51 protein-coding genes (1 of these 51 running past the window's edge) are annotated in these 57671 nt (G+C 39.1%); 6 read left to right on the forward strand and 45 right to left on the reverse strand.

Annotation, left to right across the window (positions count from 1 at the left end; genetic code table 11):
• Positions 1–268: 268 nt before the first annotated feature.
• From glyS to OZ002_RS05695, 8 genes are all read right to left on the reverse strand, one after another.
• A complete protein-coding gene (gene glyS / locus OZ002_RS05660) occupies positions 269–2344 on the reverse strand; it encodes a glycine--tRNA ligase subunit beta (RefSeq protein ID WP_325082915.1) in 2076 nt (691 codons plus the stop codon).
• Position 2345: 1 nt separating this feature from the next.
• Positions 2346–3263: a glycine--tRNA ligase subunit alpha gene (gene glyQ / locus OZ002_RS05665; protein WP_002291706.1), complete on the reverse strand. Its 918-nt coding sequence runs from the start codon at positions 3261–3263 to the stop codon at positions 2346–2348.
• 383 nt (positions 3264–3646) lie between these two features.
• A complete protein-coding gene (gene recO, locus OZ002_RS05670; protein ID WP_002301248.1) occupies positions 3647–4459 on the reverse strand; it encodes a DNA repair protein RecO in 813 nt (270 codons plus the stop codon).
• Between the two features lie 142 nt (positions 4460–4601).
• Positions 4602–5501 carry a GTPase Era gene (gene era / locus OZ002_RS05675; protein WP_002288753.1) on the reverse strand — a complete coding sequence of 300 codons (900 nt, stop codon included), beginning with the start codon at positions 5499–5501 and terminating at the stop codon, positions 4602–4604.
• Between the two features lie 14 nt (positions 5502–5515).
• The gene (locus OZ002_RS05680) at positions 5516–5911 is read right to left on the reverse strand and encodes a diacylglycerol kinase family protein (protein WP_010729043.1); all 396 of its coding nucleotides are present in this window, start codon (positions 5909–5911) and stop codon (positions 5516–5518) included.
• Positions 5895–6371 carry an rRNA maturation RNase YbeY gene (ybeY, locus tag OZ002_RS05685; RefSeq protein ID WP_002306229.1) on the reverse strand — a complete coding sequence of 159 codons (477 nt, stop codon included), beginning with the start codon at positions 6369–6371 and terminating at the stop codon, positions 5895–5897. Before ybeY ends, OZ002_RS05680 begins: the two co-directional genes overlap by 17 nt.
• Positions 6372–6387: 16 nt before the next feature.
• Positions 6388–8580, reverse strand: coding sequence for an HD family phosphohydrolase (locus OZ002_RS05690; protein WP_002306228.1), 2193 nt, complete (start codon positions 8578–8580; stop codon positions 6388–6390).
• 23 nt (positions 8581–8603) lie between these two features.
• Positions 8604–9575 carry a PhoH family protein gene (locus OZ002_RS05695; protein WP_002291698.1) on the reverse strand — a complete coding sequence of 324 codons (972 nt, stop codon included), beginning with the start codon at positions 9573–9575 and terminating at the stop codon, positions 8604–8606.
• Positions 9576–10279: 704 nt separating this feature from the next.
• Here OZ002_RS05695 and brnQ point away from each other — a divergent pair.
• Positions 10280–11659 (forward strand): branched-chain amino acid transport system II carrier protein, encoded by a 1380-nt coding sequence (gene brnQ, locus OZ002_RS05700; protein WP_002288744.1) that lies wholly within the window; start codon positions 10280–10282, stop codon positions 11657–11659.
• 153 nt (positions 11660–11812) lie between these two features.
• Here brnQ and OZ002_RS05705 read toward each other — a convergent pair whose 3' ends face one another.
• The 3 genes from OZ002_RS05705 to OZ002_RS05715 form a co-directional block, all read right to left on the reverse strand.
• Entirely contained in the window at positions 11813–12259 is a 447-nt protein-coding gene (locus OZ002_RS05705; RefSeq protein ID WP_002287318.1) for a GatB/YqeY domain-containing protein, read from the reverse strand.
• A 26-nt stretch (positions 12260–12285) separates the two neighbouring features.
• Positions 12286–12462 (reverse strand): 30S ribosomal protein S21, encoded by a 177-nt coding sequence (gene rpsU / locus OZ002_RS05710; RefSeq protein WP_002287321.1) that lies wholly within the window; start codon positions 12460–12462, stop codon positions 12286–12288.
• 161 nt (positions 12463–12623) lie between these two features.
• The gene (locus OZ002_RS05715) at positions 12624–13052 is read right to left on the reverse strand and encodes a Fur family transcriptional regulator (RefSeq protein WP_002287322.1); all 429 of its coding nucleotides are present in this window, start codon (positions 13050–13052) and stop codon (positions 12624–12626) included.
• Positions 13053–13143: 91 nt separating this feature from the next.
• Here OZ002_RS05715 and OZ002_RS05720 point away from each other — a divergent pair, with 91 nt between their 5' ends.
• Entirely contained in the window at positions 13144–14004 is an 861-nt protein-coding gene (locus tag OZ002_RS05720) for a pyruvate, water dikinase regulatory protein (RefSeq protein ID WP_325082916.1), read from the forward strand.
• A 91-nt stretch (positions 14005–14095) separates the two neighbouring features.
• Here the strand turns inward: OZ002_RS05720 and OZ002_RS05725 are convergent, their stop codons facing one another.
• The 5 genes from OZ002_RS05725 to OZ002_RS05745 all read right to left on the reverse strand — a co-directional run bounded on the left by OZ002_RS05725 (position 14096) and on the right by OZ002_RS05745 (position 20309).
• Positions 14096–14446, reverse strand: coding sequence for an ArsR/SmtB family transcription factor (locus tag OZ002_RS05725; protein WP_002321425.1), 351 nt, complete (start codon positions 14444–14446; stop codon positions 14096–14098).
• 14 nt (positions 14447–14460) lie between these two features.
• Entirely contained in the window at positions 14461–16188 is a 1728-nt protein-coding gene (locus OZ002_RS05730) for a phospho-sugar mutase (protein ID WP_002296152.1), read from the reverse strand.
• A gap of 213 nt (positions 16189–16401) precedes the next feature.
• A complete protein-coding gene (gene trxB / locus OZ002_RS05735; protein ID WP_002296150.1) occupies positions 16402–17328 on the reverse strand; it encodes a thioredoxin-disulfide reductase in 927 nt (308 codons plus the stop codon).
• 144 nt (positions 17329–17472) lie between these two features.
• Positions 17473–18906, reverse strand: coding sequence for a 6-phospho-beta-glucosidase (locus OZ002_RS05740; protein WP_002289178.1), 1434 nt, complete (start codon positions 18904–18906; stop codon positions 17473–17475).
• Positions 18906–20309: a 6-phospho-beta-glucosidase gene (locus tag OZ002_RS05745; RefSeq protein WP_002327767.1), complete on the reverse strand. Its 1404-nt coding sequence runs from the start codon at positions 20307–20309 to the stop codon at positions 18906–18908. Before OZ002_RS05745 ends, OZ002_RS05740 begins: the two co-directional genes overlap by 1 nt.
• Positions 20310–20539: 230 nt before the next feature.
• On the opposite strand from OZ002_RS05745, the gene OZ002_RS05750 reads away from it, so the two are divergent.
• Positions 20540–21442, forward strand: a complete 903-nt coding sequence (locus OZ002_RS05750; protein ID WP_002289172.1) for a MurR/RpiR family transcriptional regulator — start codon at positions 20540–20542, stop codon at positions 21440–21442.
• A 39-nt stretch (positions 21443–21481) separates the two neighbouring features.
• Here OZ002_RS05750 and OZ002_RS05755 read toward each other — a convergent pair whose 3' ends face one another.
• From OZ002_RS05755 to OZ002_RS05775, 5 genes are all read right to left on the reverse strand, one after another.
• The gene (locus OZ002_RS05755) at positions 21482–23362 is read right to left on the reverse strand and encodes a beta-glucoside-specific PTS transporter subunit IIABC (RefSeq protein ID WP_002334135.1); all 1881 of its coding nucleotides are present in this window, start codon (positions 23360–23362) and stop codon (positions 21482–21484) included.
• 96 nt (positions 23363–23458) lie between these two features.
• Complete coding sequence (gene licT / locus OZ002_RS05760) at positions 23459–24310, reverse strand: BglG family transcription antiterminator LicT (protein ID WP_002327764.1); 852 nt, start codon at positions 24308–24310, stop codon at positions 23459–23461.
• Between the two features lie 286 nt (positions 24311–24596).
• Entirely contained in the window at positions 24597–26381 is a 1785-nt protein-coding gene (locus OZ002_RS05765) for an ABC transporter ATP-binding protein (protein ID WP_002377427.1), read from the reverse strand.
• Positions 26381–28132 (reverse strand): ABC transporter ATP-binding protein, encoded by a 1752-nt coding sequence (locus OZ002_RS05770; RefSeq protein WP_325082917.1) that lies wholly within the window; start codon positions 28130–28132, stop codon positions 26381–26383. Before OZ002_RS05770 ends, OZ002_RS05765 begins: the two co-directional genes overlap by 1 nt.
• 140 nt (positions 28133–28272) lie before the next feature.
• Positions 28273–28497 (reverse strand): YneF family protein, encoded by a 225-nt coding sequence (locus OZ002_RS05775; protein ID WP_002294955.1) that lies wholly within the window; start codon positions 28495–28497, stop codon positions 28273–28275.
• A gap of 250 nt (positions 28498–28747) precedes the next feature.
• Between OZ002_RS05775 and OZ002_RS05780 the strand changes: the two genes are divergently transcribed.
• Complete coding sequence (locus OZ002_RS05780) at positions 28748–30334, forward strand: Nramp family divalent metal transporter (protein ID WP_325082918.1); 1587 nt, start codon at positions 28748–28750, stop codon at positions 30332–30334.
• Between the two features lie 65 nt (positions 30335–30399).
• Here OZ002_RS05780 and OZ002_RS05785 read toward each other — a convergent pair whose 3' ends face one another.
• The gene (locus OZ002_RS05785) at positions 30400–32175 is read right to left on the reverse strand and encodes a glucosyltransferase (protein ID WP_325082919.1); all 1776 of its coding nucleotides are present in this window, start codon (positions 32173–32175) and stop codon (positions 30400–30402) included.
• Between the two features lie 212 nt (positions 32176–32387).
• On the reverse strand, positions 32388–33290 hold the full coding sequence (locus tag OZ002_RS05790; RefSeq protein WP_002300683.1) for a deoxyribonuclease IV: 903 nt from the start codon (positions 33288–33290) through the stop codon (positions 32388–32390).
• A 278-nt stretch (positions 33291–33568) separates the two neighbouring features.
• Between OZ002_RS05790 and OZ002_RS05795 the strand changes: the two genes are divergently transcribed.
• Entirely contained in the window at positions 33569–35914 is a 2346-nt protein-coding gene (locus OZ002_RS05795; protein WP_002296135.1) for a transglycosylase domain-containing protein, read from the forward strand.
• Between the two features lie 336 nt (positions 35915–36250).
• Here OZ002_RS05795 and ccpA read toward each other — a convergent pair whose 3' ends face one another.
• Entirely contained in the window at positions 36251–37252 is a 1002-nt protein-coding gene (ccpA, locus tag OZ002_RS05800; RefSeq protein WP_002291653.1) for a catabolite control protein A, read from the reverse strand.
• 209 nt (positions 37253–37461) lie between these two features.
• Between ccpA and OZ002_RS05805 the strand changes: the two genes are divergently transcribed.
• Positions 37462–38568: an aminopeptidase P family protein gene (locus OZ002_RS05805; protein ID WP_002296134.1), complete on the forward strand. Its 1107-nt coding sequence runs from the start codon at positions 37462–37464 to the stop codon at positions 38566–38568.
• A gap of 58 nt (positions 38569–38626) precedes the next feature.
• On the opposite strand, the gene OZ002_RS05810 is transcribed toward OZ002_RS05805, so the two are convergent.
• The 21 genes from OZ002_RS05810 to prfB form a co-directional block, all read right to left on the reverse strand.
• Positions 38627–39229: a YtxH domain-containing protein gene (locus OZ002_RS05810; protein WP_002294968.1), complete on the reverse strand. Its 603-nt coding sequence runs from the start codon at positions 39227–39229 to the stop codon at positions 38627–38629.
• Between the two features lie 2 nt (positions 39230–39231).
• A complete protein-coding gene (locus tag OZ002_RS05815; protein ID WP_002289575.1) occupies positions 39232–39672 on the reverse strand; it encodes a DUF948 domain-containing protein in 441 nt (146 codons plus the stop codon).
• A gap of 124 nt (positions 39673–39796) precedes the next feature.
• Positions 39797–40735, reverse strand: a complete 939-nt coding sequence (galU, locus tag OZ002_RS05820) for a UTP--glucose-1-phosphate uridylyltransferase GalU (protein ID WP_002289574.1) — start codon at positions 40733–40735, stop codon at positions 39797–39799.
• Positions 40736–40749: 14 nt separating this feature from the next.
• On the reverse strand, positions 40750–41775 hold the full coding sequence (locus OZ002_RS05825; RefSeq protein WP_086273058.1) for an NAD(P)H-dependent glycerol-3-phosphate dehydrogenase: 1026 nt from the start codon (positions 41773–41775) through the stop codon (positions 40750–40752).
• 43 nt (positions 41776–41818) lie between these two features.
• A complete protein-coding gene (gene lgt / locus OZ002_RS05830; RefSeq protein ID WP_002289570.1) occupies positions 41819–42649 on the reverse strand; it encodes a prolipoprotein diacylglyceryl transferase in 831 nt (276 codons plus the stop codon).
• Positions 42650–42663: 14 nt separating this feature from the next.
• Entirely contained in the window at positions 42664–43602 is a 939-nt protein-coding gene (gene hprK, locus OZ002_RS05835) for an HPr(Ser) kinase/phosphatase (protein WP_325082920.1), read from the reverse strand.
• 166 nt (positions 43603–43768) lie between these two features.
• Positions 43769–44119: a phage holin family protein gene (locus OZ002_RS05840; RefSeq protein ID WP_002289566.1), complete on the reverse strand. Its 351-nt coding sequence runs from the start codon at positions 44117–44119 to the stop codon at positions 43769–43771.
• Positions 44119–44439, reverse strand: coding sequence for a PspC domain-containing protein (locus OZ002_RS05845; RefSeq protein WP_002294972.1), 321 nt, complete (start codon positions 44437–44439; stop codon positions 44119–44121). The genes OZ002_RS05840 and OZ002_RS05845 overlap by 1 nt, the downstream gene beginning before the upstream one ends.
• 296 nt (positions 44440–44735) lie before the next feature.
• Positions 44736–46304: a daptomycin-sensing surface protein LiaX gene (gene liaX / locus OZ002_RS05850; RefSeq protein ID WP_002289495.1), complete on the reverse strand. Its 1569-nt coding sequence runs from the start codon at positions 46302–46304 to the stop codon at positions 44736–44738.
• A 99-nt stretch (positions 46305–46403) separates the two neighbouring features.
• A complete protein-coding gene (locus tag OZ002_RS05855) occupies positions 46404–47171 on the reverse strand; it encodes a YibE/F family protein (RefSeq protein ID WP_086273061.1) in 768 nt (255 codons plus the stop codon).
• Positions 47168–48199, reverse strand: a complete 1032-nt coding sequence (locus tag OZ002_RS05860; RefSeq protein WP_010738839.1) for a YibE/F family protein — start codon at positions 48197–48199, stop codon at positions 47168–47170. The genes OZ002_RS05855 and OZ002_RS05860 overlap by 4 nt, the downstream gene beginning before the upstream one ends.
• A gap of 237 nt (positions 48200–48436) precedes the next feature.
• Positions 48437–49114 carry a phosphate signaling complex protein PhoU gene (phoU, locus tag OZ002_RS05865; RefSeq protein WP_002289490.1) on the reverse strand — a complete coding sequence of 226 codons (678 nt, stop codon included), beginning with the start codon at positions 49112–49114 and terminating at the stop codon, positions 48437–48439.
• Positions 49115–49126: 12 nt separating this feature from the next.
• Positions 49127–49885, reverse strand: coding sequence for a phosphate ABC transporter ATP-binding protein PstB (gene pstB / locus OZ002_RS05870; protein ID WP_002289489.1), 759 nt, complete (start codon positions 49883–49885; stop codon positions 49127–49129).
• 15 nt (positions 49886–49900) lie between these two features.
• Positions 49901–50707 carry a phosphate ABC transporter ATP-binding protein PstB gene (gene pstB / locus OZ002_RS05875; protein ID WP_010738840.1) on the reverse strand — a complete coding sequence of 269 codons (807 nt, stop codon included), beginning with the start codon at positions 50705–50707 and terminating at the stop codon, positions 49901–49903.
• Positions 50708–50721: 14 nt separating this feature from the next.
• The gene (gene pstA, locus OZ002_RS05880; RefSeq protein ID WP_002292759.1) at positions 50722–51606 is read right to left on the reverse strand and encodes a phosphate ABC transporter permease PstA; all 885 of its coding nucleotides are present in this window, start codon (positions 51604–51606) and stop codon (positions 50722–50724) included.
• Complete coding sequence (gene pstC, locus OZ002_RS05885; protein ID WP_002292761.1) at positions 51606–52526, reverse strand: phosphate ABC transporter permease subunit PstC; 921 nt, start codon at positions 52524–52526, stop codon at positions 51606–51608. The genes pstA and pstC overlap by 1 nt, the downstream gene beginning before the upstream one ends.
• A 114-nt stretch (positions 52527–52640) precedes the next feature.
• The gene (locus tag OZ002_RS05890) at positions 52641–53498 is read right to left on the reverse strand and encodes a phosphate ABC transporter substrate-binding protein PstS (RefSeq protein WP_002292763.1); all 858 of its coding nucleotides are present in this window, start codon (positions 53496–53498) and stop codon (positions 52641–52643) included.
• Positions 53499–53834: 336 nt separating this feature from the next.
• On the reverse strand, positions 53835–55283 hold the full coding sequence (gene cls / locus OZ002_RS05895; RefSeq protein ID WP_002306208.1) for a cardiolipin synthase: 1449 nt from the start codon (positions 55281–55283) through the stop codon (positions 53835–53837).
• A 151-nt stretch (positions 55284–55434) separates the two neighbouring features.
• The gene (ftsX, locus tag OZ002_RS05900) at positions 55435–56319 is read right to left on the reverse strand and encodes a permease-like cell division protein FtsX (protein ID WP_002294981.1); all 885 of its coding nucleotides are present in this window, start codon (positions 56317–56319) and stop codon (positions 55435–55437) included.
• On the reverse strand, positions 56312–56998 hold the full coding sequence (ftsE, locus tag OZ002_RS05905) for a cell division ATP-binding protein FtsE (protein WP_002292768.1): 687 nt from the start codon (positions 56996–56998) through the stop codon (positions 56312–56314). The genes ftsX and ftsE overlap by 8 nt, the downstream gene beginning before the upstream one ends.
• A gap of 104 nt (positions 56999–57102) precedes the next feature.
• The gene (gene prfB / locus OZ002_RS05910; protein WP_096948712.1) for a peptide chain release factor 2 occupies positions 57103–57671 on the reverse strand (it continues 533 nt past the right edge of the window). Within the gene, positions 57103–57671 belong to an annotated coding region that runs on past the window's edge; the region does not span the whole gene.

Below are 57671 nucleotides of genomic sequence, written 5' to 3' on the forward strand. Positions count from 1 at the left end.
AATTGGAGCTGTCCTTATGGACCTTCATGACGAATGGCTCAGTTCTACAAGAAAATATATTAAGTTTGATCAATGAGAGACCGGTAAAACATTGTATAGTATTTTACACAGGATTATGGACTTGACTCTCATTTTCAAAAGTTACACAAAAAATAAAATAACAAAAAAATTAACATTGAATTAATAATAGTTATTTATATTTATAACAAATAAACCAGAGAAACAGCCTATTTTTTGCCTGTTCTCTGGTTTATTTACATATTAGAAATTATTTTGTGATGATTTGATCTAAACTTGCTAGTGACAAAGCCATGGCAGCAATTTGACTTAATTGCGTTAATCGGTTCTTACGTACTGCTGGTTCTTCTGCCATGACCATCGTCTGATCAAAATAATTTTCGATCAGTGGGCGAAGGCTTACAAGCTGATCATAATTTTCATTGATCGTTTGGTCAGCAAAGCTTGTTTTCATTGCCTCTACTGCTTTGTGCAGTTCTTTCTCCGCTTCGTTTTCGAACAGTTCAGGGTCTACTTCTGATTGTTTTTCAAGCTCCGCTTTTTTCGCTAAGTTCACGACACGTGTCAAAGCTTCCATCGATGGTTTGAAGTCTTCATCTGCAAGATGCTGCTTGAACAATTGTGCTGCTGCAAATACTTTTGTCAGATCTTTTTGTTCTGCATTCAAAACAGCTTCGATGACATCATGACGAATATTCTTCGTTGTCAATAATTGGCGCAGACGGCCTTTGATAAAGTCGATCACCTGTTGTTGTCCCGCTGACAAGCCAATGCCAAAACGATCCGTATCTTTACTGATAACTTCACTAATCGTTTCTTGCAGAACAGACAAAGGAAAGGCCCATTTTTTCGATTCGATGATTCGAACGACACCATATGCTTGACGGCGCAAAGCATATGGATCGTTTGAGCCACTTGGGATCATCCCAACTGCAAAGAAAGAAAAGATACTATCTAATTTGTCAGCAATCGCTAAAACAGAACCTACTGTAGTCTCAGGTAGATCTCCTTCACTGGATATAGGCATGTAATGTTCACGGATTGCTGTTGCTACGGCTGGTTTCTCGCCTTTAAGCAGAGCATATTTTTCTCCCATAATCCCTTGTAGTTCAGGGAATTCTCCTACCATGTTGGTTACTAGATCAAATTTATAGATTTCAGCAGCGCGTTGCAGATCCATCAATTCTTCCTCAGATAGTCCTACTTGTTCGCCTATGATGCGAGCGATGACTTGTACCCGTTGCATTTTCTCATAGATGCTACCGATTTTTTCATGGAAAGTAACAGTTTTTAATTTTTCAACGTATTGGTCGATTGAAGCTTTCTTGTCTTCATTATAAAAGAATTCCGCATCTTCTAAACGAGCAGTCAATACTTTTTGATTGCCTCGTACCACATTTTCCAATTTTACCCGATCGCCATTACGAGCAGAAATAAAATGAGGAAGCAACATACCTTGTTCGTTCCGTACTTCGAAATAACGTTGATGTTCTTTCATAGAAGTGACTAGTACTTCTTCAGGAACAGAAAGATATTTTTCCTCGAAGTCGCCAGAAAAGACAGTTGGATATTCGACTAGATTGTTGACTTCTTCTAGTAAATCTTCATCTAGATCAATGATCCAGTGATTTTTTTCTGCTAATTCGTTTGCTTGTGTGATGATCATTTCTTTTCTTTTTTGTGGTGAAGCAATAACAAATTGTTCATTTAATTTTTCTTCGTATTCTTTTGCATGCGCAAATGTTACATCTTCGCCTAAGAAACGATGACCTCTTGAAGCTCTGTCTGTTTTGACATCCAAGATCTCAAACGGGATTATTTCGTCATCTAACAATGCCACGATCCAGTGAATAGGGCGAATATATTCAAAATCGTATTCTGCCCAGTGCATCGTTACTGGGAAAGTGAGGCTTTTAATGACATCTGCTAAACCAGTCAATACTTCTTTTGCTTCTTTGCCGTGAGTGTATTTCGTTACATAGACATATTCCACGCCTTTTAATTCTCTAAAAGTGATAGCATCTGTCGTCAGACCTTGTCCGCGGACAAATCCTTCAGCTGCTTTCGTCCAGTTTCCATCTGCGTCCAAAGCAATTTTTTTGGCTGGTCCTTTGACTTCTTCTTCGCTGTCTGCTTGACGTTCTGGAATGTTTGTTACTTTGATTGCTAAGCGGCGCGGTGTAGAAAACGTTTCGATCGTATCATAAGTCAATTGGTTTTCATCTAAAAATTTTGCTGTTTTTTCTTCTAATTGTTTCATGCTTGGTGTGACAACATGAGCAGGCATTTCTTCCAGCCCGATTTCAAGTAATAAGTCTTTTGCCATCTTATTCAGCCTCCTTCACGTTTTCTGGATTTGCTGTGTTTTTATTCAATAAAGGGAATCCTAATTTTTCGCGTTCTGCCACAAAGATTTTGGCTACAGCACGAGCCATGTTGCGGATGCGGGAAAGATAACCTGCACGCTCTGTTACGGATACTGCACCTCGGGCATCTAATAAGTTGAATGTATGGCTGCATTTCAAAATATAATCATACGCTGGATGAACAAGATTTTCATCGATACAGCGTTTAGCTTCTTTTTCAAAACGATCAAAGTTACTTAGTAGCAAGTCTTGGTCGCTTACTTCAAAAGAATATTTGGAATGTTCATATTCTGGTTGTTTGAAGATCTCGCCATATTTCACGCCATCAGCCCATTCCAGATCATAGACACTTTCAACTTCTTGAATATATGAAGCAAGACGTTCTAGTCCATAAGTGATCTCAGAAGTAACTGGTTTACAAGGTAGTCCTCCGACTTGCTGGAAGTACGTGAATTGTGTGATCTCCATCCCATCAAGCCATACTTCCCAGCCCACACCGGCACAACCCATCGATGGGTTCTCCCAGTTGTCTTCAACAAAACGAATATCGTGTTCTAATGGATCAATTCCTAAAAGACGCAAGCTTTCTAAATAAAGCTCTTGGATATTTTCAGGTGAAGGTTTCATTACGACTTGAAATTGATGATGCTGATACAAACGGTTTGGGTTTTCTCCATAACGCCCGTCAGCTGGTCGGCGGGATGGCTCTACATAAGCAGCATTCCATGGTTCCGGTCCGATTGCCCGTAAGAATGTATATGGGCTCATCGTACCTGCTCCTTTTTCTGTATCATAAGCTTGCATCAGCATGCAGCCGTTTGATGACCAAAATTTTTGTAATGTTAAAATCATATCTTGGACGGTCAATTTTTTACTCATCTGTTTTGCCCCTTTCAATTTTTAAGCGTTGCTGTCAATAAGAATACAGGAAAGAAAACGACAAAAAGTCCCTATGTCTGATTACAGACATAGGGACGAATAATTTCGCGGTTCCACCCTACTTCCGAATAAAGATTCGGCAGCTTCATTTATCGTACTCGCAAGTGCCTCTTCAAAAATCGTTTGGGTCCGGCTTCCACTCTCCCGAACTCGCTAAACCACGTGTTTTTTACTGATCTTGGTCAATGTACGTATTCATTTTGCAGTTTTCTTGTTTGTATAATAGATCCTCTCAGTGAACGATCTATTTAATCTACGGTTAATAATAGACGGAAGTCCCTGTATTTGTCAAATAGTTTTGATTTTTTTGTTGTATCTTTCATTTATTCTTCTTTTTCAGGTATCTCTTTTTCAGGCATATTTTTCTCTGGCGTCTTTAATACGTGTGCCCAAGACTTCATTTGATCAATGAACTTTTTGCTTTTTAGATGAATACCGACATATTCATCATACAACTGGTCAATGAGGTCACGGATTGCCTGCTTCGTTTCTTCTTTCAAGTGGATTCCACTGATCTTATCATAAGAAATAGCCGAAAACATTCGGACGAAATAAACAGCGCGAGGATCTGCATGATAACGGTGTTCGTCCATTGGCCAGTGTTTCTCGCATATCACACCGCCATATTTGGAAGAATAGTCAAATTTTCCTTTTGTTTCCCCGCATACGACACAGTGCGTCCAAATTGGCGCGATTCCGAAGCGTTGCAGTATTTGAACTTCAAAGATATTCGTGATGATTTCTGCATCATCTCCTTGATCCATCCGCTGCAGAGCTTGTTGCGTAAATTGGAATAAATGCGGGTCATATTGATGATCTTCGATTGCTGCATCTACTAGATTTAGCAAATACGTACCATAACCGCTCAAAAAGATATCTTCTTGGATGTTCCGAAACGCATGGACGTCTTTGACACTGCTTAAAAACGACAAACCTTCACTTCGAAAATTACCGATATAGACTGCTTCGGTAAAGGGGAGCAAAGCCGGAGCTAATGGCTGATTTTGCCGATGGATTCCTTTGATATAAAACATCATTTTGCCAGAAGATTCCGTAAAGATTTTGACTAATTTATCTTTTTCTTTGTAATTACGGCTAGATAAAATCAAGCCTTTCGATTCTGCAAGCTGGCTCATATTCTCCCTCCTAAAAAATAAATCTGGAAAAGCAGATTCTGCCGATCCAGATTATTTATGTTTCGATCTTCCGCCGTTTTTCTCAACGTGCGGATTTTTATCCAGTTTATTTCTATACTTAACCTATAAGAAGTTCAGAATATCAGTATTCATCTTTTCGGTAGCCGAAGTCTTGCAGATAGACTTTTTTGTCTCGCCAGTCTTTTTGGACTTTGACCCAAAGTTCTAGAAATACTTTGTCTCCTAAAAGATTTTCGATATCCTTTCTTGCTTTCGTTCCTACTTGCTTCAGCATTTTTCCGCCTTTGCCGATAATGATTCCTTTTTGGCTATCTCTTTCGACGATGATCGTGGCCTGGATATGGATTTTATCATTCTCGTTTCGCTTCATCGAATCAACAACGACTGCGACAGAATGAGGCACTTCGTCTCGTGTTAAAAACAAGACTTTCTCACGGATCAATTCAGAAACGATGAAGTATTCAGGATGATCAGTCACTTGATCATCTGGAAAATATTGTGGGCCCTCTGGCATTTCACTGACTAATACATCCATTAAGCGTTCGACATTGTTTCCTTCTGTAGCAGAGATCGGAATCACTTGTGCAAAAGGCATCTGCGTCGAATAATCTTCGATGATTCCCAGCAACTCGTCTGGATGGATCTTATCGATTTTATTGATAATCAGATAAACAGGAGAATGCACGTTTTTTAGACGTTCAATAATAAAATCGTCTCCCCGGCCGCGTTTTTGATCAGCACTGATCATAAATAAGACTGCATCCACTTCTTTCAACGCACTGTAAGCTGCTTCTACCATAAAATCTCCTAGACGATGCTTTGGTTTATGGATTCCTGGTGTATCGATAAAAATCAGCTGAGCTTCTGGTGTAGTATATACTCCTTGGATTTTATTTCTAGTTGTCTGTGCCTTGTCACTCATAATGGCAATTTTTTGACCCACGATTCGGTTCAATAATGTGGATTTTCCTACATTCGGGCGGCCGACGATTGCGACAAACCCTGATTTATGTTCTGGCATATACGTTCTCCTTTTTACTTAAACAACAAATGATATATTTTAGGGACAAATAAAATCAACCCAATGATGACAGCAAAACAAGCGGTCACTAAAACTGCTCCAGCTGCCATATCTTTGATTTTTTTCCCAATCGGATGAAAATGAAAATCCGTAAACATGTCCACTACATTTTCAAAAACAGTATTGATGATCTCTACTATCCAAACGAGAAAAACAGCTAAAAGCAGCCATAACCACTCTATCCGATCAAGCTGGAAAATCACGCCCATAAATAAAGCAAGGATACCGAACGCAACATGTTTCCTCATATTGCGTTCTTCCTCAAAAACGGTTTTGACTCCTTGGACAGCAAATTCCACAGACATCAGGAAATGTTTGTTTTTCTCTACGTTTTTATCTTTTGAGTCCATAGGCATCCAAGATCTCTTTCTGTAAACCAAACATTTCTTTCTCATCTTCTGGTGTCATATGGTCATACCCGTTGATATGCAAGAATCCATGTACCGCTAAAAAGCCAAGTTCCCGATCATATGAATGGCCGTAAGCTTCTGCTTGTTCAGCAGCACGTTCAATAGAGATCATGATGTCTCCTAGTACACGAGGCAATGGATTCTCTCCATCTTCAAAAATCACTGGGATTTCGTCTTCGCCTTCTTCTTCCAGAGCAAAACTGATGACGTCTGTCGGTGCATCTTTTCCACGGTAATCACGATTGATTACTTGGATTGTCGCATTGTCCATGAAAGTAACAGACATTTCTGTTTCCTCTGGCAGCTTTAAATAAGATGCTGCAAATTGCAGCAAGTCATCGATTTCTTTCATTTTCTCTTCTGAGACTTGGTTTGTTTCATCCATAAAGGTAATATCCATTATACATCGCTTCTTTCTATTCTTCTTGTTCTTCCTTTATCTTCTCAACTTCTGTTTTCATTTTAGGATATTTGATCCGAGAATGGAAGGTGCTACTTAAACCGCTGATCAATGATTTTTCCACTTTTCGGATTTCTTTCAAGGTCAGTCCACTATCGTCTAATTGACCATCGGAAATACGCTCTTCGATAAGATTATGGACAAAACTTTCGATTTTTTCGCTCGTCGGATGATCCATTGCCCGTACTGCAGCCTCACAACTGTCAGCAATATTGACGATCCCTGCTTCGCGACTTTGCGGTTTTGGTCCAGGGTAACGGAATTGCTCTTCTGTTACTTCCGGATTGCGTTCTTTCGCTTTGATGTAGAAATAACGCATTAGCGTGGTTCCATGATGCTGTCTGCAAATATCGATCACCATTTGCGGCATATTATAATCTTCCAATATTTTGGCTCCATCTGTCACATGTCCAAAGATAATATGTTTACTGTCTTCTGGCAATAAGAAATTGTGCGGGTTTTCCGCTCCTGAAGGCAAGTTCTCAACGAAAAAGCTAGCATGTTTGATCTTGCCGATATCATGATAATAGCAAGCTACTCGAGTTAGCAAAGAACGTCCGCCGATTTCTGCTACAGCGTTAGCACTTAGATTAGCTACCATCATACTATGATGATAAGTACCTGGCGCTTCTTCCAGCAACTGTTTCAATAAAGGATGATTTGGATTGCTGAGTTCATTTAATACAATTACACTGTCATCATTGACCATCAATTCAATATATGGGTGTAGACCGATCGTCAGCAAGAATGAGAAGAGTGCACCAGTGAACCCGCAGACAAGCATTAACCAAGTCGTTGCATCACCAAAGCTCATTCCTTGATAGACGATCAAAATGACATCCATCATCACAGGAAAAATAATGACCCACATGGCAGCAGATAATCCTTGTTCTGAGATCCGTTTACGTCTGACAATCGTTGCCATGAGCCCAGAGAAAACATAAGACATCAAGATAATCGTTAGAAAGTTCGTGCCAATCGAATCATAAAAAATGAAAAGTGCGGATACTGCTTGGAAAATACCAGCCATGATCCCTGCTCTTCGATTCAAGAAAAAGCTTAAAACAAGTGGTGCAAAAGCAGCGGGATAAAACAGCGGGATATAAGTAGCTTGTTCCGTTTGGAATAATTGGAAAAATTTCATCAGCACTATGCTGACTGACATAGCTGTCACATAGAAAAGCACGTATTTTGTTCTTTCTCCTGCATTTTGGAATTGAAGTGAATTATAAATCAGTACGCCGATTTGAAGCAAAACAGCTAAAACCATGGCAATTAGCGGAAAAATCGAAGTTGTTTGATTAGTCAGTCCTAGTAATTCCAATTTTTTCATAGCTGAAGCATCGATTTGATTACCTTCACGAACAATGATTTCTCCTTGGAAGATCATCACTGGTTGTACAGCTTCTCGTGCGGATTGTTTCAATTCTTCTGTCTTTTTCTCATTCAATACGTCATTCACTACGATACCTTGATCCACTAAGTAGCGAATCATTTGTTGTTGTGCTGGTGTGACATTCAAATATTGGATTTGCTCTTCTGCTTCTTGTTTAAAAGCTTCCAATTCACTTTCACGAACTTGTTTGCTCATCTGTTCGTCAATGAGCTTCAGACTCTCATCCCTCACAGTATGGATCTCAGTTTCAGTCATTTCAAATATCGTCGAATAAAAATTGTTCGGTAGTTTTTGATAAAACGCAACATTTTCTGCATTCACATTTTCAAAATTTTTCTTCAACGCGGCGATCCGCTCTTCTGTAGTAGGCTTTGGGATATTTTCATCTTCCTTTGCCTTATCAATCTTTTCGTCATAAGATTTGTTGATGGCATCATTCGTCTTATCGATCAATTCAAATAGTTGCTTGATCCGATTGTTCTGGTCATCTGCAAGATCTTTTTGGTAAGTGTATTCTGGAGTGACTGCTTCTGCTGCCAGTTTTCTTTTTTGTTCGGTTTCTTCCGTGTTCTCGATCGTTTTGTTTGCACGGATACTTTCTTCTGCTACTTGGCCTTCTCTGAAATCATTGGCCTTTTGTTTGACACTACTAAATGTAACGCCGCAGATAATGATAAAAAACAAGAACAGCAGGAAAGGCAATGCTGCCTTTCCAAGTTTTTCTTGTAGTTTCTGCAGTGTTTTATTCAACATGTGCTTATCCTCCTAAGCAAAGCTTATTCTTGATGGAGATCTGCCTTTTCATAAGCTTTGATGATTTCGGCAACTACAGGGTGCCGAACAACGTCACTTGCTTCAAAATTAACAAAATCGATTTTCTTGATTTGCTTTAATGTTCGTTCTGCATGAACAAGACCACTTGTCGTCCCTCGAGGCAAGTCTATCTGACTTGTATCCCCATTGACAATCATTTTTGATTGATAACCGAGACGGGTCAAGAACATTTTCATCTGAGCGACTGTCGTGTTTTGTGCTTCGTCCAAGATAACGAATGCATCATCCAATGTTCGCCCCCGCATGTAAGCTAAAGGTGCGATTTCGATTACGCCTCGTTCCATCAATCGGTTCGTATGATCCAATCCAAAAATTTGGTATAAAGCATCATAAACAGGCCGCAGATAAGGATCCACTTTTTCTTTCAGATCCCCGGGAAGAAAGCCTAGATTTTCCCCTGCTTCCACAGCAGGCCGCGTCAAAATGATTTTTTGCACTTCACCTTTTTTCAAGGCAGCGATTGCTAATACTACTGCAAGAAAAGTTTTTCCTGTTCCGGCTGGTCCTACGCCAAATACGATATCATGTTTGGCTACCGATTCAACATATTTCTTTTGGCCGCTGTTTTTTACCCGTATAGGTTTTCCATTACGGTCTTTGACGATCTCTTCCTCATACATCTCAACAAAATAATCTAATGTGCCTTTTTGCCCCATTTTCAGTGCCGTCACGACATCTGGTGTACTTACATGGATTCCTCGTTTGATCAATTCCTGCAATGTCCGAATGACTGAGGCAGCCAAGGAAATCTGGGATTGTTCACCAATGATCTGAATGATTTCTCCACGTGTATGGATGGTTGTTTCTGTTGTTTCTTCAATCAGTTTTATATGCTTGTCGTGAGCACCTAAAAGCATGCTGACATCATCAGCAGCCGTCAATCTAATCTCTAAAGAACTAGACTCTTCCGTCAAAAATAGACATCCCCTTTTTTTCGATTCATTCTTTCCTATTTTACCATACTCAGAAGAAACTATATAGCAAATAAGAAAAGGTTCTAAAAGAGTTGCTTAACCATAAGTACCAAGAAACGTTAAAAAATAGCTGCTTCCATTCTCTAAAGGTCTCGTTTGAATAAAAAAAGCTGATCATGTAAGCTATGCATAAGATAGAGGACAAGTATTCCGTCTAACTTAGCAAGTATTCTCTGGGTATTTTTCTTGTTTCAAAAAAAGAAAACAAAATATTTGAAATATTCTTGCATTTCAAAAAAAACAGGTGTATTATAACGTCAACAAATAAATATACAGCAAAGCGTCGAGGAAAACAGTAGGCTATTCAGCGATTTATTCCCAGTGAGTCATGTAAGTGAGAAATGACAATAAATCGAATAGACGAACATCATTTCCGAGTCAATGTCGAAAACGTAGATCATTGTGGCTGCCTCCATTATCAGGCTAGCGGATAACTTTATCGAAAAGCGTCCGTGAATGAAGAAGCTTTTTTAAGCGAAAAAAGGTGGTACCGTTCTAGAATCTAGAGCCCTTTTCCCAAGTGGAAAAGGGCTTTTTTTATATTTTAAGGTGGTGGTTTTCATGGAATCTGATATTAGTGGTATTTCTAGTTTCTGCAACGTTTATTTTGTTACTCAAAATGATAATTATTGGAGGAAAAATTTATGGAAGAAACAAAAACTTATTCATGGAAGCAATTATTGATGGTCAGTTCACTTATCTTCGGGATGTTCTTCGGGTCAGGTAATCTGATCTTTCCTGTCCACTTAGGTCAAATGGCTGGATCAAACTGGATCAGCGCTGGTGTAGGATTTGCCATCTCAGGCGCTCTTTTCCCATTATTAGCTATCTTAGCTGTAGTAGTGACAAAAAGTGATGGTCTGTATGACTTAGCTAAACCTGTCGGAAAATGGTATGCTGCCTTGTTCTTGATCCTTGTTCATTTAACAATCGGACCATTCTTTGGTACACCGCGGACAGCAGCAACTGCTTTTGAAATGGCTGCTAAACCCTTTTTGCCTGAAAAATATGATTCATTAGGTATGTTTTTATTCTCTGCTCTTTTCTTTTTACTTGCTTATTTCCTTACTGTACATCCAACACGTTTGGTCAAATATGTCGGAAAGTATTTAAACTCCTTGTTTCTTGCATTATTAGCTATCATTTTTGTCGTTTCTTTATTCCAACCCATGGGGAATCTAAACCAATCTGCTGCAGATTCTTATCAGACGAACGCTTTGACAAATGGCGTTTTAGAAGGATACAACACGGTTGATGCAGTAGCTTTACTTGCTTTAAGTGTCACTTTTGTCCATGCAGTTCGTGATCTTGGTTTTAAAGATAAAAAAGTCACAGAATTAACAGCAAAAGCTGGTAGCCTGAGCGTTGCGTTAGAAGTCATGATTTATTTTGGTCTGGTCCTTCTCGGTGCGATGAGTTTGAATAAGATGTCTTTATCAGAAAATGGCGGAACTGCACTTTCTCAGATCACTAATTTTTATTTAGGTAACTTCGGTGCTAGCTTCTTAGGGGTAATGGTCACATTAGGTGTCTTCACTACCGCTATGGGACTCGTTGTTTCTTTTGCACAAGATTTCCATAAACTGTTCCCTAAAGTCAGTTATATGACATGGCTGCGGTTAACGACTTTTGTCTCTTTTGTCGTTGCGAATGCCGGATTGGATAATATCATCCAATGGTCTTTACCAGTATTGATGCTTTTGTATCCATTGTCACTTGCGTTAATCTTGCTTTCCTTAACAGCAAAATTCTTCCAAAAGAGTCCATTTGTCTATCAAGTAACGATGTTCTTTTCTGCCGTTCCAGCCGTATTGGATATGTTGGCAAATTCGCCTGCATTAGTGAGTCAGCAAACTGTCGTAGCAAGCTTACTAGGATTTTATCATCATTATGTTCCTTTTGCTGCATTAGGACTTGGCTGGGTCGTCCCAACGTTGCTTGGTTACGCTGGCAGCTTGCTCTTTTATTATGTATATCGCGTATCAGGATATAAACAAGAAGCAAGTGAGTTACCAGAAGAATAACCAAATCAAACACAATTTAACATAAGAGATATTAAACAGGAAAAAAACAGCTAGAAGAAAGAATCTTATTCTTTCTTCTAGCTGTTTTTTAGTTCTTTTTTTACGAACACAAAAAACTGCGGACAATCACTGTCCGCAGTTTAGATGATAAAATTAAGATTGTAATAGTTCTTTCACAATCGCATTCACTTGGTTTCCATCTGCTTTTCCTTTGACTTTAGGCATAATTGCACCCATAACTTTGCCAAATTCTTTCATTGATGAAGCACCAGTTTGAGTGATTGCTTCTTGAACAAGTTGTCGAATTTCTTCGTCGGAAAGTTGTTCCGGCATATATTTTTCGACTATTACAATTTCACTTTTTACTTTTTCAGCTAAATCGTCACGTCCTGCTTCTTCAAACTCATGCAAAGAATCACGTCGCTGTTTCATTTCGCGAGACAACACCGTTAGTTCTTCTTCTTCTGTCAAGTCGTGACCTTCTTTAATCTGCTCGTTTTGTATAGATGACTTGATCATTCGGATGACTTGTAAAGATTCCTTATCTTTCGCTTTCATCGCTGCTTTCATGTCATCGTTTAATCTACTTAGTAGTGACACACTACCAACTCCAATTCATCACAGAACTAGAATTTTTTGCGTTTTCTAGCTGCTTCAGATTTTTTCTTGCGTCTTACACTTGGTTTTTCGTAGAATTCACGTTTACGAGATTCTTGTAAAGTACCCGCTTTTGACACGGAACGTTTGAAGCGACGAAGAGCATCGTCAAGTGATTCGTTTTTGCGAACGACTGTTTTTGACATGTTAATTCCCTCCCTCCGAGCTTAAAAAGTAACCGTAATTGTTATTGAAATATATCTCAAAAAACAAGACTGTCCTGTAAATATTATATCTAATGCTGTTTTGACCGTCAAGGAAATCTTGCTTTTTTTTAAAATTATCAAATGTTATTTTATTTAAATCCTTATTGACAATTTTCACATCTTCCGAAAATCTCGAATCTATGCCCTTCGATCGTGCATCCACCTAGCTGTTCTTCGAAATAATTCATCGGACACATATGGATTTCTTTCGTTGTTCCGCACACTGTACAGATAAAATGATGGTGGTGGCCGATTTCCCCCTGACAGCAATGAAAACGAAACTTCATTTCTCCATTTAAATCGGTTTCTTCCAGTAAATCGATCTCTGCAAAATCATGGAGATTCCGATAAATCGTATCATAACTTACCCCTTTGAATTCCTGATTCATATAGTCAAAAACTTCTTTAGCAGATACGTAGCGGTTACGCTTCACTAAATAAGTTAACAACGCTTCTCTTTTTTTAGTATATTTAAAACCGTTATTTTTCAATGTTTCTAATGATTGTTCGATCAATGTCTGTTTTTTCATGACTTATTCCTCCAAATCAAAATGATTACGAAGTACGCATTCTAGAGTATGGTATAATAAACATAAAAAAAATGCAAGTGAGGTTTTATCCATGTCTTTCGATTCTACAGAAATCGTTACTTTTTTTGTCATCTCCGACTCTGCTGGAGAAACTGCGACAAAACTAGCGCAAGCTACTATGGCTCAGTATCCTACCGTTGAGTTCAACCTATTCCGCAGAACGTTCGTGACTGATGAAAAAACATTAAGGCAGGCATTGCAAGATGCATTAGAAGAAAAAGCACTTGTCCTGCATACATTAATCAATCAAGAACTGATCGAGATAACACGTTCTTTTTGTGAAGAACATCAATTATTTAGTTTTGATGTGATGACGCCACCGATATCAGAAATTGAACGTTTAACTGGTATCAAGCCAATTCGGCAACCTGGTGCCCTCCATTTATTGAATGAGAACTATTTCAAACGGATCAAAGCAATGGAATTTGCTGTAAAATACGATGATGGGAAAGATCCTCGTGGTTTTTTAGAAGCAGATGTCGTTTTGCTAGGCGTATCCCGAACTTCCAAAACGCCTTTGAGCTTGTTTTTAGCTAACAAAAATTTAAAAGTTGCCAATTTACCTTTGATCCCACAAGCACATATTCCCAAACAGCTTTGGGAGATCGATCCTAAAAAAATCGTGGGACTAACGAATAACCCAGATATTTTAAATAATATCCGTAAAGAACGGATGCGCTCTTACGGATTAAACCCTGATACTGCTTATTCCGATATCGAAAAAATTAGAGCTGAACTCGATTTTGCGAATGATCTTTATGAAAAACTAGGCTGTGTAGTGATCAATGTGGCATCTTTATCTATTGAAGAAACGGCTTCGCTTATTTTGAATGCTTTAGACCTAGAAGATCATAGTTATTATGGAACTGAAACAACAGAAAAAAGCGATTAATCATTTTTGTCTTTTTCTTAAAAAACACTGGAGTGTGACAACGAAGAAATTTCGTTGTCACACTCCAGTGTTTATCTATTTGCACCTATCGTTATTGATGTTCCACATGTTTGAGTGTCTGGTTCAAAATATCCAGTACATGAGAATCATCAAGACTATACAAAATCGCTTTTCCCTCGCGATGAGACTTGACGACATGATTTTCTCTTAATAAACGTAGTTGATGCGATACAGCAGACTGCTCCATTTCCACTGCTTGGGTGATTGCTGTCACATTTTGTTCCCCGTCTTTCAGATATAGCAGAATTTTAAGACGAGTGGGGTCACTCAACATTTTGAATAATTGACTGACTTTCTCTACTTTTGATTTTTGCGTGTCTGGCAATCCATTCACCTCCAACTTGAAAAAAGACTGACTTCTAAAGTTTACCACTTTTTCCATCAGTCTCAAGTTTTTTATTCTTCTGTCATCTTTTTGATAATCGCTTCATAAGAGGCTACTTTTTCGGCTGCGTCTTCTGTAGAGCTTCCTTTTACACCAATATAAAACTTGATTTTCGGCTCAGTTCCTGAAGGGCGGATAGCGATCCAGCCATTTTCTTCCAATGTATACTTCAATACGTCGGATGGCGGTGTTGTTAGTTTTTCTACGTTTCCTTCACGGTCTGTTCTCGTCAATTCTTTAAAGTCTTCTGTTTGAATAACTTTTGCTCCGGCAAATTCTGTCGGTGCTTCTTTACGGAATTTTTCCATCAAAGCAGAGATTTTCGCAGAACCTTCTTGTCCGCTCATTGTCACAGAAATCGTTTTTTCTGCGAAATAGCCATAGGTTTCAAAAATCGTTTGCAAGCCGTCATACAACGTTTTGCCTTGTTTTTTATAGTAAGCTGCTACTTCTGCTAATAAAAGCAATGCTTGGATCGCGTCTTTATCGCGAACAAAAGGTTTAACTAAATAACCATAACTTTCTTCGAATCCAAACATAAAAGTATGTGAATGGTCTTCTTCAAATTGTTGGATTTTTTCAGCAATGAATTTAAACCCTGTCAACACATTGAACATAGTAGCACCGTAGTGTTCCGCAATTGCTGTAGGCAATTCGCTGGAAACGATTGATTTCAATACCGCTGCGTTTTCTGGTAAAGTGCCTCTTGATTGATGTGCTTCCAAAATATATTGAGCAAACAATGCTCCGATTTGGTTCCCAGTCAATACTTCATAAGAACCATCTGGCAAACGAACCGCTGCGCCTAAACGGTCTGCATCAGGATCTGTTGCAATCAGCAAGTCAGCTCCTTCTTTTTCTCCAAGTCGTATAGCATATTCAAAAGCTGAATGTTCTTCTGGATTTGGCGATTTGACCGTAGTGAAATCTGGATCTGCCACAGCTTGTTCGGGAACTAGTACGAATTGTTCGAATCCAGCTTGTTTCAACGCACGTTCGCCCAACATTTTCCCTGTTCCATGAAGTGGCGTGTACACAAGTTTCAAATCTTTCCCCATTGTTTCAACCAATTCACGATCAATCGTCACTGCTTTGATTTCTTCTAGATAAGCAGCGTCCACTTCTTCTCCGATGATCGTGATCAACCCGCTATGTTTAGCTTCTTCGTCAGATAATACTTCGACTTTTAGCGGATTGCTGACTTCACGGACATATTTCGTCAATGCATCTGCGTCTGCAGGAGGCATTTGTCCGCCATCTTCTCCGTAGACTTTATATCCATTGTAAGCCGCTGGGTTGTGAGATGCGGTTACCATGATTCCCGCAAACGTCTTCAAATGACGAACTGCAAAAGAAAGCTCTGGTGTTGGACGCAGACTTTCGAATACATAAGACGGGATATTGTGATGTGCCAGTGTTTTGGCTGCTTCCATTGCAAATTCTGGTGACTGATGGCGTGAGTCATAAGCGATAGCGACACCTCGGCGTTTTGTTTCTTCACCTTGTGTATCCATGAAACGTGCTAGTCCTTCTGTTGCTTGTCTTACCGTATAGATGTTCATTCGATTGATCCCAGGTCCTAAGATTCCCCGCATGCCTGCAGTACCGAATTCCAACGGTGCATAAAAAGCATCTTCAAGTTTTTCAGGATCTTCACCCAGATCATTTAATTGTTTTTTTAAGTTTTCTTCTAAATTTTCTTCATGTACCCATTGTTCATACACTTGTTCCCAAGACATGAAAATAACACCTCTTTCTGAAATATGGTTCTTAATAAGTATAGCATTCACTTATTAGATATGAAAGTATGAGGACCAAAAAACGCTTAAATCAAGAAAGGATTCTTTTATCAAAAGGTGTTGGACGTGTTCGCATAAATCAGATTCAGTAAATTTCACGCGAAAAAAAAGAGTAAAAGAACAATTGAAACCGTTCTTTCACTCTTTTTAAACTTATGCTGTTGTTTCTTCCAAAGACTCCAAGTATTTATACACTTGTTGTCCAGCAATACCGCCGTCACCAACAGCTGTAGTGATTTGTCGCAAATCTTTTTCACGAACATCTCCGATGGCAAAAACGCCTGGCATATTCGTTTTCATTTCGTTGTCTGTTGGAATCCAGCCAGCCTCGTTCGTCAAACCTGCTTCTCTAAAAGGTGCAGTTAATGGATCCAGTCCAACATAGATGAATACTCCGTCTGCTGCTAAATCAAATTCATTGCCGGTTTTGACATTACGTGCTTTCACACCTGTCACTACCATTTCGTTTCCAACGATTTCGTCAACGACTGTATCCCACATAAAGGAAATTTTTTCATTTGCAAATGCACGGTCTTGGATGATCTTTTGTGCACGTAATTCATCTCTACGGTGGACGATCACTACTTCAGAAGCAAATTGTGTCAAATAGATGGCTTCTTCTACTGCTGAGTCCCCACCCCCGATGACTACTAGACGTTTGTTACGGAAAAACGCACCATCACAGACTGCACAGTAAGAAACGCCTCGTCCAGCAAATTCTTCCTCGCCAGGTACGCCTAATTTACGGTGGATACAGCCTGTTGCGATAATGACTGTTTTTCCTTCGTAACTTTTATCTTCACAGATGACTTCTTTATGGCTGCCGTGATCCTTGATATCTTGAACGATTCCATAAGCATTTTCTGTCCCAAATCTTGAGACACTTTCATACATCTTATAAGCTAGATCGGGGCCCATGATCGAATCGAATCCAGGATAATTTTCGATTTCTGCCGTATTGTTCATTTGGCCGCCAGGGGCACCTTGTTCGATCATCAATACGGATAAGTTTGAACGTGAAGCATATAAAGCAGCAGTCATCCCAGCAGGACCTGCGCCAATAACGATTACATCATACATATGTAGATTCTCCTTTACTTAATCAAGTAAGCATACTTTACAGCCAATGCGAAAAAAAGTCTATTGTTCTGCTTGCGTTTCTCGAATAGCTTTATTATACTCGAAAAATCCGCTGAAAAACAATAGACTTTTATAAATCATTGATCAATCGTTCGAAAGATTTTCTCCATTTGAATCAATTACTTTTTTATACCAGTTGAATGATTTTTTCTTTGAACGGGCTAATGTGCCATTTCCTTGGTTATCACGATCGACATAAATGAATCCGTACCTTTTCTTCATCTCACCGGTACCAGCTGATACTAAATCGATACATCCCCAAGTCGTATAGCCTAATAGATCGACTCCGTCTAGTTCTACTGCATCCTTCATCGCCTGGATATGCGCTGCCAGGTAATCGATTCGGTAATCATCTTCCACATAACCATTTTCATCTGGCGTATCGACTGCACCTAAGCCGTTTTCTACAATAAATAATGGTTTTTGATAACGATCATAAATATCATTCATCGTTATTCTCAAGCCTAATGGATCAATTTGCCACCCCCATTCACTTGCTTGCAGATATGGATTTTTGACAGAAGCAAAGATATTTCCTGCAGTCTGTTCCAAGAGTTCGTTGTCGGTAGTCGAAACTCGTGAAGAATAATAAGAAAAAGAGATAAAATCAACAGTATGTTCTTTCAGCAATGCGGCATCCCCTGGTTCCATTTCGATCTGAATGCCATTTCGCTCCATTTCTTTCAATGCATAAGCGGGATATTCTCCTCGTGACTGGACATCAATGAAGAAATAATTTTCTCGATCTGATTTTCTAGAAGCCCAAACATCTTCAGGATTGCAAGTGTATGGATAATATGCTCCTGCTGCCAGCATACAGCCTACTTTGTTCTCCGGATCTACTTCATGAGCAATCTTCGTTGCGATGGCACTTGCAACCAACTCATGATGTGCCGCTTGATATTTGATTTGTTCTTCATTTTCTCCTTCTTCAAAATACAGCCCTGCGCCCATAAATGGTGCATGAAGGATCATATTGATCTCATTGAATGTCAGCCAATATTTGACAAGTCCTTTATAGCGATTGAAGATGACTCGACACAGATTTTCATAAAAACCAACGAGTTCTCTGGAACGCCACGCACCATATTCTTTGATCAAATGCATTGGACAATCAAAATGCGTAATCGTCACAAGTGGCTCAATTCCGTGCTTTTGGCATTCTTTAAAGACATCCTCATAAAATTTCAAGCCAGCTTCATTCGGCTCTTTCTCATCCCCCATTGGAAAAATACGACTCCAGGCGATAGACATTCGATAAGTCTTGAACCCCATTTCTGCAAACAAAGCAATATCTTCTTTATAACGATGATACATATCGATTGCAATTTTTGCTGGATAAAAATGATCCTCATCAAATTCAAACATTTTTTTCTTTCCGGTGATAACAGGAAAACGGTCTTTTCCGATTGGAACAACATCTACGTTTGCTAGTCCGCGTCCACCTTCATCATAACCGCCCTCACATTGATTGGCTGCTGTAGCACCGCCCCATAAAAAATCTTTTCTGAATCCCATTATACTTCCTCCATTATATGTGTATTACCTGATAATTCTCTTGCCAGTTCATCTTGAACTTCGATTCCTTCTTCTTTTAATCGGCTGATTGTTTCCTTGAATTGCGGTAAATACTGCTGGTGTGCAATAAACAACTCATCCATGATCCGTTTTGCTGTCTTTCCTGATCGTATAAGTGGATTGATCGTAAACGCCTGTAAAGCTGTCCCATAATCACCAGTCACAGCTGCTTCGATCGTCAGCAATTCCATATTCTTCATTACTTGCAACCAGCCTCTTTCAGCAGCAGGAAGAGAACCAAACGCTACATTTCTCGCTCCTTGTGCGCCAACATAGGCAGTGACTTCTACAACACAATCTGCCGACAGGTCAGGAACAGCTCCATCATTCTTTGTAGATACAACGATCTGTGTTTCTTTATTTCCATAGATTGAAGCAATCGTTTCACAGGCAGCGTCTGAATAATAAGCGCCACCTCGTTTTTGCAATTGTTCAGGTTTATGGTCTAATTCTGGATCTTTGTATAATTCAAATAGCTCTGCTTCTGTTTCTTTCACTTGCTGCGCTCTTGTACCAATCGTTTGATATTCTTCTAAAGCATGTTCCAGCATTTCTTCTTCACGATAGTAATAGCGGTGGTAGCCACAAGGGATCATGTTCATTTGTTTTAATTGTTCTTTGAAAAACGGGATATCAAAGATATTTTTCGGTAATCCATTATCTTCATCGTATAAACGATCAATCAATTCTGCCGTGCGGTCATTTCCTTTATTATCTGCTACTTTGTGCCAATGGAAATGATTTAGACCGGCAAACTTGTAGATCAGCTCTTCTTTTTTCTTGCCAAGCATTGCTGGTTCTGTCATCATCGCCATCACTGGCACATTGCATAATCCAATCACTTTATCCCATTTGCCATATCTGATAACTGCTTCTGTCACCATCCCACTTGGGTTCGCGAAATTGATCAGCCAAGCATTTGGACATAAACGCTTCATGTCCTCAACGATTGCCAAAACGACTGGAACGGTACGAAAAGCTTTGAATATCCCGCCAGCACCATTTGTTTCTTGCCCAATCATCCCGTAATAACTAGGGATCCGCTCGTCTTTGATTCGTGCATCTAATTGACCGACACGAAACTGAGTCGTAACAAAATCCGCATCTTTCAATGCTTCTTCCCGATCCAGAGTTGCATAGATCTTGACTTCATATGGAGAAGCATCCCACATACGCTGAGACATCTGACTAACGATCTCAAGCTTTTCTTTTCCTTCTTCTACATCTACGAGCCAGATTTCTCGTATCGGTAATTCCTCATATCTTTTGATAAATCCTTCCATCAACTCAGGGGTGTAACTGCTGCCTCCACCAATCGTAGCGATTTTGATTCCTTTTGCCATGTTCTCACTCCTTTACTTTTTTACACTTTCATTATCTTTTTTGTAAACAAAACAAACAATAGAAATCCGTTTCTTTCCAGTAACATTTACAAAAGTTACTGTTTTCTAGTGGATTTTTGTAAATATCTTGTCAAAAAAAGTCTATTTTAAGTTATATAGTATAAATCCGTTTACAAAACATTTTCAAAAAAGTTATAATTTACGTAAAAAAATAAGAAGAAGGTATCTACATGTTATTACGTGAAAAAATCAAAGAAATCTCCTTTTCTCCTTCAGAAAATGAAGTGATCCAGTTTCTCTTAAGCGATTCTCCAGCACTTGGAGAAATGACCATCCAAGAGATCGCTGAGCGATGTTATGTCCACCCGTCTACACTCATCCGTGTAGCAAAAAAAATGGGTTTTGATGGCTGGGTCAGTTTTCGTAATGCTTTTTTAGCTGAAACAGCCTATCTTGAAGGGAATTTTCAAGACGTAGATGCGAATCTTCCTTTTTCCACCACAGACGGTATTATGACGATCGCAAATAAAATGGCTTCTTTAGAACAGATGACGATTCAAGATACACTTTCTCTCATTCATCATGACCAACTGCAAAAAGCCAAGTATTTACTGCTCCAGGCAAAAAAAATCGTGATCTTCGCCAGTAACTCGAATACTTTGATTTCTCAAGATTTCATGCTGAAAATGAAGCGCATCAAAATGGATGTCACAATTGTCACCACTTTTGGTGAATCATTCTATGAAGCGTACAATTGCACGAGCGATATGTGCGGGATCCTGATTTCTTATACGGGTGAAAATAAAGTGATTCTTCGTACCGCAGAAATATTGAAACAAAATCATGTTCCAATTTTAGCTTTGACCAGTATCGGTGATTCAACGCTATCTGCAATGAGTACAGCCGCTTTGCGACTTACGACACGCGAGCGACTGTATTCAAAAATTGGTAATTTTACGATCAATACATCAATTTGTTATCTTCTAGACGTGTTATATAGTTGTGTTTTTGCAGAAAATTATCAACAGAATTTAGTCCATCTAATTTCTGTCGGTCAAAAATTCGATAAACGCCCTATCAGCTCAGCCATCATGAAAGAGCCTTTCAATTTTGAAAATAAAGAAGTGGAATAAAAAGAATAGTTAAGCCTAGTCCATTCTTCACCTAACCGTTCAGGTCAGTGCGGTGATAAGTGCATCGTCTGGCCCGACCGTCTCCCCTTGGTTTTCCAAAATATCCAAATAATCCGTGTAATTGGTGACGATCACAGGTGTTTCTAAACTGTATCCTTCCTTTTCGATTTTCTTTTTGTCGAAGCGTAGCAACAGATCGCCTTGTTTCACTCTTTCTCCTTGCTGCACTAAGCTTTCAAAATATTTCCCTTCCAACTGCACAGTATCCAATCCGACATGAATCAGCAATTCAAGCCCTGTTTCAGAAACCATTCCGATTGCATGTTTCGTCGGGAACAGGGTCATAACTGTTCCGTCAAAAGGGGCACGTACTTCTCCTTTTTCAGGGTAGATCAAGATTCCTCGACCTAGTGTTCCTTGTGCAAAAGCTGCATCCTTCGCTGCATTTAGTGGAGCGATTTGTCCTTGTATCGGTGTTTTTACAATTTCTTTACCTGATTTTTTCTGTATAGCATCTGTTTCACCTGCTTCATCCTTCCAAAAGAAAAAAGTCAGCGAAAACCCGATTACCGAAGCAATAGCAATGCCGATAAACGCTTGAAACATACCACTGGCGTCTGTTTCCGTGATGTAGTTTACCACCCCAAAAATCCCTAATCCGCCCATTGTGTAGCTGATTGTTCCAGATGCCATCAAATAGATTCCTGAAACAGCACCACCAATCATCGAGTAAATAAATGGCTTCTTCTTCGGTAAGGTGATTCCATAAATAGCCGGTTCTGTTACGCCGAAGATTCCTGAAATCACAGCTGGCATGCAAAGCGCCTTCATTTTTTGATCCTTGAACTTGAAATACATCGCCAATACCACTGCTGTCTGTGCAAAACTCGCGCCATAAACGCCTACTAACATCTGACTCCACCCATTTTGCGCTAGCTGCATAATCGCAAGAGGGATAATACTCCAATGAAGTCCGAAAATCACCAGTACTTGCCAAAGAAACCCTAGAACTGCACCATACACAGCTGGAGAAAAGTCCATCAATGCTTGGAATCCCGTGCTTAATAGATCTGTCAGTATACTGACAATCGGACCGATAATCAAAAAGCCAGCAGGAAGTGCGATTAATAACACAGAAAAAGGAACCAAAAAGGTCTGGACGACTGCAGGAATCCATTTCTTGGCAATTTTTTGGACTTGTCCGGCAAATGCGATAATGAAGATAACAGGTACGACGCTACTGGTATAACTGCTGCCCACCCATGGGATACCCAAAAATGTTTCATAAGCCGGAAGACCCAGCAAGCTATAAGGCGCAGGACTGCCATCAGGGAAACCACTTTGTAGTGCTGCTCCTTGTACAGTCGGATAACAAAGTGCTGCACCAATCACGAGCCCCACCATCGGATTCAGATGAAATTTTTTCGCTGCTGTGTACCCTAAGATCACTGGCATGAAATAAAAAATTGCATCCCCTATCCCATTCAGCATGATGTACGTACCCGATCCTTCAGTATAAAATTTGAGAAACAAGAACAAAGCATTTAATCCTTTGACCATTCCCGCTGCAGCCAAAGCACCTAAAAAAGGCTGGAAACAGCCACTTAATATGTCGATTAATCGATTGAACAGATTACTACTTGAAGAAACCTCTTCTTCTGCTTCATCGGAAATCCCGGCTACTGTCAGTACTTCTGCATAGACATCTGGCACATGATTCCCGATTACAACTTGATATTGCCCGCCGCTTTTCATGATGGTGACTATCCCTTCCATCTTTTTCAAAACATCATCCTTTGCTTTATTTTCCTCCTTTAGTTTGAAACGAAGTCGCGTCACACAGTGTGTCAAGCTACGGATATTTTCTTTTCCTCCGATATTCTTTACGATGTTTTCTGCTAATTCCTGGTATTTTCCCATTTCTATTCCCTCCAATTAATTAGTGGAAGGTTTAGCCAACTGAATGTCACTACCCTTATTTTCATACGTTCTTGTTAATTTGTCCTCCTTTTTTATTTATTTACAACGATTCTCATGCACTAAACGCGCAGTATGGATCGTTAAATACATTTTTTCATCCGTGGACATCTGGTAGTCGAAAGCACCGGTTAAAAAGTCTGCTATTTTCTCAACGCAACCAAACGTATCCTTATATTTTTTTTGAATAACTTGGAACAATTCTTCAGAAACTTCTCCATCTTCTGATTTTGCTCCATCTAGGACACGTGTCAGAAAAAAACGCAGGTGTGTGACGAATCGAAAAAAGTGGACTGAATCTTCATCAAATGTAATCTTATAGTAATAGCGGACGATATTTAAAATATCCTGTATTGTTGTGGTAAACAGGTAGGTATTATCTTGCTGGCTTTGAATGCCTTGTGCATTGACTAAATGCAATGCGATAAATCCGGCTTCGTCTTCTGATAACTTGATGTGGTATTTATCCGAGATTTTCTTCACTGTTTTTTTCCCAATGGCATACTCTTTAGGAAACAGTTGTTTGATATCATACAGCAATACATTTGGCACAAAGATCCCCATTTTTTGACGTTCGATAGCTGTATACAAGTGATCCGTCAATGAAATATACACAGAATCATTTAAATGGACTTGCAGAGCCTCTTTTGTATATTCAATGATTTCACAAGAAATTTCTAAGTACTCAAGAGGAATCGCTTGTGCCAATTCTTGGAACTGTTGTGAAAGTCCGTCATTTGTCAACTGAAATTTTTTGTCGATGCATGAGTCAAGAATCGGGTCACCCACCTTCTTTTTGAATGCCAATCCTTTTCCCATCACAATCATTTCCCGATCTCTTTCATCCCTTGTTATTACGACGTTGTTATTCAGTACTTTCTCAATCAGCATGTTTTGCTCCTTTCCATGATATATAGGGCTGTATCCAAAACAAAAAGAAAAACCCAAAAAGCCGTCCATGAAACCATGGGAGACTCATCAGGTTTAGCTTGCATCAGGCAATCACTATCCAAGTTGTATCGTTTTCTTAGGGTCTATTAGGCACTTCTGACTAGCTGACGTCGTCTTTTTTAAATCTGGTAACTACGACACTAACTCTCACAGATGAAAAATATGGGAAGCTATGTTTTATTTTCACTCTAGTGCTTAGATCAAAATGCTACTGTCACAACATCTTTTATATACCACTGCTTTGCAGTTTGTACATATCTGCATACAAACCATTTTGCGCTAGAAGTGTTTCATGATTCCCGCGTTCTACTATATGACCTTTGTCTAAAACTAAAATCAATTCTGCATCTCGAATCGTTGACAGCCGATGGGCAATCGCAATCGTTGTCCGTCCTTGTCGCATTTTCGCCAATCCTTCTTGGATCAATCCTTCTGTTTCAGTATCGATATTTGCTGTTGCTTCATCCAATACTAGAATTTTAGGATCAGTCACGATTGTTCGCGCAAAAGTGATCAGCTGTCGTTGTCCACTAGAATAGCTGGCACCATGTTCGATCACTTTTGAGTGATATCCTTTTGGTAATTCATCGATGAATTTGTTTGCTTGAACAAACTCAGCCGCATGGCGTATCTGTTCGTCTGTGATAGCTGGATTCATCATCCGAATATTTCCTGCGATATCCCCATAAAACAAGAAAGCATCTTGCAAGACCAGCCCCATTTTCTTACGTAACTCTTCCATTGGATATTCTCGAATGTCATGATCATCAATCAATATCTGACCTTCATAAAATTCGTAAAACCGCATCAACACATTGATGATCGAGCTTTTCCCACTTCCGGTGTGTCCCACTAATGCAACGGTCTCTCCCGGATTAGCAACAAAAGAGATATTGTTTAATACATTGTGCTCTCCATCATAAGAAAAGCTTACATTGCGAAACTCAATCTTACCTGAAGTAATCATTTGATCTGCTCCAGGGTTTTGTTGTGGTGCATATTCTTCCGTATCCATAATCTTCAAGATACGACTACCAGCAACCATCCCATCTGTGAAGATGCTCAAAAAGTCCATCATTTGAGACATTGGATTAAAAAATCCCTGGACATAGGTCGTAAATGCATAGATCAGTCCAACTTCTACGGGAGAATGCAACGCATCGATCCCAAACAAAGTCAACACCAACGCAATCGCCAATGCATATAGAAAATTGATGATTGGACTTAACAGAATCGAATTCGTTTTGATCATCGCATAACGCGTGTCTAAATACTCATTGTTCACTTGTTCAAATTCTTTAGCTAAACGAGCTTCTTGGCGAAACTGCTGGATAATACGCATGCCGGAAATCGATTCATTCAATTTCGTATTCAGCTGACTTAATTTTTCTCGCATATTCCGGTAAATACGAGAACTAAATTTCTGGTAATACCAGATGACGATTCCTAAAATTGGCAAGAACACCAAAGTCCACAAGGCAATTTCTCCATTGATTTGAAACATGGCAATGAATGAAGAAACGACTGCAAAGATCCCAGTCAATACCATCAAAAAGACGTACCAAAATTCAAATAGCGTTTCTGTGTCATTCGTCACTCGAGAAACGGTTGATCCTGCCGGTGTCTGATCAAAATAACGCATACCTAGTGTATGCAGCTTTTCAAATAATTTTACCCTAATATACTGATAGGTCTTCAATGAAGCCATGGAATACAAATACCATTGGAAAAACCAAATGATACTTTTTACTATAACTCCAAATAAGTACATACCAGCAAAAAACAAAATAACTTGTGTCGTAGCCGACTGTTTAGCCAGATGATCATCCATAAAAGTTTGGATGATCCTTGGCAATAGGACATTGATCACAGACAGAGCAAACGCAAATAAGATAGCAACGATGAACGTTCTTCTAAAAGGTTTGGCGAACTTCATCAGTCGTGTGATGATCTTTTTCTGTTCTTTAAGTGGAATCGATTTTGTCCATTCCGATTGATAATTTTCATCCATCAGGCCTCGCCTCCTTCTATCTTCGCTTCTAATTGCTGTTTCTCCCACATTTGTTCATACCAGCCGCCTAGTGCAAGCAGCTCATGATGGGTTCCTCGTTCAATGATTTTCCCTTGATCGACAACAATGATTTCTTTTGCATGCATCACGCTACTTAAACGGTGAGCTGAAATGATAGTTGTTTTCTCTTTTCTTATTTCTTTTAAATTATGCAAGATAGCTTCTTCTGTTTTGGCATCTACTGCAGAAAGTGCATCATCTAATATTAATAATTCAGGATTTTTGATCAATGCTCGAGCAATCGAAATCCTTTGTTTCTGTCCGCCAGATAAAGAGACTCCACGTTCTCCAACTAAGGTATCATAACCTTTTGGTAATTCCTTAATTTCATTGTTGATAAATGCTAAAGAAGCCGCATGCTCTACTTCTTCTTCTGAAAGTTTTGGATTAGAAAAACGGATATTATCTCGAATGGTCATCGAAAACAAGAAGTGATCCTGAGGCACATAGCCGATTGATCCTAATAAAGCATTCAATGAATATTCTTTGATCGAACGTCCGCCAAATTGGATTTTCCCTTGATAATCATCGTATTCACGCATCAGTAATTTGATGATCGTCGTTTTTCCCGCACCAGTTTTCCCAACAATACCTAATGTTTCTCCTTCTTGGATTGCAAACTTGATTTGTTCTAATGCTGGTGATTCTTCTTTCGGATAGTTAAAAGAGGAAATAGCTACATTCAGCTCGCCTTTTGCCGGGGTCTGCACTGCACCCAGTTGTTCCACGATATGCGTCTTTTCATGCAAAAGTTCATTGACGCGATCATAAGAAGCATTTCCTCTTTCCAATACGTTGAACAATCGACCAATCGCAAACATCGGCCAAACAAGCATACCGATATAACTAATAAATGAGACCATCTGCCCGATCGAGATCGTGCCTTCCAAGACATACTTTCCACCTAAAATAATTGTTGCAACATAAGACAGACCGATAATCAAGGTAATGAATGGATCAAATAAGGAGTCTAAAAAATTGACTCGTTTGTTTTTAATAATTGCATCTTCAATCTTTTCTTCAAAATCCGCTAGATCTTCTTTTTCTTGTCCAAATGTTTTAATGACTTTGATCCCAGTGATACTTTCTTGTGTCTTATCATTAATACTAGAAAAAGCTTCTTGCGAATCACGAAAAGCATCATGGAGTTTCGACCCCAGCACTCGTGAAGTGACGGCCAGCAAAGGCAGAGGAATCAGCGCAATCAGTGTTAAGCGCCAATCAATAAACAAAATCATCGCAATGATCGTTGTTCCACCCGGAATCACTGAATCTGCAAAGGTCAAGATACCAGCTCCTGCTACATTCTGGATCGCATTCAAATCATTCGTTGCATGAGCCATCAAATCCCCAGTCCGATATTTTTGGTAAAAGAGATTGTCCATTTCTGTAAAATGTTTGAATAACTGCTGCCGAAGTTCTTTCTCCAACCGAGCTGCACTTCCCCAAATATTCGTCCGCCAGATATAACGAAAAAGATATTGTAAAAAAGCAGCGATAATCAATAGGAAGATCCACCCGAAAATGATCTTTACTGATAAATTTTTATCGGCAATCTCATCAATGATGATCCCAATCACTTTTGGAGGAACTAACTGTACCAAGGCCACAGCGAATAGCGAGAAAACCCCAATTAAATAATGTTTCTTTTCCTGACGAAAAAACCAGCCTAACTTTCTAAAAATCGACATTTTACTCCTCCTTTGTCTTTATCAAGAGCCTAGGATTGTCTGTGCTTGTCTTTTTGCTGAATAATCTGAATAGTCTAACAAATTACGAAATAAAAAACGGACTGAAAAAATCAGCCCGTAAAAAGTCGTTGGGTCAGAACCTATTTTTTCCCTTGGTTCTTCATTTGCTGCATCATCTGGCGAATTTTCTTCTCAGATGGTTTTTGCCCCATTGACATCATCATTGATCGCAACATGTCCTCATTAACGGGAGGATTTTTTTCTAAATAGTCTTTCATATATTTACGCGCTAGGAAAAAGCCACCTACTGCGCCGATTAGCAAAGCAATAATAGCAATAAGTACGACAATACCTGTTGATAACATATAAATCTCTCCTTTCTATTTCCGAATTGCTCTCAATGACTTATTTTACTAAAGTTTATTGAAAAAAGAAAGGCGTATTCTTTAGTTTCATGCAAAAAATAGTGGTTTTTTTAGAGGAAAACAAAATTTCTTCCGTCATCTAGCAAGACGCGCCACGAAAAAAAATTAGGCATACCGAATCTTTTTCTTTAATTTTTTCTTTTTGAGGTGTAGAATGTAATCGTAGATAAATAGGAAAGGTGGTTTTTTCTTGAATAATCAATCCAACAAACAATTTCATAAGCATCGACTTATTGAACATACAAATGGTTTATCTTTAGCTGAAGTAAATGGAACAGTTGATGTACCAAAGGGGAAAAGTTTTTTTAAAACACTTCTTGCTTACTCTGGACCTGGTGCGTTAGTAGCAGTTGGGTATATGGACCCGGGTAACTGGTCTACTTCGATCACCGGAGGACAAAATTTCCAATATTTATTGATGTCAGTTATTTTGATGTCTAGTCTTATTGCTATGCTTTTACAGTATATGGCAGCAAAATTAGGAATCGTGAGCCAAATGGATTTGGCCCAAGCAATCCGAGCACGCACAAGTAAGACATTAGGTGTCATTTTATGGATCTTGACTGAATTAGCCATTATGGCAACAGACATCGCAGAAGTCATTGGTGCAGCAATCGCCCTCTACCTGCTCTTTGATATTCCATTAGTGATTGCCGTCTTTATTACTGTATTAGATGTTTTCGTTCTCTTACTACTGACAAAAGTCGGGTTTCGTAAGATCGAAGCACTGGTTGTCTGCTTAATTTTCGTCATTTTATTCGTTTTTGTCTATCAAGTTGGCTTGTCTAACCCAGATTGGCACAGTTTATTTGCTGGCTTTATCCCTAACAGCCATACATTCTCCGACTCACCTGTCATTGGTGGCGAAACTCCGCTAACTGGAGCATTAGGGATTATTGGCGCAACAGTCATGCCACATAACTTATATCTACATTCAGCAGTTTCACAAACTCGGAAGATCGATCACCAAGACGAAGAAGATGTAGCACAAGCTGTACGTTTTTCTACTTGGGACTCTAATATCCAATTGTCGATGGCTTTTCTAGTCAATGCGCTGCTATTGATTATGGGTGTCGCTGTCTTCAAAACCGGTTCTGTCCAAGATCCTTCCTTTTTTGGTCTGTATGAAGCTTTATCTGATCCATCAGCTATGAGCAATGGTATCTTGATTGCTGTAGCAAAATCTGGTATCTTGTCCACTTTATTTGCTGTAGCACTTCTTGCTTCTGGCCAGAACTCTACTATTACTGGTACGTTGACCGGTCAAGTCATCATGGAAGGATTCATCCATATGCGTATCCCGATTTGGCTAAGAAGACTGGTCACACGGTTGCTTTCTGTGATTCCTGTATTGATTTGTGTCTTGTTTACAAGTACAAAAGGAACGATCGAAGAACATACCGCTTTGAATAACTTAATGAATGAATCCCAGGTGTTCTTGGCTTTTGCGTTGCCGTTTTCGATGATCCCTTTACTGATGATGACCAACAGCCAAGCGGAGATGGGTAGCCGATTTAAAAATTCATTCATCGTAAAACTTCTTGGCTGGTTCTCTGTGATTAGTCTAACTTACTTGAACTTACGAGGATTACCAGGACAGATCGAAAGTTTCTTTGGTGAACAAGCCACTTCCGCTCAACTAGCATTGGCTGATCACATCGCTTATGTAATCATTGTTCTTGTCCTTCTCCTGTTGGCATGGACGATTGGTGATTTATATAAAGGAAACAAAAAATATGAACAACGTTTGCAGGAAACGATAGAAAAAATCGAATAAAAACTGATTTTTCCACACAAAGACCCTTGATAGTTAGGTTAAAAATCTAGCTACCAAGGGTCTTTTTATTTAGAAGATAAAGCTTTTTTCAGATTTAATTTACTGAAAACTAGCATGCTTGTTACTACGATGAATTGCGTTAACGGCACGCCTGCGCCAGTGTAGACACTTAAAAAATAATCCTTTTTTTCTGGCGCATAAGAACAAAACCACGAGACACCGAAAAGAAAAACCAATTGTGTCAGTATTAATCCGGTGACCACAATCAAAGAGGAACTATAATAGGCACGATCAGCTTTTGCAAATACGGTTCCTAGTATCATAAGTAATATCCCTGCTATTGAAGCAATCAGTAATGGTATGGACAAAACTTGGTAAATTTTTATCATGACATTCGCGACTTTTGCTGATTTTGTTAATTGGAAATTAGGTGTTCTCGGTTCATTACTATCGATCCAATTCTCCATTAGCGGAAGGTTTAATAATTCTTGAGCCTGTTTGACTTGTTCTTGCGTTCCGAAACTATAATTTCCTCCTTGATGGAAATCTTTATATCGCCATGCATAAGCGTATCCTGATTGAAGGAAATCGAATACGATTGGCAGATCACTCATCGTCTTTCCATCTCCTGATCCCATCAGATAGAACTCTTTTTTCTTTTTGATGGTTCCCTTGTGATAGGCTTCTTCTAATTCTTGGTTGACTTTTTTCCAAAAATCATTGGTTTCTTTTGCATTGTTTTGGTAATAACCAGATTCGCTTACCACATCTCGCAATGCCCAAAAGATGATATCTCCGGGTAATTCTTTTACTTTTCCACCTTGAGTCCACGCGTGAGTCGTATATAATTCGTCAATACGGGTAGAAACAGTATGGAATGTAGGAGATGCGGCTAATGCTTTATTTAGTGCAGCATGTGAGACCCATATCTCACTGTTTTCTTTATTCAAGTTCGTTTCATCATCTATTCGGATCAGTTGTTTCATCAAACGTCCAAATTCTCCACTGGAACGGTCATTGATGGTTGCAATACCGTATGTTGTCTCATTTTTATATTCGATCCACTGATAGACGATGGAAAAGCCAACTATAGGAAGTAAAAACAATGAAAGTTTCAGCCATTCCCGTTTCGAGAGAAGAAAGAGTCGTTTTTTTAACTTCTTTACTTCTTTGAAAGAAAAGTCTTGCCCTAGCAAGATCTGGACGAAACTGATACCCAAAGCTACTACAGTAAAAGGAAGAAGCCAGATAGAATCTTCGCGAATGAACCAAAAGAAAGGAAAAGCGACAGAAAGCCCTAAAAACCATGGCAGCAATTTTCTGCTAGAACCGTATTTGCGGTAATAAATAGCTAGTAAACAAGCGATAATGATCTCAACAGCCGGAATCACAAGGGCATTACGATACGTTCGAGTGGAATATTCATGTGTAAAACTAATCGGAGAAAACAAAAAATAAAAATAGATACTTAAAAGAAGATACTTGTTCTTCACGATCGGTTTAAACGCGAGTGCAACCAATATACTGGCAAAAATACTGAACATGCCGAACAAAACTGCATAAGAAAGATGCAGTTTATGTACAAGTACTAAAAATAAGCTGTAGGAGTTTCCTTTGGAAAGTGTTGTAGTCGTATACTCCCCTAGCCATTTACCGTCCAAAATATTTTGAGCATAGCGAATCAGCAGCTGGTCATCATAGGTTGCCGACATGTCTGTTCCATAGATTGCTTTACTATATAAATACAAACGAATAATTGTAAATAATAGGGCTATGCCAAGAATAAAGTATGTATGTTTCTTTTTTAGTTGGTTGATCAAGGGTTTTAAAGTGTTCAGCATCTTTTCGTCCTTCCAATCACGTTTTGCCACTTGCTTGTGAAACTTTTCGTTTTTTTACTTTTCTACCAGTATACCCTGTTTGTCTAAATTTAAAAAGAGGGGGGAGAAGATGCATGATGAAAAAGACTGCAAAAAGTACTCCTTTGTTTCTTAAACAAAAAAGGACAAGGCAATGTGCCTGGTCCTTTTTTGCTGCTGTCAGATAGAAAATCTTAGAGTATCACTTCTTCTGCTAATAACTCAGGAAACACTTCTGGATCAAATGTTTGCGCTTTGAACATGGCGATTTCTTTTCCATATGGTGCGTAAGCTTTCTTTTTATCTTTGCCGACATAGGGAGTTTCCAAGATTTTCGAAATATTGTCAAACATTGGATCATGGACGATCTTGTTCAGCGTGTCGAATCCGATTGTTCCAAAACCAATATTGGCGTGCCGGTCTTTATGCGAACCTTGCGGATTTTTAGAATCATTGATATGGAGTACTTTAAGCCGATCTAACCCGATGATCTTATCAAACTCTTCCATTACACCTGAAAAGTCTTCTTTAATATTATAACCGGCATCATTCGTATGACAGGTGTCAAAAGTAACGGATAATTTTTCATTCAATTTTACTCCATCGATGATTTGCGCTAATTCCTCAAATGTTCGACCGATTTCCGTACCTTTACCTGCCATTGTCTCCAAAGCGATTTGTGCCGTCTGTTCTTTTGTCAAAACTTCATTCAAGCCTTCAATAATTCTAGCAATTCCGGCTTCTGTTCCTGCCCCTACATGAGCACCTGGGTGAAGTGTAATTTGAGTAGCGCCTAAAGCTTCCGCACGAACAATCTCTTCTCTCAGAAATTGGACGGCAAAAGGAAACATTTCTGGTTTGATCGTATTCCCCAAATTAATGATATAAGGGGCATGAACGACGATATTTGTTAGACCGTTTTCTGCCATGTACGCTTTTCCGGCATCAATATTCATCTCTTCGATGGCTTTTCTTCTAGTGTTTTGAGGGGCGCCTGTATAGATCATAAAAGTCGAAGATCCATAACTGGCTGCTTCTTCTGCTGCTCCTAACAGCATTTTCTTTCCGCTCATGCTGACGTGTGAGCCTAATAACATGGATGGATTCCTCCTTGAAAGGCAATTGTTACTAACAATTCCTATATATTGGTAAGATGATATACAAAGAAAATGATTGATTTTTCTTTGCCCTGTTCTCCATAGTAACTGAAATTTTCTCTAAAGAAAAGCTTAAGAACTCTTTTATAAAAAAGATCATTTTCTCACGTTTTAACTCCTTTAAAAAAGAAATTCCTGCCAAAAACAGCCTTGTCTGTTTTTTTGTTCTATTATTTGCTATAATTAGCGAAATAAAACCATTAGTTGAGGTGACCCTTTTGCCACGCAAAAATACTCGAAAAAAACAGAATAGAAGAAAAAAAGAAAAATGGTTTGTTCCTAAGATTATTTTTAGAGTTTTTCAATCATTGACTGTTTTTATTACTGTTCTTCTTTTGATGTTCGCAGCTCTAGGTATTGGAATAGGCGCTGGCTATTTTGCCTATCTCGTCGAAGACACACAATTGCCGACTAAAAAAGCACTGCAGACAGAACTAGGAAACATTACAGAAACGTCAAAGATTGTTTATGCAGATAATACAGAGATATCAAAAATCCAGACAGATCTGATGCGCACGACTATTTCATCTGATAAGATTTCACCTTTATTGAAAACTGCAATTATCAGCACAGAGGATGAATACTTCGATAAACACCAAGGTTACGTTCCTAAAGCTGTTTTACGAGCATTAGTATCTGAAGCTACTGGTATTGGCTCTTCTGGTGGATCAACTTTGACACAGCAATTAGTCAAACAGCAGATCCTTACAGATGAAACAACATTCAAACGTAAAGCAAACGAGATCATTCTTTCTGCACAAGTAGAAAAATACTTTTCAAAAGATGAGATCATTGCTACGTATTTGAATGTCTCACCATTTGGTCGTAATAATAAGGGACAAAACATTGCTGGAGTCCAGGAAGCTGCAAAAGGAATCTTTGGTGTAGATGCAAAAGATGTGACGCTGCCGCAAGCTGCTTATATCGCTGGATTACCCCAAAGCCCGATCACGTATAGTCCATACACGAACACAGGCGCGCTAAAAGAAGATCTTTCTGCCGGCCTTGCCAGAAAAGATTTTGTTTTATTCAGTATGTATCGTGAAGGCCAAATTACGAAAGAACAATACGAAGAAGCAAAAGCCTATGACCTTACAAAAGACTTTCTACCACAACAAATCGCAGAACAGACTGACAGAGAATTCTTGTATTATACTGTGATGAATGAAGCAACAAGAATCATTGCACAACAATTGGCTGAAAAAGACAACGCTGATATGTCTGATTCATCGGTCAGTGACGCTTATTATCAAAAGGCACAGCAAACGATCCAAAATAAAGGATATACAATCCATTCGACAATCGATAAAGATGTCTATGCTGCATTGCAAAATGGCGTTGAAAATTATGGATACATGTTAGATGATGGTGCTGGCAGTCAAGTAGAAACCGGAAATGTATTGATGGATAACAGAACTGGCCGCATCTACGGATTCGTTGGCGGACGGAATTACAGTCAGAATCAAAATAACCATGCCTTCGATACAGAACGTCAAGCTGGCTCATCAATCAAACCAGTTCTTGTTTATGGACCTGCAATCGACATGGGGCTTATCGGATCAGAATCCCGTGTATCAGATTATGCAACAACTTGGCAAGAAGGAGAAAATGCTGGCGAGAAAATCGTCAATGCTACTAACGAAGGATCGAACACCTTCCAAACCGTCCGTGAGTCACTAGAATGGTCCAACAATATCCCGGCTTATCACTTATATCAAGATGTGTTGAATTCCGGTGGATCGAAACAATATGCTTACGAGCACTACTTGGCAAAGATGAACTACCCGGCAAATGACAATTGGGGCGTTGAATCTGCTCCTTTAGGTACAGTAGATGTCACGACGCTTCAACAGACCAACGGATTTCAGGCTTTAGCAAACGGCGGCGTCTATGAAGAAGGCTATATCATCGATTCCATCACAGATAACGCAGGAAATGTAATTTATAAACACGAAAGCAACTCTGTCCGGATCTATTCGGAAGCAACGGCATCGATCATGAATGACATGATGCGTAGTGTGATCAATGCAAAAATCACTACACCATTCAAAGATGCCATCTCAAGCTTAAACGGAAATCTAGGAAAAGCAGATTGGGTCGGAAAAACTGGTTCTACCAATGAATACCGAGATTCATGGCTAATTGTCTCTACTCCGTCTATTACCATCAGTAGCTGGGCAGGGCACGATGACAATACTGGAATGGACAGCAAAGCAAGGATACGTTCGGCTAATTATCTTGCCAATCTGATCAATCAAGCTTACCAAGCAAAACCTGACATTTTTGGCACTGATGAGAAATTCGAATTATCATCTGATGTGATGAAGAAAAAAGTATCTGGATTTACTGGTCAAACACCTGGAAAAGTTACTGTCAATAAAAAATCCATCCAAACACCAGGAAAAACAGTTGAATCGCTATGGGCGAAAAATGGACCGAAGAAAAGCGCCTTTAAATTTGGCGTTGGCGGTACCGATGAAAACTATACAGATTACTGGAACACCGCTTCAGCTTATGCAAGAGCGAATCAAGCAACTAAAGAATCAGATGAGAAAGATGATTGATTTAATAGAATACACAGTAATAAGGGATTGTGACAATAGTATTGTCACAGTCCCTTATTTTTTTGATGGTGGTGAACAAAATGCAGCATCTATACACGGATTGTTTTATATACGATAAATGTAATTTCAACCACTTTCTCTCTTTTTTAAGACACAAAAAAAGGATTATAACAAAATTTTGTCATAACCCCTTTTCCCAAATAAACGGTGTTCTCCTGCCAACTCCGAATCACGAGTCACAATATTCATCAAACATGAGATGCTGTTTTTTGAAATTGCTCCTTGTAACGCAGAGTTAAACGGCAGGCACACAACCTCTGAATGGTTGTCCTTTTATTATTTTGTAGATCCTTTTTCTTCGATTCCATAAGGCAAGATAATCGTTTTTTCTTCGACTTCTTCTTTATTCATCATTTTCGTCAATAGGCGCATAGATACCGCCCCTAAATCGTATAATGGTTGTGTGATACTTGTTAAACGAGGACGAGCTACTTCTGTCAGTAGTGAATTGTTACTTGTGATGATTTCGAATTCTTCCGGTACTTTCACGCCACGGTCTAATAAACCATCCAAAATACCGATGGCTAATTCATCATCTGAAACATAGACAGCTGTTGCACCGCTATTATGGATCCGATCGACTAGAGATAGACCATCTTTGAAGTTGTATTGTGCTTCAAAGATCAATCCTTCGCTATATGGTAGGTTATTTTCGCTTAATGCTTCTTTATAGCCTTTCAGACGATTTTGTCCATTGATGGGATCGATCAACGCACCACTGACAAAAGCGATTTTTTTATTGCCGCTTTTTGCCAATTTGTTTACTGCATCTTTTGTTGCGGATACATAATCAATGTTTACGCTACCTACTTGTTCATCTGGATCAATAGAGCCAGCTAATACAACAGGAGTTTTTGAACGTGAAAATTCTCCACGGATTTCGTCTGTGATATGGTGACCCATGAAGATCACGCCGTCCACTTGCTTAGCCAGTAAGTTATTCAATACATTGACTTCTTTTTGGTCGTTGCCATCTGAATTTGCTAAGATAATATTGTATTTGTACATTGTTGCCACATCATCGATACCACGTGCTAAAGAAGCAAAGAACATATTGCTGACATCAGGGATGATTACACCAACTGTTGTTGTTTTCTTACTTGCCAAGCCACGCGCAACTGCGTTTGGACGATAATCCAAGCGATCGATAACTTCCAAGACTTTTTTTCTTGTTGCTGGTTTAACGTTTGGATTGCCATTTACGACACGTGAAACAGTAGCCATCGAAACATTTGCCTCTCTCGCTACATCATAGATAGTGATTGTTTGCTTTTCCATTTGTGTTCTCCTATTCATATTTTATATGTTTTCTGAAAATACGTCTTACATTTCTAAAATAGAATATCAAATAATCTCAAGAATTGCAACCGTTTTATCTCTGTTTTCATGAAAATTTTTACTTTTTTCAGTTTTTAGAACGTTGGTCTTTTAATAAATCAGTGGTACAATTATTGAATACAAAATTAATTTAGAAAGTAGGTTGCCAAATGAATAACGTAAAAATCAATGAACTACGTCAATGGATGGCACAACACCAAGTCGAATTGGCTTATATCAGCGACCCTGGCCACATCGCTTACTTTTCCGGATACGAAAGTGATCCTCATGAGCGTGTACTAGCTCTTTTTATCCCTCTTGAACAAGATCCTTTCCTTTTCACTCCTGCTTTGGAAGTTGAAGATGCTCAAAACAGTAGTTGGGCGTATGATGTCCGTGGCTATTTAGACAGCGAAAACCCTTGGGAGATCATCGGAAAAGAACTTCGTGCTCGCTATGGTCAGCCTGGCAATGTAGGGATTGAAAAGAACGCCTTGACTGTCGAGCGCTTCGATGCTATCTCTGATATCTTGACGGGAACGGATTCTTACACTGATCTAACTTCCATCATCCAACGTCTACAACTGATCAAAACTCTAGAGGAAAAAGACAAACTGATCGAAGCTGGTAAATGGGCCGATGTTGCATTTGAGATTGGCTTTAAAGCAGTGAAAGAAGGCGTGACTGAACAAGCGATCATTGCAGAAATTGAATACCAATTGAAAAAACAAGGTGTTTCACAAATGTCTTTCGACACATTAGTCCTTGCAGGAGCAAATGCTGCAAGCCCTCATGGTACACCAGGAAACACGAAGATTTCACCGAATGAACTTGTGTTATTCGATCTTGGCGTTGTTTGGAATGGCTATTGCAGTGATGCTACTCGTACAATTGCTTATCAAAAACCAACCGACTTCCAAGAAAAAATCTACAACATCACTCTTGAAGCACAGCTTGCCGCACAAGAAGCCGTCCGTCCAGGTGTGACAGCAGGTGAACTTGATCAAATCGCACGAAACGTGATCAACAGCTATGGCTACGGCGAATATTTCAATCACCGTTTAGGTCATGGGATCGGAACAACCGTCCACGAATTCCCTTCCCTTGTAGAAGGAAATGACTTAGTAATCGAAGAAGGGATGTGCTTCTCTCTTGAACCAGGAATCTATATTCCTGAAAAAGTAGGGGTACGTATCGAAGACTGTGTATATGTGACAAGCGATGGCTGTGTGCCATTCACGACTACACCAAAAGAATTACTTGTTTTAGAAAAATAAGAGTAAAAAAGGTGAGAGCTAGTCCGCTCCCACCTTTTTATTCTATAAATTTGTGATTTTAGTGATTTGTAGATGAATCTGTCATTGTATCTTTTATTTCTTTTTTAGCTTCTTTCGCATCTTCTTTTGCCATTTTCATCATTTCTTTTGTGTCATCTGCAACTGGTTTTGCTTCTGACATTCCTTCATTGACAGTATCTCCTGCTTTACCAGCAGCGTCTTTTACATCAATCATGATATCTTCTGAAGTATCTTTAGCAATACTTCCTAATTCATCTGCAGGTTTTTTCATATCTTCTGCCGTTTTTTTGAAACGATTAGATAAATCAGCTGATTGTTCTTTAAGATTTAACAAGATATCGTCAGATTCACTTCCTGCTTCATCTGCTGATTCACTTACTTTTTGTTTGACACTACCTGCTAGATCACCTGCTTGTTGAGAAAGATCTTGCGCTTTTTCTTTTGCAATACCTGTTAACTCAGTCGATTTTTCTTTCGCCATATCTGTGTAATCTGAAGCCATATCCATCAAATCATCCGCTTGGGCAGCTAATTCATCCCGAAGTTCTTTACCAGATTTTGGTGCTAACAATAACGCGGCGATTGCTGCGGCTGTTCCTCCGACTACTGCACCTAATAAAAATCCACCTTTTTTAGCCATTTTTATTTTCCTCCTGTCGTTTCAGTATGTTTTTTGTTTTTAAAAAATTTCATCGCTGTCCCACCGACTTTTCCGGCAACCGTCGCTTTAGCTGTCGTTTTACCGATTCCGCCGACTTTCGTCGCGATGTTTTTACTAGAATGATTAAGTTCTGATACACTTTCACTTAAATCAGCAACTGCTGTGAACAATGGATCGATCGTTGCGACTTTTCCATTGATATCCAAGAGCAGTTCATTACTTTTGACCAGCAAGCCTTCTACTTGTCTAGACAAAAGATCTACGTCTTTTGTGACGATTTCGATCGTCGTATTTGCTTCTGCTACAGTCTGATCTACTTTTTCTAAAGTTTTAGAAACTTGCAACAACACACGAACGATAAAAACGACAAGTATCGCAAAGGCGATTGCTGCGATCAATCCTGCAATTTCTCCTCCTGACATGATCAAACTCCCTTCTTGTCTCTCTTTTCTATAAGGATAGCATTTTCGTGTTTTTTAAACAAATAAAAACGAGCTTCAACTACTTTTTATTCAATTAGCAGCTGAAGCTCGTTAGAAAAAAGGGTTATTTTTTCTTTTCTTCTTTGATTTCTGTTATTCCTTTTGGATTATGATCGATCTTGCTTCCTTCTGCTTCTAATGTTTTACCTAAAGACAGGATGTACTCACGTAAAGGTGCACCTACTTCTGGATGTGTTAGACCATATTCAATGCTTGTTTTCATAAAACCAAATTTGTCACCGACATCGTAACGTTTACCTGTGAATTTACGGGCAAATACGCGTTGTGTTTTATTCAATGTATCGATTGCGTCAGTTAGTTGGATTTCATTTCCGGCTCCTGGTTGTTGCTCGGACAATACATCAAAAATTTCTGGAGTCAATAAGTAGCGTCCAATAATAGCTAAATCACTTGGTGCTTTGCTTGGATCTGGTTTTTCAACAAAGTTTTTGACATTGTATAACCCATCTTCCAATACTTCTCCTGGATTGATAATTCCGTATTTTGAAGTTTCATCATGAGGAACTTGCATAACGGCGATCGTAGAAGCATGAGTACGTTCGTAATCATCGATTAATTGCTGTGTCAATGGTACTTCGTCTTCCATGATATCATCGCCTAGCATAACGACAAATGGTTCATTTCCAATAAAGGCTCTTGCTTGAAGAACGGCATGTCCTAAACCCTTTGGATGAGATTGACGGATGAAATGCAAGTTGACATCTGTCGTTTCTTCTACTAATTTCAATAATTCGGTCTTTCCTTTTTCACTTAGGTTTGTTTCTAATTCAATATTTGAATCAAAGTGATCTTCGATTGGTCGTTTAGCTTTTCCTGTAACGATCAAGATGTCTTCGATTCCTGATTTCAACGCTTCTTCAACGATGAACTGGATTGTTGGTTTATCAACAATTGGCAACATTTCCTTTGCCATAGCTTTTGTTGCTGGTAAAAATCTTGTTCCTAATCCTGCTGCTGGAATAACTGCTTTTTTGACTTTCATATACATTCGCTCCTTCAAAAAATTGTTAATGAGAATTCATTTTCTTTTTTCCCATCACGTAACATGATTTCTTTTGCGGCTGTTTTGATTTCTTTTTGTTCATACAGCACTTCATAGATTGTTTGAGTGATGGGCATTTCGATTTCCATCATTTGGGCTAGTTCCATCGCTGCTTGGGTAGTATTCACACCTTCAACGACCATTCCCATATTGGCTAGCACCTCTTCTAGGGGCTGCCCTTGTCCTAACAAGTTGCCTGCGCGCCAGTTCCTAGAATGAACACTTGTGCAAGTAACGACTAGATCGCCTACTCCGCTTAATCCGATAAAGGTCAGCGGGTTGGCACCCATTGCTACACCTAAACGGCTGATCTCAGCTAATCCGCGCGTCATGATTGCTGCCTTTGCATTATCGCCAAACCCTAAGCCGTGAATAGCGCCAGCACCAATAGCAATAATATTTTTCAAAGCTGCTCCCATCTCTACACCGATCACATCAGGATTGGTATAGATCCGAAAATAATTATTCATGAACAGCTCTTGTACATATTTTGCTGCTTTTGCATCTGTACTTGCAGCTGTGATCGTAGTGATGTCATGTTTCGCTACTTCTTCTGCATGGCTTGGTCCAGAAAGAACAACAACAGCTTTTCTTTTTTCTGCTGGGATTTCCTCTAACAAGATGTCAGAGATCCTTTTATGTGTTCCCTGTTCTAATCCTTTACTTGCATGGATGATCACTGGCTTTGTATTCAATTTAGGCACTAGTTCTTTTGCAACAGAACGTATTGCTTTCGTTGGAATGACGAATAGCACCGCATCTGCGTCTTTTACTGCATCTTCCATATTGGTGAATGCTTGGATGGAATCGGGTAGACAATGATCTGGTAAATAACGTTGATTCGTGTGTTGGGTGTTGATTTCTTCTACTTGTGAAGCACGATGTCCCCAAATCCGAACGTCATGTCCGTTTTCGGCGAGGACTTGTGCCAAAGCAGTACCCCAAGAGCCTGGTCCTAAAACCGCTACTCTATAATTCATTTTACCACTCCTGAAATTTTTTTCATTTTTAACGCTCTAAAAATCAGATAATTTGTTGATTTTTTCCTAATGAGCGGTCATAATCCGGTAAATTTCCTTTTTTTCTGCGCCAAATAAATAGAATCAATGTACCGACAAATAACACAGCAGATAATAATTGAGAAATACGGATCACACCTAAAAAGTAAAGACTGTCTGTACGTAATCCTTCAATAAAGAAACGCCCGAAACTATACCACATTAGATAACATAAAAGGACTTCACCTTTTTTCAAAAGGTGTGGTTTCTTTCGTAAAAACAAAAGCAAAATAAATCCAATCAAACTCCAAAGTGATTCATAAAGAAATGTTGGTTGACGATAGATCCCTTCGATATACATATTATCAATGATGAATTGCGGTAAATGCAGACTTTCTAAGAAGCTTCGCGTCGTGTCTGGTCCATATGCTTCGTGGTTCATGAAATTTCCCCAACGACCGATTGCTTGTGCTAATAATACACTTGGTGCAGCGATATCTAAAAAAGTCCACAAAGAAATAAAATGATATTTAGTAAAAAAATACAGCGTGATCGCGCCTGCAATCAGTCCGCCATAAATAGCTAAGCCTCCTGAACGGATATTGAATATTTGGATTGGATCAGCTATATACTGGGGAAGATCAAATAAAACATAATATAAGCGAGCGCCAATAATGGAGATAGGCAATCCCCACAACATAAAATCTGTCACATCATCTGCTTTTAATCCTACCCGAACAGCCTCTCTGCTGCTAAGCCACATGGCGATAATGATACCTGATACGATGATCAATGCATACCAGTAGATAGGAATCCCTACAAGCTCAAAAGCAACTCGATTGATTTGTGCTAACATATTGTCACTCCTTGCTAGTCGTTGCCTGAGTTTTCTTCAATCAAGCGACTTAATCTTTCTTCAAATGTTTTCGTTGCGTCAAAGCCCATTGTACGTGCACGGAAATTCATCGCGGCTACTTCAATGATGATTGCAACGTTTCGTCCTGTTTTGACAGGGATTTTTATTTGTGGAATGCCTACTTCCGCGATTTCAACGGTCGTGTCTTCAGAGCCCAGACGGTCGTATTTCTTATCTTTTGCCCATGCTTCCAGATAAACAGCCAACTGGACTTGCATAGAGCCACGTACCGCACTCGCACCAAAAAGATTCATTACATCAATGATCCCGATTCCTCGGATTTCAATCAGATGTTCCAGGATTTTAGGCGGTTCTCCGATCACCGTTAATTCATCTTGCTGATAAACATCTACTCGATCGTCTGCGATCAATCGATGACCGCGTTTGATCAACTCCAACGCTGTTTCACTTTTTCCTATCCCACTGTCACCTTGAATCAGTACACCTAATCCGTAAACATCCACTAAAACACCGTGGACACTTGTTCGAGGGGCAAGGCGACCATCTAAATAACTGGATAATTCTCCTAATAAACGAGAAGTTGAGATGGGAGAACGCAGTACAGCTATCCCATTTTCATTTGCTGCCTGGATCATTTCTTCTGGAGCTGGTAATCCTCTTGAAATAATAAATGCGGGCATATCTTCACTACATAATCTTCTCATGATGATCAAACGCTCTTCTGGGATCATCCGTTCCGCAAAACTGATTTCTTTACTGCCAAATAGCTGTAAACGATTATGGGAATAATAATTAAAATAACCAGTCAACTCTAGTCCTGGGCGTGAGATGTCCCCAGTTACGATGACACGGCCTAAGCTTTTCTCGTCGCCTGTCACGATTTCCAAAGATAATTTTTTCACTAATTGGCTAACTTTTACAACTTCTGACATTCATGCTACCTCATTTCTATTAGAGTGTTCTCTATCATTTTATCATTGTCTAGCCAAAAGTACTACCAATTAAAAAAAACGTTTTTATTTAATTACCAATGTAATAGAAAACGCATTCCTGATTCTAAATAAAAAAACTGCGCCGATAGTTCGGCACAGCTTTCTTTTATTTTCTACTGTTATGTTCGCTGACAATTACATTGACAAGCGACATCAAGATAGCTACTAACAACGCTGCACCGAATGAAGAAAAACTAAAATGTTCTGCTCCCACAAAAAAGGAGGTCATTTTAAGAATCGCTGCATTGATAACAAACGTAAACAATCCCAATGTGACTAATGTAAAGGGCAGGGACAGTATCGTCAAAATCGGTTTGACAAACATATTCAACACAGACAATACGAAGCTGGCAAGAACGGCCGTCCAAATACTGCTCACATGGACCATCGCAGGAAAAAGAACAGCCAATGATATGAATGTTAACGTATTAACTAAAATACGTTGAAAGTACGACATTAAAAGTCACTCCATTCGTCATCATCGATTTTTTCCGCTTCTTTGCGTTTTTTTGTTTGTTCACGAGTTTGTTCACGATAATTGTTTTTTTCATAATATGCATTGTTATGTCCATAGTTTGTTCGTGCAGAACGCGCAGATGGGATAATCAAAGCTAATAAAATGTATAAAATGATTGGACTTCCAAAAGCAACTAAGCTCAGGAATACATAAAGCACACGGATAACAGTCGGATCAATCCCGATGTATTCTCCTATTCCTGCTAAAGTCCCTGTCAAAACAACATTTTTATTGGATTTTGTCAACTTTTTTTTCATCATGTCTCACCTCTGTTCTACTATTTTAAATGAAGAAAATCGTTGTGACAACCTTCTTCTTAATCGGTGTCTTTTTGCAAAATTCTCGGTCACAAATTACCATATTCATAAAACGTGACGAGCTTTTTTTGAAATTATTCCTTGTGACTCGGCGATAATTGGCAAGTTCATAATCTCTTGGTAAACGGTGTTCAAGAGATAGCCTATCGGCAATAAGGCACAATTTTGTAAAATAGGGGAAGCTATTTTACAAAATCGCTTCTTATTGCTCAAGGCTGAACATCTCTTTCACAACCTCTTTATTTATCTGTATCTTTTAAATAGATACTTCCTGTTGTCGTTGAAAGTTGCACTTGCGCGATTTCACCATCTGAAACACGACGGAATTGCAACATTTGGTTTGTCCGTTCTTTTTTCTCACGAACTACTTCGTAATTGGACAGACGGCTGTTGATACTTCCAAGACTTGTTTTAGCATGTCCTTCCAAACCGATGCCATCTGGTAAAGCGACTTTGACATTTCCGTTCACTGAACTTGCTTCTACTTTTTTCAAATTATCTTCTTTAATCGTAAGACGTACATCACCATTTACCAAAGACACAGAAAGGTTTTCTGCTGTCGCACCAAATGTCACTGTACCATTTACTGTTTCGATAATAGAATCTAAGATGTTCCCGTTTCGAATATCGATATTGCCGTTTACACCTTCTACTTCCAGCATCGTTGCAGTTAATTGGTCCACGATGATGTTACCATTCGTAGATTTTGTATAAATATCTTTAGCTTCCAATGTTTCAATCATGATGTTGCCATTTAGAAGTTTAATAGCTGCGTGGTCGTATACTCGTTTAGGTAAGTAGAAAACAAGGTCTGCACGCACACGTTTATTTGGAATTTGGAAGGAGATATGATCTTCATTAACCTCAATCTGGCTCCGTTCAGAGAATGCTTCAAATGGTTCAGCACCCATTTTTCCGTAAAGTTTGATCTTAGCTTCAACTTTCACATCGTTGCTGTCCCACGTTTTTAACGTCACGTTTCCGTTTGCTGCCTTGATATCAAGGATACTTGCTGCAGGAGCTTCATAGTAAAATTCATGCTCAAATTTCGTTGTCGCAATCCCAGGGACACGCAAGCTGACATCTTTCCATTCCATGTTGTCATTCACTGTTTCTGAAACAGTTTGGAATGTTTTCTTCAAGAATTTTCCTAACTGTGATCCAGCTTCTGACATTTTTTCGCCTACTTGATTCAGTGTATCTGTTGCTTGATCTTTCCAATCATCTGGCAATTCAAACTTATCAGTAAACGTTTCTTTTTTCTCAGACCATTGATTCTTACGGATATCTTTTAATTCTGCTTCTAATTTCAATTGTTCTTCTAACAGTGTATCGCCACTAGCTTCTAACTCTTTGATTTCTGCTTCTAACGTCTGACGCTGTGCTAATTCTTCTTCTGTCAACTCGCCTAATTCTTCTTTTGTATTCAGCTGCATCAATGCTTCCTGTTTCTCATTGCGTGCTGCCTTATTGTCAGCGAATTGAGCATTTACTTCATCTAGACGCGCCGAAGTTTTATTCGCTTCAGTTGCTAGTTCATCTAAGATCTTTTCTAAGTTTTCTTGATCTTGTCTTTCTCTTTCCTTTGGATCAACTGGCTCAGAAATTTCTTCTTCGCCGTTTTCAAGTTTATCGATCAATTGACTTGCCTGATCTTTTTCTTTATGACTAGCAGTTACCTTGTCTGCTTCTTTTTTGATTTGCTTTTCGTCTTTTTCAGTTGCCATGCTTTCTAATAAATCTAAGCCTTCTTCAGTCGAAAGGATTCCTTTTTTCACTAAATCTAAAATACGTTCTCTTTCTTTCATGGAAATTGCCTCCTTAAGCAAAATTGTTTGCAAGCTTTTCCTTACATCCATATTATGCACTGATTCAGTAAAAATGTCATAGGACTTAAGTTGTAACTTTTACTCCATCTTGAGTTGTTCTTTCTTTTTTGTAAAGAGATATGCTGTAGTCACGCAGGTTAAAGGAAGAACAAGTAGTGCGGACAATGTGGTAAGAATAGCCATCGTATATTCTAGAACAAATGATTTTTCATTGATCACTTGCTGAAAAGGAATGTCTAAATCAATAAACCAGAGGATCAACGCTAAAGAACTTCCCATGAATGCAAAAAGAAGTGTCATTACTGTTGACGCCAATATTTTTTTAGCAATAGCGAAACTAGAATGGCGCAATTGGTAAAAAGATAATTGCGGATTTGCCTGATATACTTCGAATGTCCCACTAGAAATTGCTACACTCGCATCTAAAACAGCACCACTAAGACTAATCAGAAGCAACGATCTCGTAAGTAATCTAAAATCAATCGCTAAAGTCTTATCTAAGCCAGATAATTCTTCTAGTTCTACCGATGTAAAACCTTGGATCGCTAAAAAATCAGTGATAGGAAGCAATAGTAGGAAACAAAATAAAAAGATCAGTATACTCACAAAATCTGCACGCATTTTTAGATTATAACCGTTGATAAAAAATAAGATAACCACAGCAATCAATAAAAATCCTATGACCGACAATGCCAGTATCGGCCACTTCTGATGATAACCGAATAACAACAGGAAAAAGATCCCTAAATTGATGAATAAGCCTAAAAGAATATACATACCTTGCGTACCGCCAATAAGTAGCACGCTGATTGCTAAAATCCCAACAAGTATAATAAGTACATTCATCGTTTCAGCCTCCTTACAGTCAGAAAAAAGAGGACCGAGATAGGGATCGATAATACTATTCCTAAGCTGCCAGCAATGACGCGTAAAAATTCCAATGATAAATGCTGTTCTATCGTTTCTTTGAACGACCATTGATTTCCTAAATATAAAAGAAGCGATGGAACTGACCCACTGATATAGACGAACAAAAGGATATTGGTCATCGAGCCAATCACATCTCGACCCACTTGCCTTCCTGAAAGCCATAACTGTTTCGCTGTTATTTCTGGTTGTCGCTTAGTCAATTCTTCTAATGTCGCAATGACTGTGATAACGGTATCGAGTGTTCCTCCAGCTGTTCCAATCAGTACGCTAGAAAGAAAAACAGAACGATACGGTCGTGTCAGATAATTCAGTTCCTCGTAGCGCAGTCCTTGGTCTTTCCAAAGATTCATTGTCAAAAGACAAATAAAAAATGCTAAAAAAACACTCGTAACTGCAGCTGAAATTTTGATTATACTGCTTCTATTCCATCCATCTAAAGCCAATATGCTAATAATCATCCCTATAACGACGAACAGGATAGATATATTTAATAGAGAAATCCCTTCTGTTTTAGTAAAGATGAGCAACAAAAGTAAAAGTAAAACGATATTGATGATGAGACTTCCTAAAGCAAATAGACCCTGTTTTCCGCCAATAAGCAACATGGCGCCAATGAAGATACTTGTGAAGAAGAAAAGCCAGCCATCATTTTTTTTTGCTACTAGCTGCCATTCATCTCCATGCATTTGGACTAGATACATTTGTCTCGCTTTTATATTTGCTGTTTCTATTTGATTTTTTTGATAAGGAACCGATAAATAAATCGATTCTCCTTTTTGATCCGTGTTCATCAGTCTTCCTGTAATCAATTGATGATCCTCTTTTATTCGTACTTTTTCGATCTCGATGACAGGTACTTCATATAAAGCAGCTTGATGCTGAATAACCCATGAAGTAAGCACACAAATAAAAAATATAGTGATGATGCTAATTTTTTTTTGCATTCTTTATCCTTTCTATGAAATGATGAAAAGGGTTTGTGACATGTTTTGTCACAAACCCTTTCCCGAATAAACGGTGTTCAAAAGCTTGCATCTGCGGTAATAAGTCCAGCCAAATGAAAAATAGGAGGAGCTATTTTTTGTTTGACTGTTCTTATTACTTGATGCAGAACAGCTTTTTCACAACCGCTGATTTCACAACCTCTTTTCCTAAACAAACGGCAGAATCACCGCTTTAGTTTAGAAAATCTCATTGTGGTTCGTATTTAACTCAGTGATTTTCCCTGTAGCCAAGTAGACGATCCATTCACAGATGTTTGTCACATAGTCTCCGATCCGTTCTAGATAACTGGCAACATTCAAGTAGTCTGTTCCACTGATGACTGTCTCAGGATTTTCCTGCATATTTTTGATTGTTGCATTATAGATTCGATTGAAATAGTCATTGACTCTTTGATCCATATTGGCGATCGTACGTGCGTCTTTTTCGTCTGTTTTGACATAAGCAACTAGGACGTTGTCCACCATTTTTTTCACATAATCAGACATATCGGAGATCTCTTTTTCGATTTCCGGTATTCTCGTCTGCCCTTTTACGCGAATCGTGGATTTAGCAACAGACACCGCATGATCGGCCATACGTTCTAAATCCGAGCTAGCTTTCATGACCGTAATGATCATACGCAAATCAGTTGTAACTGGCTGTTGCAATGCGATCATTTCAAAACTTTTCTTCTCCAAGCGTGTTTCCATGTTATTGATATTTATATCGTTTTCGATAACTTCTTGGGCTAAGATTTTATCGTGTTTGATGTATGCACGAACTGACTTGTGCACGGCGCTGCTCACCATCATCCCCATTTCGTAGAACTGATTATGGAGATTCAGCAATTCTTCTTCAAATTGTGTACGTAGCATTCCGTTTCCTCCTTATCCAAATCGACCTGAAATATAATCTTCTGTCTCTTGTTTTTCTGGATTCATGAATATCTTCTTCGTATCGTTGTATTCGATCAAGTGGCCATCTAAAAAGAATGCCGTCTTATCTGAAATACGTGAAGCTTGAGACATATTATGGGTCACGATGATCATCGTATACCGCTCTCTTAATTCTAACAGCATACTTTCGATTTTCCCAGTAGAAACAGGATCAAGCGCACTTGTTGGTTCATCCAATAAGATGATTTCCGGATTAACTGCCAAAACACGTGCGATACATACACGCTGCTGCTGCCCACCGGATAAAGATAAAGCACTTTTATGCAATTTGTCTTTCACATCATCCCAAACAGACGCTGCCTTCAGGCTTTCTTCAACTACTTGATCAAGGACTTTTTTATCTTTTTCCCCTTTTAATTTCAATCCATAGATGACATTTTCATAGATAGAAAAAGGAAATGGGTTTGGCTGCTGGAATACCATGCCGATTTCTTTTCTTAGTTCAACAACATCTGTTTTTGGACCATAGATGTCTTTGTCTTTATATAAAACACTTCCGGTGATCGTTACATTCGGAATCAGGTCATTCATCCGGTTCAAAGAACGCAGATAAGTGGATTTCCCGCAACCAGAAGGACCGATCATCGCAGTGATTTCCCCTTGATTGAAACTTAGATCGATCCCTTTTAGTGCTTCTTTCTTTCCATAATACAGATGAAGATCTTTAGATGAAATAATTTCTTTTGTCATGTTGAGGCCTCCGTCTTAACCAAAATGACCGGACACATAATCTTCGGTTGCCTGAATTTTTGGTCTGGTAAATATCTTGTTAGTTTTGTCATATTCCATTACTTTTCCTAGATAGAAAAAGGCAGTATAGTCGCTGATACGAGCTGCTTGTTGCATGTTATGCGTCACGATGATGATCGTATAGTCTTCTTTCAAGTTTACAAGTGTTTCTTCAACCGTTCCTGTCGAAATAGGGTCCAAAGCACTTGCCGGCTCGTCTAGCAGCAAGATATCAGGTTTCATCGCGATCGCACGAGCAATACATAAACGTTGCTGTTGCCCGCCAGATAAAGCCAAGGCACTTTTGTCCAAGCTGTCTTTTACTTGGTCCCACAAGGCAGCTTGTTTCAAGCTTGTTTCAACGATTTCATCTAATTTCTTTTTGTTTTTTTCGCCGTGCTGTTTCAAAGCAAATGTAATATTGTCATAAATCGACTTGCTGAACGGATTAGGACGTTGAAAAACCATGCCAATCCGTTTGCGCATCTCATAAACATCCACTTGAGGCGCATTAATATCTACGCCTTGATACATGATTTTCCCAGTGATTTTCGTATTAGCGATCCCATCATTCATTCGATTCAACGAACGAAGATACGTAGATTTTCCGCAGCCGGAAGGACCAATCAGTGCAGTGATCTTATTTTTTTCAAATTCCAGATCCACTCCTTTGATTGCTTCATTGTCGCCATACCAGACATGTAGATCATCCGTATATAGTGCTACTTCGTTCTCTTTTGGCATGGTGATGACATTTGTTTCATTCCAGTTATATTTTTTCATTTTGCTTCTTCTCCTTAGGCTGAAGTCATTTTTCGGTATAATCGTTTGCCAATCGCACGAGCGCCGAAGTTGAACAGTAAAACAGCAATGATCAACACGGCAGAAGCGCCAGCCGAAACAGAAACACCATCAGGCATCGTGCCTTCTGTATTGATCTTCCAAATATGGACAGCTAATGTTTCAGCTTGACGGAAAATGCTGATCGGGCTTGAAACACTTAATGGATTCCAGTTCGTAAAATCTAACGCAGGTGCACTTTGTCCAGCCGTATAGATCAATGCAGCTGCTTCACCAAAAATTCTTCCAGAACTTAGGATCACACCAGTCAAAATCCCTGGTGTCGCTTCTGGAACCACCACTTTTATCACTGTTTCCCAGCGTGACAAACCTAAGGCCAATCCTGCTTCTCGTTGTGTGTAATGGACCGCTTGTAAAGACTCCTCAACTGTTCTAGTCAAAAGAGGCAAGTTGAATACAGTCAAAGCCAATGCACCAGAAATAATCGAGAAACCATACTGGAATTGAATAACGAAAACCAAGAAACCGAATAAACCGACAACGACAGAAGGCAATGAGCTCAAGATTTCAATCGACGTGCGAATCACATCTGTTAGCCAGTTTTTTCCAGCATATTCTGAAAGATAGATACCCGCACCTAAAGAAATAGGAAAACTGATGATCATCGTGATCAAAAGCAAATAAATCGAGTTAAATAGCTGGATCCCGATTCCACCGCCTTCTTGGTAGGCTTTGGAAGGTTCGGTCAAGAAGGACCATGAAATGTGCGGTATTCCCCGAACTAAGATATAAAGTAGTAAAGCTGCTAAAATCAATACGATGATCCCCGAAACTACATATAAAACACCTGTAGCAATTTTATCTGAGCGTTTTGCGTTCATTATTTCAGCTCTCCTTTCTTCCCAATCATACGGATCACGATATTAAAGAATAATGACATCAATAGCAAGATCAGCGCTAATGACCATAACACATTATTTTCAACTGTTCCCATGATTGTATTTCCGATTCCCATTGTTAAGATGGACGTCAATGTAGAAGCAGGAGTAGTAAGTCCTGTTGGCATCAATGCTGCATTACCGATGACCATTTGGATAGCTAAGGCTTCACCAAACGCACGAGCCATACCAAAAACGACTGCTGTTAAAATCCCGGGCACGGCTGCTCGTAGCACGACTTTGTAGATTGTTTGCCATCTTGTGGCACCAAGCGCTAATGAAGCTTCCCGATAGTGCCGTGGTACTGCCTTTAATGCATCAACAGTCATCGTTGTGACAGTCGGCAAGATCATAACGAACAACACAAATGTACCAGCTAAGATACCAAACCCTGTCCCGCCAAAAATACTTCTGACAAAAGGCACGATAACTGATAAACCGATAAAACCATAAACGACAGAAGGAATACCTACAAGCAGCTCGATGACCGGCTGTAAGATCTTCGTTCCGTTTTTAGGAGAGATCTCCGTCATGAATACTGCTGCACCAATGGCAAATGGTGTGGCAACAATAGCAGATAAAAAGGTCACAATAAACGAACCTGTGATCATAGGCAATGCCCCTACCATTGGTTTCCCATTTGCTCCGATTTGGCTTGGATTCCAATCTGTACCAAACAGAAAATCAAATACATTGATCTTATCAGTAAAAAAGGTGGCCAATCCTTTACTAGCTACAAAATAAAAAATAGATAATACAACCAACACGATCAGCGCGATACATAAAAAACTGATGAATTTTCCACGCTGTTCCATTTTTGAACGTTTTGATTTTGTTAATAATACTTTTTTCACATCTTCCACAGATGACTCCCCCTTAATCAGGTTTAACATACTCACTCAGTGTACAAATTGAACATCAATTTGGTTTTAATAACATGTAAAAGTTTAGCTAAGTTTGTAAATTTTGTGTAAAGATTACTCTTTAACGATATTTCCTTGCCAATCACGTTCGACTTTCATATGAGAAACAGGGATATAACCTAGTTCTCCAACGATGTTATCTTGTACTTCATCAGATAAGATATAGTCTAAAAATTCTTTTGTCAGTTTTTTTGGATGATCTCTTGTGTACATATGCTCATATGCCCAAATCGTCCATTTGTTCGTTGTCACATTTTCATCTGTCGGTTCTACACCGTTAACATTCAACGTATCTACATCATCGGAAACATAAGAAAAAGCAACATAGCTGATTGCACCGGGTGTGTCGGCAACGATCTGGCGCACCATTCCGCTTGAATCTTGTTCTTGTGCCTGAACAGCTGTTTCTCCGTCCAATACCCATTTTTCAAACGTGCTACGGGTTCCGCTTCCTGAAGCGCGGTTCAATATAACTACTGGCTGATCTTTTCCACCGACTTCACTCCAGTTTTTGATCTCGCCTGTAAATAGTTTTTTCAGGTTTTCCATACTGATGTCTTTTACGCCAATATCCTTGTTCACAATAGGAGTGATCCCAACAACTGCTACTCGATGATCGACTAATGCTGAGGCATCGATCCCCGATTTTTCTTCCGCAAACAAATCAGAGTTTCCGATGTCGACTGCTCCTGACTGTACTTGAGACAAACCAGTTCCGCTTCCGCCCCCTTGTACATTGATGAATTTTCCAGGATTTTCTGTCTGGTAAGTTTCAGCAACTGTTTCTACTAAAGGCTGTAAAGCAGAAGAGCCAACAGCCGTAATGGATTCTCCTCGATCAATCCACTTTGAACAGCCTGATAAAAGAATAGCTAATCCTATTATTGGTAAGAATAATTTAAGTTTTTTCATTAGAAATCTCCTTTAATCCTAAAGTATATTTATTTTATCATTTTCATTACTTGATGAAAACGAATCAAAATCATTAAATAACAAAATAAATTCTCATAATTGTAAAAAAAACTATCTCATTAAAAGTTTCTATGCTATACTGGCTTTGAAATGTGTCTCTTTTAATAGCATATATTAGCTTATTTCTTGCTTTCCCCAAAAAACAAGAGATACCCCAAAGTTAATTTCGCTCATGCGAGACGCTTTCTCCATTTCTGACGTACTCTCAGAAATGGCCCCGTTATAAAAGGACACGAGATCTCCATCTGTTGATGGTTCTCATGTCCTTTTTATGTTTTAAAGGAGCGGCGAAATCAATCTTGCTAATCCTTCTTTCATCTTGATGATTATTCCTCGGTTTTCATACATTTCTTTTGTGAGATGCGTAGAAATTTTCGAGTCTTCAAAAAAAGCTTTTCTTACACGTGAAGCCATTCGTTCATCATAAACCAGTGTATTGACCTCAAAGTCCAAGCGAAATGAACGAACATCGATATTTGCTGAGCCAACTGAAACAATGCCACCATCGATAATCATCGTCTTTGCATGAATAAATCCATTCTCATATGTTTCGATCCTTGCTCCATACTCGATCAGCTCTGCAGCGAAAGAATACGTTGCCCAGTAAACGAGAAGATGATCTGGTTTGTTAGGTATTTGGATATGAACTTTTACGCCTGAAAGAAGAGCCAACTTCAGTGCTTCATGAATCGACCCATCCGGTATGTAATAAGGCGTTTGGATCAATATCTCCCGTTTGGCTAACGAAATCATTTTCAAATAAGTCATTTTGATTTGTTCATGTTCGGTATCTGGTCCGCTTGTCACGATTTGAACAGCTATATCACCAGTAGAGTGAATGGACGGAAAAAATTTGGGAGAATAGCCTACTTCTTTTGTATGCTGAGAATTCCAGTCCATCAAAAAACGGTTTTGCAAGGTATACACCGCTTCTCCGTAAATACGCAAATGATTGTCTCGCCAATAACCAAATTTCTTTACCAATCCTAGATATTCATTTCCAACATTGAACCCACCTGTATATCCGATTTTCCCATCAATAACTACGATTTTACGATGATTGCGATAATTGATCCGAGGATTAATATACGGAACAAATAGAGGAAAGAAAAATGCGACTTCTCCGCCTGCTTTTTTCAAATTCTGAAAAAAGCTGGAAGAAACTTGTGTGGAACCCCATGCATCAAGAAGGACTCTGACTTTTACCCCTCGTCTTGCCGCCTCTGTCAATGCATCTCGAACTTCTTCACCTAATGCATCACTGCGATAAATATAATACTGGAAGTGGATATGGTCTTCTGCTTGCTTGATATCTTCAATCAGCGCATCGAATTTTTCACGACCATCTGTAAATAAAGTGATTTCATTTTTAGTCGTATAGAGCGTACTTTCAAATACCGTGAGCATATAGATCAATTGTTTCACATCTACTTGTCCAGTAGGCGGATGAGGATAAAGCCCTCGCATCAATGCCTGTTTGTCTTCTTCAATTTCCAGGTTCTTACCGATTTTCCCTTGGATCTTCAAATCAAAGATTTTCTCTTTGGAAATCCCTCTTCCTAAAAAAATATATAAAATAAATCCTACAACTGGAATGAACATCAAAACGAGCAGCCATGCCCATGTTTGAGCAGTTTCCTTTCTTTCTCGAAAAACGATGATAAAGGAAAGCAAAATATTCATAATCAAAAGGATCGTAAAAAAATTGTCAACGATAATTTTCACGGCTTCACCTCTTCTTCTACCAACTTAAGAATACCCAAGTTGTTTTTTAAAGTAAAGGGAAAAAAGCCGCTTCCTTCTATTCTCCTAGCCAATAAAAAAAGAAAGCTGGAACGAAACTGTCCAACTTTCTCATTTTATTTATATTGTGGTATTAGAATTTCAAGAAACGTCTCATAGAAATGATCGAGCCAAGTGAACCAATGATCACACCAATGCCGACCATTAAAAGATTGATTTTCCAAACGATATTTTGTGGATGAATCAATGAATAATGGGAACGTAATAATGATGGATTGATCAATTGGAAAAACCATGCATAACCAAATGTGATGATCAAAATCGGAAGAATCGCACCGATCAGACCGATCCAGCCACCTTCAAGGAAAAACGGCCAGCGAATATATCCATTTTTTGCACCGACTAAACGCATGATTTGAATTTCACGCTGTCTAGACAAAATCGTGATCCGAATCGTGTTCGAAATGAGAAACATCGCTACGAACAGCAGCAATGCCGCTGCAACTAATCCCCATGTCCGAACTGCACCAGCGATTTGGAAAATCCGATCTGAGGAAGCTCCACCGTAATCAGAACGAGAAACATTCTTCAAATCTGCTGCTTCTTCTGCTACTTGTTTTGTATAAGAAGGATCAGTAGCACTTACTACATACACATCATATAACGGGTTATTGTCACCTTCAAACAATTTCCAGGAATCACCCATTTCGTTTTGGATTTTTTTCAATTCCTGTTCTTTACTTGAAAATTCAACTTTTTTAACATGATCTAAGTCATTCAATTCTTTTTCTAGCTTTTTCATCTCTTCGTCTTTTGTACCGATATCTACGAATACAGAGACATCAACGTTTCCTTCTATATCCTGAGCTAATTTAGTTGCATTCATGATAACTGCCATGAATACACCGACTAAAGTCAACGTGATCGTTACCGCACTGACTGAAGCAACTGTCATCCAGCCGTTACGTTTCAAACTCTTGATACTTTCTAATAAATGGCGGAAAAAGGTTCTAATCATCGTATCCATATTCCCCTTCCGCTTGATCTCGAATAATGCGGCCGTTTTCGATAGCAATTACTCGGTGCCGAATCGTATTTACGATCGTACTGTTATGTGTAGCCATCACGACAGTAGTTCCTTGGGCATTGATCCGATCTAATAATTTCATGATTTCCCATGAGTTTTCTGGATCCAGATTTCCTGTCGGTTCATCCGCGATAAGTACTTTAGGCGTATTCACGATTGCCCGAGCAATAGAGACACGTTGCTGTTCCCCACCGGATAATTCGCTAGGAAAGACTCGAACTTTGTGTTTCAAACCAACAAGGTCCAGCACTTCCATTACTCGTTTTTTGATATCCCGAGGTTTTCTGCCGATAACTTGCATAGCGTACGCAACATTTTCATATACTGTTTTTCTTGGTAATAATTTATAGTCTTGGAACACCACGCCGATTTCTCTGCGTAGATAAGGAACTTCGCGGTTTTTGATTGCTATTAGATCATGACCTGCGACGTTCAAAGTTCCTTTTGAAGCTTTTTCTTCTCGATACATCAATTTGATGAATGTAGATTTACCGGCTCCAGACGGACCAACCACATAGACAAACTCTCCTTGTTCGATGACAATCGAGAGATTGCGGATAGCGGTCGTACCATTTGAGTACTTCTTCATTACATCCTTCATTTCAATCATGGCGTTCTCTCCATATCTTTTTCAGTCTTTAGCTATTATAGCATGGCAATGTTTCAACATGCTTGCAAAATCTTACAATTTTATTTCAATTTAACAATGGGTTCTTATTGTAGATGCATTTTTAAATAGCCGTCAATAAATAAATCAAGGTCACCGTCCATAACTGCTTGGACATTTCCTGTCTCTACGTTTGTCCGATGGTCTTTTACCATAGAATATGGATGGAAAACATAAGAACGGATCTGTGAACCCCAGCCGATTTCTTTTTGTTCTCCTCGAAGTGCAGCTGCTTCTTGTTCTTTCTTTTCCACTTCTAATTGATAAAGCTTAGCTTTTAACATCCCCATCGCTTGCTCACGGTTTTTCAATTGTGAACGTTGTGCCTGACTAGCTACTACTGTTCCTGTAGGCAAGTGAGTGATCCGTACAGCAGATTCTGTTTTATTGATGTGCTGACCACCTGCACCACTTGCTCGGTACGTATCGATTTTCAAATCATCTGGATTGATTTCTATATCGATCGTTTCATCAAGCTCTGGCATCACATCTACCGAACAAAAAGAAGTATGACGTCGTTTCGCTGAGTCAAAAGGCGAAATCCGTACAAGGCGATGAACACCTTTTTCTGATTTTAGATAACCAAAAGCGTTATGTCCTTTAATCAGCAGGGTCA

It is taken from the genome of Enterococcus sp. E4-150, from assembly GCF_035726465.1.
Taxonomy (GTDB): Bacteria; Bacillota; Bacilli; order Lactobacillales; family Enterococcaceae; genus Enterococcus_B; species Enterococcus_B faecium.

What these genes read in the sequence shown, in the direction of transcription:
- glyS (WP_325082915.1), bottom strand. Translation starts at nt 2,344, where the DNA reads ATGGCAAAAGACTTATTACTTGAAATCGGGCTGGAAGAAATGCCTGCT.
- glyQ (WP_002291706.1), bottom strand. Translation starts at nt 3,263, where the DNA reads ATGAGTAAAAAATTGACCGTCCAAGATATGATTTTAACATTACAAAAA.
- recO (WP_002301248.1), bottom strand. Translation starts at nt 4,459, where the DNA reads ATGAGCCAGCTTGCAGAATCGAAAGGCTTGATTTTATCTAGCCGTAAT.
- era (WP_002288753.1), bottom strand. Translation starts at nt 5,501, where the DNA reads ATGCCAGAACATAAATCAGGGTTTGTCGCAATCGTCGGCCGCCCGAAT.
- OZ002_RS05680 (WP_010729043.1), bottom strand. Translation starts at nt 5,911, where the DNA reads ATGGACTCAAAAGATAAAAACGTAGAGAAAAACAAACATTTCCTGATG.
- ybeY (WP_002306229.1), bottom strand. Translation starts at nt 6,371, where the DNA reads ATGGATATTACCTTTATGGATGAAACAAACCAAGTCTCAGAAGAGAAA.
- OZ002_RS05690 (WP_002306228.1), bottom strand. Translation starts at nt 8,580, where the DNA reads ATGTTGAATAAAACACTGCAGAAACTACAAGAAAAACTTGGAAAGGCA.
- brnQ (WP_002288744.1), top strand. Translation starts at nt 10,280, where the DNA reads ATGGAAGAAACAAAAACTTATTCATGGAAGCAATTATTGATGGTCAGT.
- rpsU (WP_002287321.1), bottom strand. Translation starts at nt 12,462, where the DNA reads ATGTCAAAAACAGTCGTTCGCAAAAACGAATCACTTGACGATGCTCTT.
- OZ002_RS05715 (WP_002287322.1), bottom strand. Translation starts at nt 13,052, where the DNA reads ATGAAAAAACAGACATTGATCGAACAATCATTAGAAACATTGAAAAAT.
- OZ002_RS05720 (WP_325082916.1), top strand. Translation starts at nt 13,144, where the DNA reads ATGTCTTTCGATTCTACAGAAATCGTTACTTTTTTTGTCATCTCCGAC.
- OZ002_RS05725 (WP_002321425.1), bottom strand. Translation starts at nt 14,446, where the DNA reads ATGGAAAAAGTGGTAAACTTTAGAAGTCAGTCTTTTTTCAAGTTGGAG.
- OZ002_RS05730 (WP_002296152.1), bottom strand. Translation starts at nt 16,188, where the DNA reads ATGTCTTGGGAACAAGTGTATGAACAATGGGTACATGAAGAAAATTTA.
- trxB (WP_002296150.1), bottom strand. Translation starts at nt 17,328, where the DNA reads ATGTATGATGTAATCGTTATTGGCGCAGGTCCTGCTGGGATGACTGCT.
- OZ002_RS05740 (WP_002289178.1), bottom strand. Translation starts at nt 18,906, where the DNA reads ATGGGATTCAGAAAAGATTTTTTATGGGGCGGTGCTACAGCAGCCAAT.
- OZ002_RS05745 (WP_002327767.1), bottom strand. Translation starts at nt 20,309, where the DNA reads ATGGCAAAAGGAATCAAAATCGCTACGATTGGTGGAGGCAGCAGTTAC.
- OZ002_RS05750 (WP_002289172.1), top strand. Translation starts at nt 20,540, where the DNA reads ATGTTATTACGTGAAAAAATCAAAGAAATCTCCTTTTCTCCTTCAGAA.
- OZ002_RS05755 (WP_002334135.1), bottom strand. Translation starts at nt 23,362, where the DNA reads ATGGGAAAATACCAGGAATTAGCAGAAAACATCGTAAAGAATATCGGA.
- licT (WP_002327764.1), bottom strand. Translation starts at nt 24,310, where the DNA reads ATGCTGATTGAGAAAGTACTGAATAACAACGTCGTAATAACAAGGGAT.
- OZ002_RS05765 (WP_002377427.1), bottom strand. Translation starts at nt 26,381, where the DNA reads ATGGATGAAAATTATCAATCGGAATGGACAAAATCGATTCCACTTAAA.
- OZ002_RS05770 (WP_325082917.1), bottom strand. Translation starts at nt 28,132, where the DNA reads ATGTCGATTTTTAGAAAGTTAGGCTGGTTTTTTCGTCAGGAAAAGAAA.
- OZ002_RS05775 (WP_002294955.1), bottom strand. Translation starts at nt 28,497, where the DNA reads ATGTTATCAACAGGTATTGTCGTACTTATTGCTATTATTGCTTTGCTA.
- OZ002_RS05785 (WP_325082919.1), bottom strand. Translation starts at nt 32,175, where the DNA reads ATGCTGAACACTTTAAAACCCTTGATCAACCAACTAAAAAAGAAACAT.
- OZ002_RS05790 (WP_002300683.1), bottom strand. Translation starts at nt 33,290, where the DNA reads ATGTTATTAGGCTCACACGTCAGCATGAGCGGAAAGAAAATGCTGTTA.
- ccpA (WP_002291653.1), bottom strand. Translation starts at nt 37,252, where the DNA reads ATGGAAAAGCAAACAATCACTATCTATGATGTAGCGAGAGAGGCAAAT.
- OZ002_RS05805 (WP_002296134.1), top strand. Translation starts at nt 37,462, where the DNA reads ATGAATAACGTAAAAATCAATGAACTACGTCAATGGATGGCACAACAC.
- OZ002_RS05810 (WP_002294968.1), bottom strand. Translation starts at nt 39,229, where the DNA reads ATGGCTAAAAAAGGTGGATTTTTATTAGGTGCAGTAGTCGGAGGAACA.
- OZ002_RS05815 (WP_002289575.1), bottom strand. Translation starts at nt 39,672, where the DNA reads ATGTCAGGAGGAGAAATTGCAGGATTGATCGCAGCAATCGCCTTTGCG.
- galU (WP_002289574.1), bottom strand. Translation starts at nt 40,735, where the DNA reads ATGAAAGTCAAAAAAGCAGTTATTCCAGCAGCAGGATTAGGAACAAGA.
- OZ002_RS05825 (WP_086273058.1), bottom strand. Translation starts at nt 41,775, where the DNA reads ATGAATTATAGAGTAGCGGTTTTAGGACCAGGCTCTTGGGGTACTGCT.
- lgt (WP_002289570.1), bottom strand. Translation starts at nt 42,649, where the DNA reads ATGTTAGCACAAATCAATCGAGTTGCTTTTGAGCTTGTAGGGATTCCT.
- hprK (WP_325082920.1), bottom strand. Translation starts at nt 43,602, where the DNA reads ATGTCAGAAGTTGTAAAAGTTAGCCAATTAGTGAAAAAATTATCTTTG.
- OZ002_RS05840 (WP_002289566.1), bottom strand. Translation starts at nt 44,119, where the DNA reads ATGTCGTACTTTCAACGTATTTTAGTTAATACGTTAACATTCATATCA.
- OZ002_RS05845 (WP_002294972.1), bottom strand. Translation starts at nt 44,439, where the DNA reads ATGATGAAAAAAAAGTTGACAAAATCCAATAAAAATGTTGTTTTGACA.
- liaX (WP_002289495.1), bottom strand. Translation starts at nt 46,304, where the DNA reads ATGAAAGAAAGAGAACGTATTTTAGATTTAGTGAAAAAAGGAATCCTT.
- OZ002_RS05855 (WP_086273061.1), bottom strand. Translation starts at nt 47,171, where the DNA reads ATGAATGTACTTATTATACTTGTTGGGATTTTAGCAATCAGCGTGCTA.
- OZ002_RS05860 (WP_010738839.1), bottom strand. Translation starts at nt 48,199, where the DNA reads ATGCAAAAAAAAATTAGCATCATCACTATATTTTTTATTTGTGTGCTT.
- phoU (WP_002289490.1), bottom strand. Translation starts at nt 49,114, where the DNA reads ATGCTACGTACACAATTTGAAGAAGAATTGCTGAATCTCCATAATCAG.
- pstB (WP_002289489.1), bottom strand. Translation starts at nt 49,885, where the DNA reads ATGACAAAAGAAATTATTTCATCTAAAGATCTTCATCTGTATTATGGA.
- pstB (WP_010738840.1), bottom strand. Translation starts at nt 50,707, where the DNA reads ATGAAAAAATATAACTGGAATGAAACAAATGTCATCACCATGCCAAAA.
- pstA (WP_002292759.1), bottom strand. Translation starts at nt 51,606, where the DNA reads ATGAACGCAAAACGCTCAGATAAAATTGCTACAGGTGTTTTATATGTA.
- OZ002_RS05890 (WP_002292763.1), bottom strand. Translation starts at nt 53,498, where the DNA reads ATGAAAAAACTTAAATTATTCTTACCAATAATAGGATTAGCTATTCTT.
- ftsX (WP_002294981.1), bottom strand. Translation starts at nt 56,319, where the DNA reads ATGATTAGAACCTTTTTCCGCCATTTATTAGAAAGTATCAAGAGTTTG.
- ftsE (WP_002292768.1), bottom strand. Translation starts at nt 56,998, where the DNA reads ATGATTGAAATGAAGGATGTAATGAAGAAGTACTCAAATGGTACGACC.